Here is a 55883-nt window from a genome sequence, read left to right on the forward strand (position 1 = left end):
CGCGCCAGCGCCAGCAGCAGTTCCAATGTCGCGCGGCGCTGCCCGCTTTCCAGCCGCGACAGCGTGCTTTCGGAGACGCCGGTGCGGGCGGCGAGATCAGCCAGGGTGATGCCGCGGTGACGGCGCAGCGCGCGCAGGCGCGGTCCCACCGCCTCGAGGACATCGTCGATGTCACAGTCCACCCCCGCTATCTTGCCGGAACCGCAAGTTTTCGTGCCAGCCGTGGGTGGTCGTGGCGAGACTGAGCGGGTGCCGAGCGAAGGAGTTCCGATGAGCAGCACCGATGCGGTCGCATTCTGGGACGGCGTCCACAGCGCCCGCCCGCCGATCACCGATCCGCGACCCAATGACGTTCTCGCCGCGGTGGTTTCGCCGCTGCCGCCGGGCCGGGCCCTGGATCTGGGGTGTGGTGGCGGCGGTGACGCGGTGTGGTTGGCGCGGCGCGGATGGCAGGTCACCGCGATCGATATCTCCGCGGTGGCACTGACCCGGCTCACCGACCTGGCCCGCGCCCACGGCCTCGACGATGCCCTCACCACCGAGCGCCACGACCTGGCCGACTCCTTCCCCCGCGGCGAGTTCGATCTGATCTGCGCCCACTACCTGCACACTCCCGCCGACCTGGATCGCGCGGCGGTCCTGCGCCGCGCCGGGCACGCGCTGCGGGCGGGCGGGCGACTGCTGGTGGTCGATCACGGATCGACCGCGCCCTGGTCGTGGAATCAGGATCCCGATCCGCGCTACCCGAGCCCGGCCGAGACCGCCGCCCGCGTCGACCTGGATCCGGCGATCTGGTCACTCGAACGCGCCACCGCGCCCACGCGACTGGCCACCGGCCCGCACGGCAGCACCGCCGAGGTGACCGACCACGTGCTGCTGTGGCGTCGCAGCGCCTGAGCGGCGTCGGCGCGGTGGCCGCGCCGGCAGCGGCTGCGCACCGGCACCCACGATCGGCAACGGCGTTGCGACAGCGGCATTCCCGCGCGGCCCATTCCCGCTGCGCGGCACGGGCTTTCTCGATGGCGACGGTCACATCCGCGGCGGTCCCGACAGGCACCTCGCCCAGCGCCCCCCCCGCACCGAACTGCGCACCGCCTGACCGGCAGCAGCATCGGCGCGCACCCACATCGGCGCCTGCGGCGCGCACGAGCTCTCGGCAGCAGTATGTGCTCGCCACTCGCACCCGGAACACGCGGGACGAGAGGCGGTGCGACCGCACCGTTGGCTCGGGCGAAGCGACCAGGGCCCTGCTCGGCGGTATCAGCCTGATGCCGCGCCCGTCTCATCTGCCGTCCGCGGCGTCGCCGCATCCTGAAAGGAGACCCACTCGTGTCCACCTTCCCGCGACGCGGCCGTCGCCACGACAGTCCGCCGCCGCGCACCGCGAACACCGAAAGCGCTGTGCTGCGCGGATTTCTCGACTATCTGCGGGCCTCGGTCGCCGCGAAGCTCGACGGCGCGCCGGAACCCCAGGCGCGCACCGCGATGGTGGCGTCGGGGACGACTCTGCTCGGCTTGCTGGCTCATCTGACCTGCGTCGAGCGGTCGATGTTTCTGGGGGAGACCGTAGCCGACTGGCAGGCGAGTTTCGTGCCCGCACCGGATGACAGTGTCGCCGAGGTCCTCGCCCGCTACCGCGAGGCGGTCGCGCGCGCCAACGAGGTACTCGACGGGTGCACCGACCTGTCCGCGCCGATCCCGCGACCGGGCCGCGCCGCGCCGAGCGTGCGCTGGGCCTTGGCGCACATGATCGAGGAAACCGGCCGCCACGCCGGGCACGCCGACATCCTGCGCGAATTGATCGATGGCGCCACCGGACGCTGAACCGTACCCGGACCCACCACGCCGGTGAGGCCCCTGCGTGCCGCGGCACGGCTCGCTGACCGATGTCGCCGGGTCGCTCCCGTTGCTCGTTCTCCCCGAGTGAGCGCCGAGGCCACCGTTCGCGCGGGCGACAGCGCGAACCCGTGAAGTCCCCGTTTTCGCTCGCTCACCGCGCCACCCCGACGATCCCGTTCCCTTTTCCCAGACAGGTTGCACAGATGAGCATCACCTCCTCGCGGCCGCTGCGCGCGCTACTGACCATCGCGCTCACCGCGCTGGTGGCCATCGCCGCCACGGCGTGTTCGACTCCCGGTGACACCGCAGTTCCCGCCTACGCCGCGGTCACCCACGCCGACCCGCGATTCACCCAGACCTTCCGTCACGAGTTCGCCGACATCGACGGCGTGCGCATGCATTACGTGACCGGCGGTCACGGCACACCGGTCGTGTTGATCCACGGCTGGCCACAAACCTGGTACGGCTGGTGGCCGATCATGCCCGCTCTCGCCGAACACCACACCGTCTACGCGGTGGACCTGCCCGGCCTCGGCGACAGCGCGGGCACCCCGACCGGCTACGACAAAGCCACCCTGGCCCGCTACCTGCACACTCTGATCGCCGATCGACTCGGTCTGCGCGATGCCCGCGTGGTGGGCCACGACTTCGGCGCCGCGGTGGCATTCCAGTACGCCGACCAATTCCCCACCGACACCGCCGCCCTGGCCTACCTGGACCTGCCGCTGCCCGGCCCCGCCATCGACGCCGCCACCTACCGCCGCCTGAGCTGGCATATCGCCTTCCATTCCCAACCCCGCGTCCCCGAGGCCCTCGTCGGCGACCACGTCCGCGACTATCTGGCCCTGTTCTACCCCCAGGTCTCCTACGGGGGCACCGCCTTCGGCGGCAGCGGCGACCATTCCCCCTTCACCGACGCCGAAATCGACGAATACGCCCGCACCTACCGCCGCCCCTCGGCCCTCTCCGGCGGCTTCGAGCTCTACCGCGCCCTGGACACCGACGTCCGCGACATCCTCGCCGCTCCCGCGACCCCGGTCCCGGCGCTGCTGCTGACCGCCCAGGGACAACTGGACGCGATCCGCGCGACGGTGGCACCGCGAATGAGCAATATCGTTGCGGCGGCGGATGTCCCGCACGCGGGACATTGGCTCGTGGAGGAGAACCCCGACTTCGTGACCGCGCAGCTGCTGCGGTTTCTGTCGTGAGTGGCGCACGCCGCGGTGGTCCCCGGCGGCACAGGTCATCGCTCGCGCCCGCGGCGGCGGCCGCGCCTGATCCGCCAGCGCGAGGTCGGCATTCACCCGATGGATTCGATCCCGCGCGGCTCCCGGCGAGGTCGGCATTCCTCCGGGTGCGTGGTGATCCGAGATCAATCAGCCCAGGAGAAGGAGTCGACCCGCCACACCGAATCCTTCTTCACCACACCGACTATCACCGCACGGGCGGGCTGAGCGGGAGCCCCGGGAAACGTCGCGACTGCGCGCATCCGAGGGGCCCTGGCACCTCAGAGATCGAGGTCATATCGGAGTAGTCGATCACCGGCCGCGAGCCGTTGAGCCACAGCGACTTCCGAAGCGGGTCGAGTGCCTGTCGGACCGGCCGCTGGTCGAACTCGCCGCGCCGATCAGCCGACAAGCAGTGATGAACGAGGGCGGGAACCTCGTCGGCGATCGCACCCAGCGGTCCCTGGACCGTGAAGCCAACACCCGCGAGGTCGGCTCACCGGCATTCGCTGATGCCGGAGCTCGCTGCTGGCCCTGATCGTCGAGGGTGAGCGCGCCGGGCGTCGGCGGGCAGCAACTCAGTCGAAGGCTGTCCCGTGTCCGGTTCGTTGTCGTTGTCGTTGTCGTTGTCGTGGTTCGGTCGATCGGTGGGGGCGGTCCGGGCGCTCAGCCGGGATTGGTACTGACGTACCAGCGGGCACAGTTTTCGGCGAGGTTTCGTAATATTTCGTTTCGTTTGGCGCAACGTAACGAAACGTAATGGTTGGCGAGAGGAAACAGCAGATCCCGGAATGTTGACCGCCGATAAGGTTCACTTATCGGAGGTCAACGCCGCCGTGCGACTCCGGGTTTCGTTTCGTGTCGTTTCGTTGGAATTGACGAAACCAACGCTACGATTTCCCGGTGTCGACCCTCTGCAACTACCCCGACTGCACGCGGCCCATCACGCGCGGCGGTGGCCCCGGACGGCCCTCGGAATACTGCGATCATCCCGAGCACACGCGCTGGCGAGCGTGGCGGGAACGGCAGCGACGCCAGCAGGACGATGAGCAGACCCCGGCCGCTAACGTCACTGTGACGCAACAGGGTCCGGTGACCGCGGCGCGGCTGCGCGCCGATGAGCTGCTCACCCAGTTCACGACGTTGGCCGATCAGCTGGGCGACACCTTGACCGCGGCGGTCGCGCAGATGTCGACCCTGGCCGACCCGTCGGTGGCCGAGGCGCAGGTGCAGGCCACTCAGGCCGATGCGGCGCGGCGGATCGCCGAGGCGCAGATGGCCGCGGTCACCGCCGAACAGGCGCGCCGCGACGCCGAACAGGCGCGGGCGGGCGCGGAATCGGCGGCCGAGGATGCCGCGGCGGCCGCCGAACAGGCCGAGGGGCGCATCGCCGAGGCGGTGGCGGCGCGCGACGACGCGCTCGGCGAGGTCGAGCGGGTCACCAAGCGGGCCGCCGATGAGGTGTTCGAGGCCCGCTCCCAGGCCGAGGCCGAGATCCGCGCCATCCGCCGCGACACCGCCGACGCCATCGACCGGGCCCGCGAACAGGCCGGCGAGGAGATCGCGCTGGCGCGGCAGAAGGCCGGCGCCGAGGTCGAGCGGGTCAAACGCGAAGCCGCCCAGCAGATCACCGCCGCCGCGGCCGAACGCGATCTGGCCGTGCAGCGCGCCGCCGACGCCGAACGCGCCATCGAACGCGCCGAGGCCGCGGTCACCGAACGCGCCCAGGCCCTCACCGACACCCGCGCCGAGCTGGACCGGGTGCGCACCGAACTGGCCCGCACCCACACCGAACTCACCGATGCTCGCCGCACCGCGGCCGCCGAAATCACCGCGCTGCGCACCGAATTCGCCGCCACCCTGGCCAGCGCCCACCGCGACGCCGCCGACCGCCTGGCCGCCGTCGACGACGCCCGCGCCCAAACCCTGGTCCGGGCCGAACGCGCCGAACGGTTGCTCGATGAACTGCTGGCCGACTCCCGGCGGGGCGCGACGCCGGCGTGAGGTGCGTGGCGTGTGCATGAAGGGTTCGGCGCGCACAGGCGCGATGAGCCCGCGGAGCTTACGGTGGGTCGAGAATTACCTCCCTTGCGACAAACCGATCACCCCGGTGCCCTCACCGTCGGGTACATGGTCTCTGCGCTAGGTGTACTGACCACCGACGTTGGGGTCGGTCGATGACGGCGCACCGGGCCAGGCGTGGGGGGCGTCCGGATCGGCGCGTGTCGCGGCGGGCACCGGTCGGGGCGGCGGGTGGTGCGGTCGGGCAGCCGCACCGCAGCGCGGCCACGGTCGGCAGGGTCGCGGCGGCGGGCAGCAGACCAGCGGGACGTATGACTGTCACCGGAGAAATCCGGTGCGGCACAGCACCTCCGGCACATCCCCGCGCCGCTCCCGGAATCGGTCCCCGACCCGATCCCGGGGGCGGGTTCCGGACAAATTATGGGCAAATGACCAGCTATTGAGGTTGGGGTCATATCATTGTGCTATGCCCCTTCTGCGAGTCACCGGGCGCACCGACCTGTTCGCGGGTGATGCCTGGCAGGCGGCGTTCGCCGTCGGATGTGTCTCGGTGGGTCTGGGTGTGGCGATGCTGGTGTGGCCGGACAAGTCGGTGCGGGTGAGCGAACTGCTGTTCGGCCTGTGCCTGGTGTTGGTGGCGGCCTGGCAGTTCGTGGTCACCTTCCGGGCCCCCATCGGTCGCGGACTGCGGATTCTGCAGTTGATCACCGCGTTGTTGACGGTGTTGCTGGCGGTGTGGTGTGTGCAGAGCGGGGATTGGGTGTCGTTGTTGGCGTTGTGGGTGGGGATGGGGTGGGCGATCCACGGCATCGTGCAGGCGATCGTGGCGGTGTGGTCGCCACAGTTGCCCGATACCGGCCGCCAGGAGGCGGTGGGGTTGGGCACGCTGGTGGCGGGCCTGGCGGTGATCGTGTGGCCGATCGAGACGGTGGCGGCGCTGTCGGTGCTGGTGGGGTTTTTGTCGATGGTGTTGGGCGGGGTGCAGATTCGGACCGCGGCGCGGATCGGGCGCCCGCTGCCGGTGGGACAGACGGGGTTGGGTGGGTTGTTGCGGTCGCAGCAGCCGTATCGGGGGTGATCGTTCGCGGTGTCGGCGGGGAAAGACCGATGCCGCAGAGGCCCGCCCGCGCGGCGGCGGGTGACCGTGTCGGCGGCTGTGGCTGGCTTCCGCGCGCAAGGGGTGGGGGTGGCACCGACACTGGCTGACGTCCCCCGCGTCACGCGGGCGGGGAAACCTCGTACGGCGTGTGAGCGGTCGCCGTCGCGGGCGCGCGAGGGACGGTGCCCGCCGGGGATGCGGGCGGGTGCGGGGGCGGCGCGATGGTGTCGGTCTCGTGCGTCGAGTGCGGCTGCCCGCAGGGGTGTCGGGCGCGGGGGCGGGCGGCGCACGCTGACAGCGGTGAGCCGGTGGTGACGGGAGGGGCGATATGGCTACTCGGGCAACGGTTTCGGCGTGTGTGGTGGTCTGTGCGGTGGTGTGTGGGTGCGCGGCGGGTCGTGTTTGTTCGGTTTGCCGGTTGCTTGGGAGTCGCGGCAGGACGAGAACTCTGGTTACGCTTGCACCTGACGTGGTGTGAGGTCCTACGGTCGGATCTGTGACCAAGTCGAGTGAAGGTGACGCGCACGACGCGCCCGGTGTGGCTGTGAAGGTCGGTGAGTTGGCGGCCGCGACCGGACTGTCGGTGCGTAGCCTGCACTACTACGACGAGATCGGACTGTTGTCACCGTCGTGGCGGACAAGTGCCGGGCACCGGTTGTACTCCGCGCGGGACGTGGAACGTCTCTACCGTATCGGTCTGTTGCGACAGCTCGGGCTGCGGTTGGACGAGGTCGCCGCCGCCCTGACCGACCCCGACTGGGATCTGCTCACCGCCATCCACCAACACATCACCCGGCTCGACCAGAGCCTTGGGATGGAACATCGGCTACGCAACCGGTTGGCCGCGATGATCGACACCCTCGCTCGACATGGTGAACCCGACATCCACGAACTGCTCGACACCTTGGAGGACATGGCGATGCTCAACACCAACGTACGACGTCGTATCCCGACCCTGGTCTATCGCGATATCGCTGCGGCCCACGCGTTTCTCACCACCGTGTTCGGTTTCGAACCAGGCCGTATCGAACGGGCACCCGACGACACCGTCTACCACGCCGAGGTCACCGCAGGCGACGGAGTCATCTGGTTGCACCAGGTTTCCGAGCGGTTCGGCCTGCAGTCGCCCCAAACCTTGGGTGCCTGCACCGAGGGAATGTCGATCATCGTCGACGACGTCGACGCCCACTATCAGCACACCGAACAGCAGGGCGCGGATATCGTCTACCCGCCGACCGACCAACCCTACGGATACCGCGAGTACAGTGCCCGCGACCTGGAACAGCGACTCTGGTCGTTCATGTCGCCGCTAGCCTGACGCCCTGGGGGTAAGACAGTGTCGGGCGAGAACAGCTGCGACACAGCTGATCTGCACTGGCCACTCGCCCGATCAGCGGCTTGGTGCGGAGGTAGCCGGGGCCATCGACGCTCCCCAGCGATACCCGACATTCGGCATGTGCGTGCATTCTCGAACGCGCTCGACGGTATAGAGCGCTTGCGGCGACAGACGAAAACCGTTCGCCTGGAACAAACGCAGATGCATACGGTCGCCGGATGGGATCGGTCCGCATGAGGATGGGTGACTACACAGTGGAGCAGAGCCGGGCATGGCGATGTGAGGCGAGCGCGTGATCGAAGCACAGGTTTTGCTGCCCGACGACTGGCGGTTGTGGCGTCGGTTGCGCCAGGAAGCGCTCGGTGAGTCCGCGGCAGCGTTCGGCTCGACACTGGCGCATTGGACTGGGGCGGGCGACACGGAAGAACGTTGGCGCGCACGTCTTTCCGATGTTGCTCTGAATGTGGTTTTCCGTTTGCGCGGTGCACCCGCAGGCATGATTTCCGCTTATGTCCGTGATGATGCGGTTGAACTCATCTCGTTGTGGGTCGCCCCGTTCGCTCGTGGACGTGGTGTCGGCGACGCAGCCATACAATCCGTTGTGAGCTGGGCGAACCCGCTCGCGGTCGTGCTGTCGGTCAAGGCCGACAACAAGTCGGCCATACGGCTGTACCGACGCCACGGATTCGTCGACGCCGGCCGATCACCCGACGACCCCACCGAGCGACGGATGTACCTACACACCGACGCCGAACAGGCGCTTTGATTCGGCCTGGCCACACGGGATGTGGTCTCCGAAATCCGCACGTCGGCATTATGGTGCGTCCGCGAGATCGATCTGTGGGTCACTTTTGGGTCGGACCATAGGGGTCACGGATCGGGATCTGGCACAGATTGCGTGATTGTCCCAATCGGGATGTGGACGGGCGCTTGATGATTCATCGTTCCGCACCGGTAGGTGCGTGTGCTACTCGATGGGCAGGCTCGACCAGTGGCTTTCGATCGCCTCGTCACGTCGTTCGATCCACTGTGCCCACCATCGCCTGCGCCGCTCGGGGAATTGCTCGTGGTCGTAGTTCGGCTCCCGGATCGTGCCACCGGAGCGTTCCAACAGCATCCATGCGGTCAGGATGTATCCGGGCATGAGGTTGTGCCAGAACCAGCTTCCGGTCCTGTAGTCGCGATCGAGAATCGTGTTGACGAAGGTTTCGAATGCCGCGACGTCGATGTCGCACTCGTCGTTGATCATTCCGCTGAGTCCGCTGGGCACCCCCAGTTGATCGGCCAGGAGCTCTGCCATGGTGGCGAACAATGGCCCGTCGAGGACGCCGGGCGAGTTCCAGACCATCTTGTCGCCGGCATTGAAGTATTGGCTCATGCAGGGATTGTGAAGCGACTCGTCCCAGCCGGTCGAACCATCGTCCGTGACCTGCGTGATTCGGCCTTGTTGGGGTTGTTCAGTCGCTCAGCAGGATTCGTTTGCGGAGCAGGTCAGGTTTGGCGCGGCCGAACATTTGGCGTTTGATCATCTTGATCCGGTTGACGTGGCCTTCGACCGCACCGCTGTTCCAGGGCAGCGTGAGCCCGGCGGTGACGGCGTCGTGGTCGCGGCGCAGGCCGCGGACGAACGAGTGCAGGGCGGGCAGGTCGTCGGTTTCGACTGCGGTCATCCATTTCTCCATTTCACGGCCGCGGAGTTCGGTCATGATCGTGGCGAAGCCGCGGATGTGGCCGACCAGTGCGGTCAGTTCCGGACTCATGTCCAGGATGGCTTCTAGCCGCTGCCGGTGTTCCGGATCGAGTCGTGCGGGGTCGCTCATGATCCAGCCGGCGACACGGCGGACCGAGGGTGGCTTGCGCAGGTGTTGCAAGATCTTCGTGCGTCGGGCATGCCGCGCTGCGAGCTGCGGTATCTGCTCGGCGAAAGTCCCTCTGCCGCAGTCGGAGTTGTCGCAGAACAACCGGCGCACCCGCAACCGGATCAGCACCTCCCGGCCGGTGATCGCCGTGTCGGACAACCGCCGCTGGTAGCGGCTGTGGACTCGACGAGACGATAGCCCGCAGCCCGGGCAGACGGCCGGCTCGTCACGAGTGCTCACGTCCAGCCGCATCCGCAAACTTGCCGAATCCACCCCGTCGATCCGCAGCCCGTCCAGATGTGGGAACAGCACCGCCACCGGTCCAAGATCAGAACACCGGCAACATGATCGATCATCAAGCGCCCGTTCGCATTCCGAGCCGGGTCAATCACGCAATCTGTGCCAGATCCACGGATCGGTCGGACTTGACACGGGTGTCCGACCTACACGACCCCGCCGGATGACACCGAGGTGCACACGGTGCCGGTCGATATTGACACCTGTGCATTGCAGGTGCACCCGGTGAGCGCGGCGCTGCGCGGGCGGCCGGGGTGTGCACCGTGGCGTCGTTGTTCAAGCCGAAACCGGCCCCACCTCATCGACTACACCGCGATGCAGCGCATCTGGGTACAACACGGCGCGACACCGTAACCCACCGCGGTCGCCGTCACGAGCCGGAAGCGGGTGCGGCGGGCCGTTTTCGACCGACGCGTTCTCAGGCGCGCTCGAGCAGCGGCATACGCCCACTGGCGTCCTCCCGTGCCCGAGCCGGCCAGACCGCGTGTTCGCTGCGGTATGAGGGGCGGACCGGCCCCGAGGCGATGACGCAGACCGAGGTGTGCGGCCACAGCGACAGGCGACGTGGGCGACGATCCGGTCCGCACGCACCGACGGCGGTGGCGATTGGATCGCACACGCGCTGCGACCGCTGTGTCGCGCCGGTGGGGCGCTGGTGGCGGGCTAGGGTCGGGGCGTCAGCGCGGGCGCGGCGAAGGGACGTCGATGTCGTTGTCACGTCGGGAGTTGTTGGTCGGGGCGGCGATCGGGGCCGCGGCCACGCTCGGCGGTTCGGGGTCCGCGCGGGCGCAGGGGCGGGTGTTGACGATGGGTGATCCCGGCTACGCGGCGGCGACTTTGCGTGGCTACAACCGGCGCTTCCTCGCCCAACCTCAGCGGGTGGTGCTCGCGAGCACCGGTGAGCAGGTGTGTGAGGCGGTGGCCGCGGCGGTGCAGCAGCGGATGCGGCCCGCGGTGCGCGCGGGCGGGCATTGTTTCGACGATTTCGTCGACAATCCCGAGACGCAGGTGCTGGTGGATGTGGGGCAACTGGACGAGATCGGCTGGGATGAGCGGTATCGCGCGTTCTCGGTCGGGGCGGGGGCGCGGCTGGGGGCGGTGTATGCGGGGCTGGACCGGTGGGGGGTGACGATTCCGGCGGGCATCTGCCAAGGCGTCGGGGCGGGCGGGCATTTCAGCGGCGGCGGGTACGGGCCGTTGTCGCGACGGCACGGGCTGGTCGCCGATCATCTGTTCGGGGTGGAGGTGGTCACCGTGGACGAGCGCGGGCGCGCGCGGGCGGTGGTGGCCACGCGGGAGGGACCGCACCAGGATCTGTGGTGGGCCCACACCGGTGGCGGTGGCGGCAATTTCGGTGTGGTGACACGGTTTCTGTTGCGTTCACCCGGGGTCGACGGGGCCGATCCGCGGGCGGCGTTGCCGCGGTCGCCGGATTCGTTGTTCACCGCGCGGATGTTCGTGCCGATCGCCACCGAGGACATGTTCGTGCGGTTGCTGCGCAACTATCTGGATTTCTTCTACCGCTACCGGGATCCGGGCAATCCGTTCGCGGGACTGTATGCGCCGCTGAGTGTGCGGCCCACCGCGACCGGGTTCGCCGAGATGCTGATCCTGGCCGACGCCCAGGCCCCCGACGCGCGGGACCGGCTGGAGGCGTTCGTGGCCGCGGTGTGTGACGGGGTGAGCGCGCCGCTGCTGGAACCGGCCACCCGCGCCAGTTACGCCGAGACCGTGCAGCGGGTCTACTACACGCCCGCGCCGCAGCCGCCGCGGGTGAAGGTCAAGGCCGCCTATCTGCGCCGCCCCTACACCGACGAGCAGTTGCGAATCTGCTACCGGCGCATGGTCGATGCCTCGGTGATCGGGGAATCGGAGTTGGAATTTCTGCCCTTCGGCGCGGCGATCAACGCGGTGGCCCCGGGCGCCACGGCGATGCCCGCGCGGGATTCGTTTCTGACGATGCTCATTCACACCGCGTGGCGGCTGCCCGGTGATGACGAGCATTTCCTGGGGTGGGCGCGGGAGTTCTACGGTGCGCTCTACGCCGACAGCGGCGGTGTGCCCGTGCCCGATGCCCGCAATGGCGGCAGCTATATCAACTATCCGGATCCGGATCTGGCCGATGCGCGGTTCAATCGGTCCGGGCGGGCGTGGCACGAGCTGTATTACGGGGCGGGCTATGCGCGGTTGCAGCGGGTCAAGGCGCGCTGGGATCCCGGTGCGGTGTTCGCGCACCGGCTCGCGGTCCGGGCGCGGTGAGGGGTCAGGTCAGGGCCAGCACGCGGGCCGGGCCGCCGGTGCCGCCGGCGTGTTTGGGCGCCCCGATCACCACGGTGGCGCCGGTGGGCGGGACGGCGGCGAGGTTGGCCAGCATTTCCACCCCGTAGCGTCCGGCGCCGAGAATCGTTGTGTGGGCGCCGAATTCGCGGGAGGCGGCGGGGTCGAGGCTGAGGGTGTCGACGCCGACGCCGACGATGTCGCGGTGGGTGAGCAGGAACGCGGCGGCGGCGGGGTCGAAGCCGGGCGCGTGCGGGACGCCCGCGGGGTCGAGGTTGACGAATGCGCCCGGGGCCGACAGTCGCTGTTCCCATCCGCTGTGCAGGGCCACGAACGCCCGCGGCGGGATGCGGCCGTGGCGGGCTTCGAAGGCGTCGATGTCGGCGAGGGTGAGGGTGGTGTCGGGGTCGGTATGGGCGCGGGCGGCGATGTCGAGCACGATCAGCGGCGCGACCAGATCCGCGGCGGGGATGCGGTCCACGCTCGCGCCGGCGCGCACCCGATGCAGCGGCGCGTCGATGTGGGTGCCGCTGTGTTCCCACAGGGCCAGCGCGTAGTGGGCGAACCCGCCGGTGTCGTGGGAGCTCACCGGGATCGCGGCGAAGGAGGCAAAACCCGGCCACATCGGCAGCTGCGGGGTGAGGGTGTGGGTCAGATCCACCACCGCGCCGAAACTCGGCCGTGCGCTGGCCGGGGTCGCGGGGGCGGTCCCGGCCCATGCGGCCGCGGTGGCGGCGGTGGCCGCGCCGAGCAGGCCGCGCCGGGCGAGGGCGTGGTCGTGGGCGAGGCGGACGATGCGGGGGGCGCACATGATGGGCGCAGCTTAGCCAGTGGCGGCGCGGTGGGGTGGGCAGGCGCGCGGGGTGGGCGATCTCATGATCGGTGGGGGCGGTGACGGCTTTAGGCTGGGTGGGAAGGCTCGTCGCAGGGAGGAAACGCTGTCATGGCCACACTGTATGAGCGGCTCGAGGAGTCGCTGCAGCGGTTCATCACCGCGCAGCCGATGTTCTTCGTGGCCACCGCGCCCAGTGACGGCGGGCGGGTCAACCTGTCGCCCAAGGGGTATCGCGATACCTTCGCGATCCTCGACGAGCACACCGTGGCGTATCTGGATCTGTTCGGCAGCGGGGTGGAGACCATCGCGCATCTGCGCGACAACGGCCGCATCACGATCATGTTCTGCTCGTTCACCCGCCACTCCAAGATTCTGCGCCTGCAGGGCGTCGGGCGGGTGGTGCGTCCGGATGATCCCGAATTCGCTGCGCTGGCACCGCATTTCGGCGCGGGGCATCCCGGGGTGCGGGCAATGATCGTGGTGCGGTGCGAGCGGATCGCCGATTCGTGCGGATTCAGTGTGCCGTATATGGATCTGGTCGATGAGCGCGCGGTGCTCGACACCTATCACGGCCGCAAATCCGACGACGATTTCGCGCGCCGCATCGGCGGGGACAACGCGACCAGCATCGACGCGTTACCCGCGCTGCACGCCGATCATCCCCTGCCCTCGACGTTGCGCTGAGCGCGTGCGCGATGCGGTGGCGCCCGGCTGGTCCGGCGACCGGGTCCGGCCGCTGACATGTGGGTGAGTGAGGATCATCCGGGGTTCCGGTCGTAATCACCGAGCGGGTCGTCGTCCGCGGCGGCGCGTTCGGCTTCCGCGAGCGCGCGGTAGAGGGAGGCGACTCACCCCGCGCCTGCGGGCACTGCCCGTCGACCCACTGCGCCCTCACGTCTTCATGACGCTGCGACCCAGGCCGGACGCAGACATCGAAGACATCATCGACAACATCTTGCTCCCCCTGGTCCGACCCGCACCATAAGCCGCCGATGAGCGCGTCCACCGCGGCAGACCCCTACAGGTATGGATCGAGCATGACGGCTGGCGGGGAGCTGCCTGGCGCGAGATCTGCGTGTACACCGCAGCATCCACGATCGCGAGGCGTTCGGGCACGACCGCTCCGTACCAACGGCGGATCACACAGCCACCGCAGACCTTTTCCGAAATCCGGCAAACCCCGGCGCGCCCTGATCGACGGCGTTCCCGCAGCGACCGACACACCTGGTTGGCGGGTGCTTCGCGGCGACCAGGCGCGTGTCCCGCGCTGTCGGGGTGCGCGGTGGGGGTGAGTCGAGTGCCGTGATGGGTGCGCGCGCGTGGCTAGGCTGGGCGGGGTGTTGCAAGTGTGTGTGAACGGCGCGCGAACTCTCGCGCAGTGTCCCGGTTTGCCGGTGACCGCGTACCAGATCGCGGCCGCGGCGCGGGCGGCGGTGGCGGCAGGTGCGGAGGATATTCACCTGCACCCCAAGGATTCTCGGGGGCGTGACAGTATGGCCGCGCAGCATGTGGCGGCGGCGGTGGGCGCGGTGCGTGCGGTGGTGGGGCCGGTCGCGGTCGGGGTGACCACCGGCGCGTGGAGTGAGCCGGATCCGGATCGGCGAGTGGCGCGGGTGCGGTCGTGGACGGTACTGCCCGATCACGCGTCGGTGAACTGGCACGAGGACGGCGCGCAGGAGGTGGCGGCGGCGTTGATCGAACGGGGGATCGGGGTGGAGGCGGGGATTTATTCGGGAACCGATGCGGTGCGGCGGTTTCGGTGTTCGCCGCTGGCGGATCGGGTGGTGCGGGTGTTGGCGGAGGTGACCGATACCGACCCGGCCACGGCCCCCGACACCGCCGCCGCCCTGCTCGCCGCCCTGGGGCCCACGACAGCGCCGGTGTTGTTGCACGGTGAGGACGGTGGGGCGTGGCCGGTGTTGGCGGTGGCCGCCGAGCGCGGGCTGTCCACGCGGATCGGGCTCGAGGATGTGCTCACCGACCCCGCGGGTGTGCCGGTGGGGGACAATGCGGTGCTGGTGGCGGCGGCGCGGCGACTGCTGGGCGGGGCGACCGGTCGGTGAACAGGTCGATCAGTCGCGCCGCGAAGGCCGGGGCGTGGGCGCGGGGGCCGTTGTGTTTGCCGGGCAGTCGCCGCAGCGGCAGGCCCAGCCGCTCGGCGAGCGCGGCCGCGGGCCGGGCGGGCAGCAGTGAGCCGGTGCCGTGTCCGGCGGCGAGGATCAATCGGTCCGACACCGCGGCCAGGGCGGCCAGATCGGGCTGGTAGGAGGTGAATTCGCGCAGTTCGTAGCGCATCATGATCGGGCCGTTGGCCGCCAGCCGCGCCCAGGTCTCGGTGTCGCGGGCGGTGCGTTGTGCCGGTGCCGGGGAGGGGTCCATGGCCTCGCCGATCCCGGCGAGGAATTCCGCACCGGCCGCGGCGGGGCCCTGGTCCAGCAGCAGCTGATACACCCGCTCGATCCAGGCATGATGGGTCGGCGCATCGGGCAGGATCGCGAAACAGGGTGGTTCGTGGGCGAGCAGGGTGTGCACGAGGTGGGGCCGGCGGGCGAGCAGGTCCAGGCCGACGATGGCGCCGTTGCTGCCGCCGACGACGTAGGCGGGGGCGTGCGGGGACAGGTGGGTGATGAGCCGGGCGGCGTCCTCGGCCTGCACGGCGACGTGTTGGGGTTCGGGGCGCCCGCTGTGCAGGGTGCTGCGGGAGTAGCCGCGCACGTCGTAGGCGACGACGGTGAAATGGCTGGCCAGCGCGTCGGCCAGGGGGTCGGCGTGGCTGGCGTCGCCGCCACCGCCGGGGATCAACAGCAGCAGCGGGCCGTGGCCGCGGATTTCGTAGTAGAGGGTGGCGCCGTCGACGGCGAGGGTGGCAGAGCGCATCGGGGTTCGGTCGTCCTCAGGTGTATGTCGGCCAGTGCGACAGGGTGTGGTGCAGGGCGTCGAGAATGTGGCCCCAGCTGGCGTCGGTGGGGCGGGCGTGCGCGAAGCCGCCGGCGGCTTCGAGGGTGGCGAAGCCGTGGAAGGTGGCGCGCAGCAGTCGGGCGGCGTCGGTGCCTTCGGGTTCGTCCAGCCCGTAGGCGCGCAGGATCGCCGCGGTCAGTTCGATACTGCGGCGTAGCGCCGGTTCGGCGCCGACTTCGGCGGGGTCCATGCGGATCTGGGTGGCGGCGTAGCGGCCGGGGTGGCGCAGCGCGAAGGCGCGGTAGGCGTCGGCGAAGCCGATCAGCGCGTCTTTGCCGGCGCGCCCGGCGACCGCGGCGGCGATCTGGTCGTTCATCTCCTGCGCGGCCAGCAGCGCGACCCGCACTCGCAGGTCGTGCAGGTTGCGTACGTGGGCGTAGAGGCTGGGGTCCTTGACGCCGACCGCGCGCGCCACCGCCGACAGGGTCAGCCGGTCGAAGCCGATCTCGTCGGCCAGATCGGCGGCGGCGAGGGTGAGGCGCGGCGCGGTCAGACCTGCTCGGGGGGACATCACCCACCTCCTTTCCTAATTCATTTAGGTTAGAGGCTAATTGCATTAGGTGCAAGTGGGCGTGCGATGCCCCGGGCCCGTCCTCGGCGCATCCGCTGCGATCCACCGCGCGTGGTCCACCTGCCCGCACCGCACCCCTGTCGCGGTCAGCTCCGCCATGGTCGCGGCCAGATCCGCGCACATCGACTACAGCGCACACCGCCCGGTCTCGACCGGGTCAGCGGCGTGCACGGCCAGCTCGGCGGACGGACACCGGAAAATCAACCACCCGTCCCCAGCGTCGAGAGGCGCCCACCCGAGCACACCGCGGAACAACACGCGCGCGGCGTCGGGATCGGTGACGTAGCCGAGGGTGTGCGCACCGACGAGCATGCGCACACCCTCCCCACGCTCAGGATTTGCGGGCCAGCGCGCAGGAGATCAACTGCTCCCACACCGTCAACTCGCGGATATCGACCCCGATCTTGGTGACGTCCTCACCCGGGCCGGGCGCGGGCCGCCACAGCGTGCACAACTCCAATCCGGGCGCGAGCACCTCGAGATCACCGAACAGGGCGAGGATCTCGTCGTCGTTGCGCCAGCGGCCACGCCCGAAACTGCCCTGCAGTTTCTGCTCGGCCAGCCGCGTCTCCTCATTGTGACCGGACTGGAAATGCGAAATGTAGACCTCGCTGCCCGCGGGCACCCGATCCACCCACCAGCGCACCAGATCCGCGGGACGCTCGTCGTCGTTGAGGTGATGCAGAATCGCGCTGAACACCAAACCGACCGGCTGGTCGAAGTCGATGAGCCGACGCACTTCCGGATGCGCGAAGATCTCCTCGGGCTCACGCAGATCCGCGGTGATCACGGTGGTGTTGTCATCGGTGGCCAACAACGCCCGCCCGTGCGCGAGCACGATCGGATCATTGTCGACATACACCACCCGCGCGCCCGGGTCGCGGCGCTGCGCGACCTGATGCACATTGTCCGCGGTCGGCAAACCACTACCGAAGTCGATGAACTGACGAACGCCGTCGACGGCGATATGGCCGACAGCGCGAATCAGGGCCTGACGGTTGGCGAAAGCGATCGCGACGGAACCGGGTAGATCCTTGATGAAGAAGTCACCGATCTCGCGATCGACCGCATAGTTGTCCTTACCACCGAGCAGATAGTCGTAGACGCGCGCGATACTCGGCCTCGACTGATCCACCCGTGTGGTGGTGCTGTCGGTCATTGGAATCATCCCCTGTCGCTGGATGCGTTGACGATTCAATCCTAGAAGCCCAACCCTGCCGAAACAGGCGCTTCGGTTATACCAGCAACCCGACAGGCAGTGCAGCCGAAGATCGAAAACGGGATGCCTTCGAGCGCAACGGGTTTGCCCACGACCCCCGCTGACCCGCCCCCTCACGACCGCACCGCGGCCCGGCATCACCGCCCCAGCGCCGCCACCGCCACGCCTGCGCCGACAACCGCTGCGACAAATGGGCCACCACATCCCCGCCGGGCAGCTCACGCCGGATGAACCGAGGCCCCGGCCGGAAGCCCACGGACCCCACCGGTCCACCCGAAACGACCGCCCATCCGCGCGCTCGACATCCCCGCCGACCAGATACCGGTGCCCGCGGAAAACTCACCACCGCCACCGGCTCCACATCCCGAATCGACGCCCACCCACCATGATCGGAGTAAACGAAGCGCAACCGCTCCCGACGCGCCACCACCTCCGGATCCACCCTGCCATCCTTTCGAGACACGATTCGACCTAACCAGGCCCTCCCACCCACCCCCACCCGGAACGACCTCACGGCAGTCCGCATCGACACCACCCGCGCCACCCCGCGCCGACAACACCACCGGCCTCGCGGGGTTGCCGTCACCGCCCCGCTCGTGTGGGATCGGCAGGACGCGGTACGGAAGGACTCACGATGCGCCCGCTGGGACACGACGACCCGACCACCCTGGGCGACTACCGACTCCTGGGCATCCTCGGCGCCGGCGGCATGGGCCGGGTATACCTGGGCCGCACCCGCGGCGGACGCACCGTCGCCGTCAAAGTCGTACGCCCCGACCTGGCCGGCGACCCCGAATTCCGCATCCGATTCCGCCGCGAAGTCGACGCCGCCCGCCGCGTCGGCGGACCCCACACCGTCCCCGTCCTCGACGCCGACCCCGACGCCCCCACCCCCTGGCTGGCCACCGCGTTCATCGTCGGACCCGACCTCGGCCACGCCGTCACCACCCACGGCCCGCTACCCGAACCGGCCCTGCGCGCCCTGACCGTCGGCCTGACCCGCGCCCTGCTCGCCATCCACACCGCGGGCCTGGTCCACCGCGACCTCAAACCCTCCAACGTGCTACTGGCCGTGGACGGCCCCCGCGTCATCGACTTCGGCATCGCCCGCGCCGCCGACGACAGCCACCTCACCACCACCGGCAAAGTCATCGGCTCCCCGGGATACCTGTGCCCCGAACGCATCACCGGCACCGCACCGCTCGGCCCCGCCGGCGACGTCTTCGCCCTCGGCGCGGTCCTGACCTACGCCGCCACCGCCACCGGCCCCTTCGGCGACGGCGACCCCGTCGCCATGCTCTGGCGCGTCGTCGCCCAACCCCCACACCTGGACACCGCCCCCGCCGCCCTGCGCCCCCTGCTGCGCCACTGCCTCGCCAAGGATCCCGCCGACCGCCCCACCCCCGAGGAAATCCTCACCCACGCCCACACATTGGGGCCCATCCCCACCACCGGCTGGCTGCCCGCCGCCCTCACCGAAGACATCGGCCGCCGCGCGGTCGCGCTCCTCGATCTGGAAACAGCCACCGACCCCGCGACCCCACCCACCATCCCCGCCGGGCCTCACCACCGCGGCACCGAAACCCGAGACCGCTCAGGACCCCAGCCACAACCCGCTGCGCCCCAACACAATCCCGCAACCGGCCACACGAACTCCACCCCCGATCACCGCACCCCACGCGGACCGCAGTCCGGGCCGGACTCGGGATCCGCACCCCCACCACAGCAGACGGGCACGCAACCGCACACCTCGAGTCGCGCCGAGCCCACACCACCGCGACACGAACCGGACGGCGAATCATCATCCCCGCCCCCACACACCCCCGCCGCCGCGACCTACCGCCACGAACCCGGCCCGCACTCGACCACGACTCAGCACCACACGACAGACCCCAGCGACGCCCGACACGATGCGCAATGGTGGTCGACTCCACCCGCCGCCGCCCAACCCGGCCCGCCACACTGGGCTTCCGGATCGCACCTGTACACCGACCCCGCAGACGAGCCCCGATCAGCCCCACCCGCCTACGCCCGCAACCCCGCTGCGCCCGCCCCCGCGTGGGGGACAGGCACCCCGCCCTCCGGCATCAATCCCGCTGCGCCACACCAGAGCCCCTCCGGCCCACACACCCTCGTGCGCCGCTACCCGCCGACCGACACCGCATCGACCCGACCCCACGACACCACTCCCACACCACGCCGCACACCGGTACGGTGGGCCGCGGCCGCCGCCTTCGCGTTCGTGCTCGCCGCCACCACCGCGACCCTCGCCTACACCACCCACCGCGGCGCGCCCGCCACCGCACCCAGCGACAGCGGCGACACCACCGCGGCCACCACCCAGACACTGCCCGACGCGTTCGTGGGCACCTGGTCCGGGCAGGGCAGCGACAACGGCGTCGGCTTCGACATCACCGTCACCCTGCACGACGGCACCCTCGGCGACGAACTCGGCTCCTCCCGCAACGCCGGCGCCCACAGCGGAGCGGTCTGCGAACGCGCCGAAACACTGGCCTCGGTACACGATTCACAGATCACGCTGCACGCGCGGCTGCTCACCAACGGCGCACTGTGCAACGACGACGGCCAAACCTCCACACTGTCACTCAATTCCGACGGCAGCCTCGACTACAGCACCCCGGGCCTGCTCGGCGCCATCACCGGCACCCTGCACCGGCAGTGACACCGCGCACTGCCCTTTCACCGCCACACTCGATCCGCCTCTTCCCATTCCGGTCGCAAAGGGTCACATTGGACAGGGAGTGGCCGGGGGACGACCGCCCGCCGGTCCGCCCGCGATCGGAGACAGTCATGACCCGTCTGGAACGACAACTGCTCTCACTACTGGACGCGCTGCGCGAACACGCCACCGCCGGCAGCGTCGACCGAATCCGCCACACCGTGGTCGCCCTGGCCGACCACGCCCGCGAACTCGACCCCAGCGACCCGTATCACCAAGGCGTGCACCACCTCTACGACTACGTCGACGCCACCACCCGCGCCGCGGTCACCGACCCCACCGCCTGGATCACCGGCCCCCGCGCCGATATCGAAAACAGCCTGTCCGCGGTCCTGGCCGCCGCCCGCCGCGGCGGCGGCGTCTACACCGTGTCGTGTCTACGCGAAGACCTCACCCTGCTCACCCGACGCATCGACGCGCTACCGGCCGCCGACGCCGAACCACTACGCCACCTGCTCGCCTACGTCCAAATGAAAACCCACCAGGCGATGGAACTGGCCGTACACCGCGACTGGGGCATCGTCACCACCACCCGCCGACCCGACCGCACCCCGGTCACGGCCAGCGACCACCGCACCCACTGACCCATATCGGTTGGCGGGCAGCCTCATTCGCTGTCGGCCGCCGACGTCGGCTCACAGCGGCGCGCCAGATCCGCCACCTTCGCCCGATACTCGAGCGGAGTCAACCGTCCCGACATCCGCGCCGCCAGCAACGCGTTCTCCGCGTTCAACGCCGGCCACACCTGCGCGGGATCGGCCCACGCCAAGGTCATCTGCGTATCCAATACCGGCGGGGGACCGGGGGATTCACCCGCCGCCCGCACCGCCCGCCGCGCGCGCGACGCCGGTTCGTCCCGGTCCTTCCACCACGCCCGCGGGCGGATCCGCCGTTCGAGACATGCCACGACCGCCCACCACAGCGCGACCGTGACGCCCACACACACCAGCAGCAGCACGAGCTCCATGCTCATCAGCGGGTCTCCTCACGCTTGCTCGAGCCCACTTCTACTATTCCCCGTCCGAGCGGCCCGAATCAGTGCGGTGGGTCGATGACCGTGACGGCTTTCGGCGCGGGTATGCGAATCAGAGTACGTCCGTGACCGCCTGCCGGAGAACACAATTCGATCACCGATCACCGGCGGGCCGGGGCCCACACCAAACCCGTTCCGTCACAGTGACGTTAAATGGTGGGTGAGCGGGCGCGACAGGGGAGGGGCACCCCGATACACTCACCCGTCATGGGGGTACGCGCGGTCATCTTCGACATCGGCGGAGTTCTCGAGATCACCACGGAGATGACCTTCCTCGGCGAATGGATCCGCCGCCTCGGATTGTCCGCCCGCCACCTCGACACCGACCTCATCGACCTCTGGCCCGCGGGCGAACTGGGCACGGTCACCGAATCCGACGTCCACGACACCCTGTGCCGCACACTGGCAATCGACCAGCACACCGCCGACGCCCTCCTCGCCGATATGTGGACCCAATACCTCGGCACCGCCAACACCGCACTGATCGACTACCTACGCGCCCTGCGCCCGCGCTACCGCACCGGCCTGCTCAGCAACAGTTTCGTCGGCGCGCGCGAACGTGAACGCGCCGCCTACGGTTTCGAACACGACGTCGACGAGATCGTCTACTCCCACGAGGTCGGCCTCGCCAAACCCGACCCGGCCATCTACCGCCTGGCCTGCACCCGTCTGGGCGTGACCCCCGAGGAGACCGTATTCGTCGACGACTCGCCCAGTGCGGTCGCCGCCGCCCGCGCCCTCGGGATGACAGCGATTCACCACAGCGCCAATGAGGCCACCATCGCGGCAGTGAATTCCGTGCTGGCGCAGGAGCCGGACGAACGACCCATCTGCAATTCGTCACTGTGACGTATTGCGGGGGTCATCCTGAGTCGAGGGGAGAGCCCGAAAAAAGGGGGCAACATCTGAGCAATCCGCCGGAAATCCCGAGAAGTAAGCATGAGGAAATATTCCGGTGGATCGCCGAGGGGCCGTAAAACCTTCAGGGTGCGGCGGATTCGACTTCGCGGGCTCCCGGCGGTACATCCACGCAGCGATCCGACGAGGCCAGTCAAGGAAGCGCCGGGATCGCCGATGATCGCGAATTGCGGTGTGTCTCAGCGCATTCAAGATCACCCACCGGCCTTGTTGTTGCGCCGATAATCTACATTATGTCAAGTAAGCGAGCGGGGGCGGTCCCGTCGGCCGACGCGACCGCCCCCGGTACCGTCTCACCGTCATTCCCGCCGACCGGGCACCAGCGCCTCCCCACAAGCCTGGCCGGGTCAGGCTATCGACCCGGATGAGGGTTTGCCGCCTCCCTGGCGCCGCAGCGAACTCTCACTCGGCCTGTGCGCGAGGTCGATGCGGCGGTCAGGACTTGCGACATCTTGTCCGATCGACAGTTCTTGTACAGCCGAACCACCGCCTGGCTCAGACTCATACCGAGCTCGGCCGCGTGCGCGGCGGCCTGCTCGAACACCTTCGCGTCGGTCACCCGCTGCGGATCGCTGACGAAATCGTCGAGCACCATGCCGCTGTAGGCTTGTGCCCGGGTCAGCCGCACCCCGGGCAGCCAACTCAGCTCCACAGGTCACCGCCCTGGAGATCATCGAGCCGACAGGCGTATTCGGGGCTGAGACCGCTGATCATCATCCAGTCCGATACCTGGATCCCGGCTGCGCCACGCGGTACCGACAGCAGCAGAACCTGCCGCGCGCGAGCGCTCTGCTGCGGTGTCGTCGCCGAACTCGATGCCTTCTCCCCTGCCGGCCGGTCAGTATCGAATCCCTCACCGCGCTGACCAGCCGGTCGTGTACCGGCCACACGTCGACCACGGTCGTCGGGAACGCGCGCGCGAAGCTCGCCTGCCGCGGTTGCGCCCAGGGACGACTGGTCGATCAATGCGTGGAAATCAGGGCCCCGGATTGTCGTGTCGGTTTGTCATGGCTATCCCCTGCCGCCCAATCGACCCACCACTCACATGTTTCATCAGCCACGCCCAGCGCTGCTCGACCGCCCGCGGCGACGTTTCGCCGAATACCTCCGCTATCTGACGATTGGAATAACCGGATGCCTTGCCCCACACTATGTTTCGGTCCGCTCGGTCGGCAGCGCGTGCAGATGTTCGCGCAGGATCGCCTGCTGGCAGGGATCGCCGACATCGGTTCGGTCGGCCGGTGGACGGAGGGCTTGGGTGCGGGCTGCGTCGAAGGCTTTGCGGTCCCGCTCACGTGCGCGGTGGCGACGCCCCAGTTCGTTGCCCAGCGCATATAGGCACGTTTTCAGGAAATTCGTTGTCAGGCTCGCTCCCCCGCCGGGTTTCCATCCGGTTCCTTGCAGGCAGTGGGTCCGAAATTTGTCGAACGCCTCCACCACCGCCATGTCGACGATCTCGTCGCAGCAGTCGGGATCGCTGCTCGGTCCCGGCAGATCGTCGGTGCGGCAGTGCACTCGATTGCGCGCGTCGAAGTAGATCGCCACCGCCGAAACGCCGTGCCTGCGAGCATGTCTCAAATCCGCCAGCCTCGTGCGGGCGGTGTTGAGGACCGGCTCGCCGCCGCATACAACGTCCGCATGATCGACTCGCTCCCCCGCAGCCGTGCGCAGGCCGAGCCTGGGCACCGCGCCGCGGCCTGGGGCCATCCAGGGGAATTTGTCGTGTCGCGGCAGACGATACCTCGCGGTGGCTGTCCGGGCATGCGCCGGTCCGACGAAGGGTCGACGTCGCGGTCTCGGGGTCGAGCACTGTTGCGGTCGGATCGGTCCGACGTTTCTGGTGACCAGAGGGTGGCTGACCATGCTCGAGGTGTTCACCGGTGTCGCCGCGTCGCTCGCTGGGGTGGGCGGGTTCGCCTGGTGGCTACGCCATGACGGTCCGATACGCCTGATCGCCGGATGCGTCGCGGTCCTGCACCCCGACCCGACCCGTCGTAACGACGCGGTCGAAGTGTTGCGCTGCACCGGAACTCACCGTTCGACGCGACGGCGGCGCAAACCGACCAGGTCCTTGTAGGTCCCTGTTGTGCGAGGTCCGGGCGGCAGCGGGTTGATGAGAACACGATCTCTGCCGGTGCTGTCAGGATCCTCGTCCGATCGGAAATTCGATTGTCGTGTCCGGCACGCCAGCCGTCGGCCGATTCACGCTGGGCGGCCACAGTCATTCGCGTTCGGTTCGATTCCGTGCCCGCCGTCACCGAGGCAGCCCCCGGACACGGCCCCGGTCGGCCCGATCACCGGGCGACCTCTTCTAAAGAAATCTTTCTAAAGCTATCTTTATATGATGGCCGACCCCACCGCCACCCACCTCGGCGACCCCCGCGCCCTGCGCGCCTACGCCCACCCCACCCGCCTGGCGCTGGTCGCCGCGCTGCGCCGCGACGGCCCGATGACCGCGACCCGCGCCGCGACCCTCGTCGGGGAAAGCGTCGCCAGCTGCTCGTTTCATCTACGCCAATTGGCCAAATACGGACTGGTCGAAGAGGCCGGGGGCGGCCGCGGCCGCGAAAAACCCTGGCGCGCCACCGCACTGGTCACCCACTGGGACGGCGACCACGACGACCCGACCACCCGGGCCGCCGCGACAGCGCTGAACATCGCTGTCGCCGAACGCTATGCGGCGCTGATGGCGGCCTGGCTGCGGACCCGCCCCCAGGAGGACCCCGCCTGGCGTGCCGCCGCGCAATTCGGCGACACCGTCGTGCCACTGACCGCGGCGGAACTGGCCCACCTCGGGGCGCGGATCGAGGAATTGATCCACCCGTATCTGCGACGACTCACCGATCCGAGCACCCGCCCCGCCGACGCGCGCCCGGTGGCGCTGCTGCACGTGGCCTTTCCCAGCGACCGGCTCGACCACCCGCCGACGCCATGAGATCAGGGTTGTTTCTACTGCGCGAGAACACCTTTCGCCGGTACTGGCTGGGCCAGACCATCTCCGGATTCGGCGATCAGATCTCCGGGTTCGCGCTGCCGGTGCTCGCGGTACTGATGCTCGATGCCCGAGCGTGGCAGATGGGGTTGCTCACCGCGCTCGTATGGATCCCGCACCTGCTGTTCGGAATCCACGCCGGGATGTGGGCGGATCGGCGGCGACGACGTCGGCGGGTCATGATCGCCGCGGATCTGGCGCGGATGGTCGTGGTCGGCAGCGTCCCGCTCGCCTTCGCGTGCGGGATGCTCACGCTGATACAGCTGTTGGTGGTGGCCTTCGCGACCGGCTGCGCGGCGGTGGTTTTCGAGGTATGCAACGCGCGACTGTTCACCGCGGTCGTGACCCCCGAGCGATACCTCGACGCTCACGCGCTGATCCACGGCAGCCGGGCAGTGGCGCTGGTCAGCGGCCCGAGTGTGGGTGGGGCGCTGGTGCAACTGCTGTCGGCTCCGGTGGCGTTGGTGGCCGACGCGATATCGTTCGCGGCCTCGGCGGGGGCGCTGGCGCGGATGCGCGTCGCGGACCAGCCCGCCGACACTCCCGCGCGCGGCGGGCTCGGCGAGGGACTGCGGTTCATCGCCGCCGCGCCGGTGATGCGGGCCGCGCTCGCGGCGACCGCCACGGTCAATCTGTGCACGTTCATGCTGGCCCCGCTCGTACCGCTGTATGTGCTGAGCGTGCTGGGTGTGGCCGCGGGACTACTCGGGCTGATCCAGGGCCTCGGCGCGATCGGGGCGCTGCTCGGCGCGCTGTGCGCGGGCACGATCGCGCGACGACTCGGCGTCGGGGCGACCTTCGCGACCGGATGCGTGCTGTTCACCGCACCCCTGGCATTGATTCCGCTCGCACACGGCCGCGGGCCGATCGTGGTGGCGCTGCTGGCGACCGCGGAGTTCGGGTCGGGCCTGGGGGTGATGTGGCTGGATGTGACCGTGTCCTCGATCAGCACCGCCTTCACCCCCGAGCGATTACGTTCGCGCGTCGTCGGCGCCTATCAGGCGGTGAACTTCGGTGTGCGCCCGCTGGGTTCGCTGGCCGGCGGCGTCCTCGGCAGCGTTCTGGGCCTGCGGGCGACACTGTGGCTGGCTGTGCTCGGCGCGAGCGCCGCGGTGCTGTGGCTGGCGCCCTCCCCGCTACCTCGGCTGCGCACCCTGCCGACACCCCACGAAACGCCCGGCGAATCGGCCCCGATCGACGATGCTGTTCGGTGACGGCGGTGAACCACACGCACGGGGTATGTCGTGTGTGCAGCCACCGGCACATCGAACCCGACGAGAGGGCGTCATGACCAGCAGAACAGCGGCCACACTCCTGGCCGCGACCCTGGCGACCGGGCTCAGCGCCCTCGGCGCGCCCCCCGCGGCCGCCGCACCGATCTGCCCCGGCGCGGGCCAACCCACCACCGTGGTGGCCGACGTCGCGGGCGCGGCGTTCGAGGGCCTGACCGTGGACGCCCACGGCCGCGCCTACACCACCGACCTGACCACCGGGCGGGTCTACCGATTCGACACCCCCGGCGCGGCGCCCACGGTGGTGACGACCGTGCCCTCGGGCGGCGCGGGCGCACTGGCGTGGACACCCGATGGGGCGCTGCTCGTCGGCTACGGCGCCGACGCGCGCGTCCTGGCCGGTGACACGATGCGCCACGCGGGCGTCATCCGCGTCGATCCCGACACCGGCGCGACGACACCGTACGCGGCCGGGCTCAGCGCCGCCAACGGGCTCGCGGTCACCGCCGACGCAACCACCTACGCCACCAACGATTTCGGCAGCCTCATCGGCCGCATCGCCCCGAACGGAGCCGTGCAGGCGGACTGGGCGCGATTCCCCAGCGCCAACGGCGCGGTCCTCGACCGCGACGACACCTACCTCTACGTCTCACGCACCTTCGCCAACCCCGGCGTGAGCCGCATCCCGCTGGCCGACCCCGCCGCCGCGCAATCGCTGCTGGACCTGTCCGGTCCCGACGCCCTGGCCGCACCCGACGGGCTCACCCTCGATTCGCGGGCCCGCCCGGTGGTCCCGCTGAACCCCTCGGGCACGGTCGTGCGCATCGACGCCCCCGGACGCACCTGCGTCCTGGGCACCGGCGCACCACTGACCAGCGTGGTCAGCTACGGCCGTGGCGACGCGGGCTTTTCGGCCGGACGGCTGTTCGCGGCCACCTTCACCGGGCTGGTCTACGAGGTACCCGGCGGCTACGACCCGACCGCGCGCACCGCGACCCCCGAACGGTAAGGCGAAAACACCGCGGGTGACCGACCATATCGCCGAGTTCCAGCACCCCCCAGCCCACTGAGGACCGTCCGACAGCGCCCACGCCACACGGTCATGGCCGGCGCTGTCGACACCGGCTGTCGCCCACCGCGTTCAGCGCGACCCGAGCACACACGCCTGAGCGGCGTCGACCAGATCGACCAACTCCTTGCCCTCGGCCTCGTCGAGCACCGCGAACGCGGGCTCGATGAGCGTGTCGGTGAGCGCTTCGGCCGATTCCCAGCGCCGCCGCTGCTCCTCGCTGATCGCCTCGAACGGCTCACTCCACCCGAACAGACGCGCCTGGGCCGGGCCGTCGTTGACCGCCGAACCCGCGATCAGCACCGCCTGCAACGGACTCAGACCACTCGCGCGCACCGCCAACAGATGCAACCCGCCACGCAGCTCACGCGCCACATGCAGCAGCTGCATCGCCCGCGCCGCACCATCATCGGCCAACGGCAACCCACGCCACCCCGCGAACAACGGCACCCCGGCCACCTCCGCCGCCCCCACGACGCGTTCCAGCAACTCCGCCAGCCGATCCGCCCGCTCGAAGGCGGCGAGTTTGCGGCGACCGAAATCCTGCACCACCCGCAAATACGCGGTCGCCGCCTCGGCCGCCGAACCCGGCACCGACTCCCACGCCGCCCGCACGGTCGCGGGGCGGAAGAAACCGAATGCCGCGACGATCACCTCGGCGTCGACATCACCCAGCACACCACCGCGACCACGGGTGTAGGGCGCGAGGAAATCGTCCACCCCGGTGCTGCGGGCATAGGCCTTGGCCTCGCGCGAGAACATGAACGCCCCACCGGTGAGCTGGATCTGCTGTTTGACCGCGGCAGGCACCGACACGGCCAACCCCTCTCTCTCGGAACCGTATTCGCGCCGAGCATATCTCGCTATCCTCGGCTAAGGCCAGACCCGCGATTACTGCCACCCGGTTGCAAAATCCTTGTCACCCCCGCTCCCGACGATGACATAAGCTCAGGGCCGGGCCCGGGACACCACAGCTTCGAAGCGAGCGACGATGGATTATGACCTCGGCGCGACCGCACCCGACCCCGGTGCCGACCGCGCTACGGCGACGCGAACCGCGTTGACATCTCTGGTTACCCAATTCGCCGAACACTGGCAAAATCTCGGCGAACCACCCGACCTGTCCGCGCACCTGCCCACCGAACCCGCCCTGCGCCGCACCGCCCTCATCGAACTGATCAAAGTCGACCTGCACGAACGCTGGCAACGCGACAGCGACGCCCCGCGCCTGGCCGACTACCGCCACCGCTACCCCGAACTCGACACCGACCCCCTGCCCCCGGACCTCATCTTCGAAGAGATCACCGCCCGCAGCCGCCGCCACGGTATCGACCTCACCGAATACGAACACGACTACCCCACCCAAATGGCGCGCATCACCGAACAATTCGACGACACCGGCGAACTCACCCGCGGCATGCGCTCCACCCTGCTGGCCGACCCCACCGCCCTCGACGCCCTCGACACCATCAACCCCGGCGCCACCGTCGACGACTTCGACCTACTACTGCCCCTCGGCCAAGGCAGCTTCGCCCGCGTCTTCCTCGCCCGCCAACGCTCCCTCAGCCGCCTGGTCGCGGTCAAGATCTCCCACGACCGCGGCACCGAACCACAAACCCTCGCCCAACTCGACCACGACCACATCGTGCGCGTATTCGACCAACGCCAGATCACCGAACAACGCCTGAAACTGATGTACATGCAATACATCCCGGGCGGCACCCTGCTCGGAGTCCTGCGCCTGCTCCGCCGCACCCCACTCGACCAACGCGACGGCGCACTCCTGCTCAAAGCCACCGACGCCGCCGCCTCCACCGGCGGAGTCTTCGAACCCCAACCCTCCACCACCCGCGGCCGCCTCGAACAACTCACCTGGCCCGAAACCGTCGCCTGGCTCGGCGCCCGCCTGGCCACCGCCCTGCACTACGCCAACGGCCGCGGAGTGCTGCACCGCGACATCAAACCCGCCAACGTGCTGCTCACCGCCGACGGCCAACCCAAACTCGCCGACTTCAACATCAGCTTCAGCCGACACCTGCCCGGCGCCAACCCCGTCGCCTACTTCGGCGGCTCCCTGCCCTACATGTCCCCCGAACAACTCGAGGCCTGCCACCCCACCCTCGACGCCAGCGCCGCCGACCTCGACACCCGCAGCGACCTCTACGCCCTCGCCGTCGTGCTCTGGGAACTGCTCACCGGCCGCGTGCCCTTCGACGACGAACACGGCGCCGGCGAATCGGAAAAATCGTTACAGGGCATGATCGACCGCCGCCGCGCCGGCATCGACCCCCGCTTCGAAGCCGACCTACCCCCCGACACCCCCGCCGCCCTCCGCCACGCCCTGCTCACCTGCCTGTCACCCGACCCCGCCGACCGCTACCCCACCGGCACCGCCCTGGCCCACCAACTCGAACTCAGCCAAGACCGCACCGCCCGCGACCTCGTCGACCCACCCGCCCACACCCTGCGCGCCCGACTACGCAACCGCCCCGTCCCCGTGGTCATCCCCTCGACCCTGTTCGGCCAACTCCTCGCCGCGCTGTATCTGGTCGGCCACGACATCAAACTCATCCGCAACGCCCTCGGCCCCGAAGCCACCGTCCACCTCGAACGCCTCGGCCTGCTGATCATCATCCTCGGCTACCCCATCGCCATCACCGTCCTGCTCTACTGGTGCCGCGCGATGTTCCTGGTACCCAACGGATTACGCCGCGGCCGACAATTCGACCCCGCCACCCTGCAACGCGCCCGCGCCGACACCCTCGCCTGCGGCGACCGCATCGCCGCGGCCACCTTCACCGGCTGGCTCGCCGCCATGGCCCTCTTCCTCATCCGCCTGCAATCACTCGGCTCCCTACCGCTCGGCCTGACCATCGACCTCATCGGCTCCTACCTCATCGCCGCCGCCGTCGCCGTCGTCTACACCTACTTCCCCGTCACCTTCTTCGGAATGCGCTGGTACTACCCAGGATTGGTAGCCGCCGGACACACCGTGCCCGCCGACGCCGCCGGCCTACGCCGCCTCGTGCGACGCACCCGCATATACCTCGGCGTGTCCGCCTCGGTCCCGCTCATCGGCGTCCCCACCGGACTGATCTTCCTGCAACCCGGCCAACAACAGATGGTCATCGGCTCCATCGTCGCCCTGTGCGTCGGCGGACTCATCGGATTCGTGGTGGCACTGCGCACCTTCTACGCCCTCGAAGCCGATCTCGCCGCGCTGGAACGCGTCGTCACCGCCGGCTGAGATACCGAAACGGTCATACGATCAAGATCGTCTACTCTCGAGCTGGTGCTAGGACATTCACATGCGACCAGTGGGGCGCTGGCATGGGCGGGAGCCGCTGCCGCACTACCACTTTCGGTGCTCACCTTCCCCGCCCTGCAAGTCGGGCAGCTGGGCACGGTAGACCTGCTGATGGGAACCTTCCTCACCGCCGGCGCCGCACTACTGCCCGACGCCGACCACCCCAACGGCACCATTTCGCATGTGCTGGGCCCGATTTCACACGTAGCCTGCAAACTCATCGCCGCCGTCACCGGCGGCCACCGCCACGCCACCCACTCCCTGGCCTTCGTCGCCGCCGTCTCCTACGGCACCTGGGCCGGCGAACACTGGATCGGCCGCTGGTTCACCCTCGGCCTCGTCTTCTTCCTACTCGCCCTGGCCATTCGAGCCCTCAACCTCTGCCCACCCGGCACCGGCCCCCGCTCCTACTTCTCCGTCACCGTGCTCGCCGTCGCCGGAACCTTCGCCATGGACCAATGGATCTCCGACAAACCCTCCTGGCTGCCGTTCTCCGTCGGCCTCGGCGCCCTGGCCCACCTCATCGGCGACTGCCTCACCGACCGCGGCTGCCGACTGTTCTGGCCCCTGAAAATCCGCACCCGCGCCCCACTCATCGACCGCACCGGCAACAAACTCGAAGTCTGGGTGCTCTCACCACTTTTCGTCCTCGCCACCCTCGCCGTGCTCTGGTACATCATCACCCACCAACCCTGACCACCCAGCGCTTCGGCTACTCTTCCTCGAGCACGAGCGACGGAGGACCGATGTCGGAACGCGAAGAACTCACCTGGGACCTGTTCGGCGCCGCCAGCCGCGAACTCGCCGAACAGGTCGCCGCCGACGACTTCGAACCCGACCTCATCCTGTCCATCGCCCGCGGCGGCCTGTTCGTCGCCGGAGCGCTGGGCTACGCCCTGGACGTGAAGAACCTGCACGTCATGAACGTCGAGTTCTACACCGGCATCGACCAGCGCCTCGACATGCCCGTCATGCTGCCGCCCGTCCCCTCCGCCGTCGACCTCGCCGGCGCACGGGTACTGGTCGCCGACGACGTCGCCGACACCGGCGCCACCCTCAAACTCGTGCGCGACTTCTGCGCCGACAAGGTCGCCGAGGTCCGCTGCGCGGTCGTCTACCAGAAACCGCGCTCGGAAGTCGACTGCGAATACGTCTGGAAGCGCACCGACCGCTGGATCAACTTCCCCTGGTCGGTGCTGCCGCCGGTCGTACGCCGCGAACCCCGCGTCCTGGAAGCCTGACAACGCCGAAGGCCCCGGACAATTCGCCGGGGCCTTCACACGTTCACCGCGGGCCGGGCCCGCACCTGCCTCAGACCAACTGAGCCGACACGATCGTGATCGGCTCCGCCGGCACATCCTGATGACCGCCACGCGAGGTCGTCCGCACACCGTCCAGCGAATCCACGACCTCGGTGCCCTCGACCACCTTGCCGAACACCGCGTAACCGAAACCGTCCTGACCCGGGTAGTTCAGGAAATCGTTGTTGCTGGTGTTGATGAAGAACTGCGCACTGGCCGAATGCGGATCCGACGTACGCGCCATCGCCACGGTGTACTTGTCGTTACGCAGACCGTTGTTCGCCTCGTTCTCCACCCGCTGCGGCGCCGGCTTCTGCTGCATCTCCGGAGTGAACCCGCCACCCTGCGCCATGAAACCCGAAATGATCCGATGGAAGATCGTGCCGTCGTAATGGCCCGACTTCACGTAATCGACGAAGTTGGCCACCGTCTTCGGCGCCTTCGCCTCATCCAACTCGAGGGTGATATCCCCCGCTGACGTTTGCAACAGCACTTTGGTCATTCGGCAATCGTAGGGTGCGCGACCACCCGCCACCGCAGGCCCCTCGCCAGTCATCCCCGCCCGCTCTCAGCGAGGAAGTGATCGGTGTGGACGTGAGACACATACCGAGGTGATGCGGTATGGGTTGAGGGTAATAAGACATGCATTGATACGCACATGTCCATTTCCTGCTGATTCGGCTGTCGAACTCACTGTTCGTACAGCTCGAGCGGCAAATCATCCGGATCGAAGAAGAAACCGAACCGCTTCCCTGTGAACTCGTCCACCCGAACCTCCTCGGTCCGCACCCCCCTCCCCCGCAACTCCTTCAACGCCTCCCCCACATCCGCCACCACGAACGCCAGATGCCGCAACCCACACGCCTCCGGCCGCGAGGCCCGCGCGGGCGGATCGGGAAATGAGAACAACTCCACCTGCGCCCCGTCCGGCAACGCCAGATCCAACTTGTACGAATCCCGCTCCGCCCGATAGTTTTCCGCCACCACCTCCAACCCCAACACCTCGGTATAGAACGCTCGCGACACCGCGTAATCCGACGCGATGATCGCCGCATGATGAATCCGCTGCAACCGCATCGCCCGAGGCTAACCGACCGGCTCGGCGTCGAAACCGAAGCACCACCTCGACAGCCGCACCGGAACGCCTCGGAGCTCCCCTCTTCCTCCGAAGCTGTTTTCGAACGTCCGCGGGCTGGAACGTGCGGGTTCAACATACAGTGATCACATAGTTAGATGCGCATATCTATATCACGGTATTTTTATTGCGTTGATGGGCTCCCGCCTGCGGATGGCCTATCGGTGACTATCCGGCCAGCACTGCCCGGGCGGCGTCGACGGCCATCCCTCGATACGCTCCCCCGAACAGCACCACATGCACCAGCAGCGGATACAGCTGATGCAGTGGAATGCGTTGGCGCCAGCCCGCTTCCAGGGGTGCGCACTCCTGGTAGGCGGCCAGGATCCGGTCCAAGTGGGGAGCGCCGAACAGGGACAGCATGGCCAGGTCGGTTTCGCGGTGACCGCCGTGGGCGGCGGGGTCGATGAGGCGGGCCCCGGCGGTCGTCCAGAGAATATTGCCTGCCCAGAGGTCGCCATGGATGCGGGCGGGCGCTTCGGCGGGGCCGCAGAACTCGCCGATTTCGGACATGATGCGTTCGATCAACCCGACGCCGTCCCGACCCAGCGCCGAGGCGGCCGCGCGCAGAAGTGGGAGCAGGCGATGTTCGGCGTACCAGCTGCCCCACTCCCCCGCGCTGGGGGAATTGTCCTGCGGGAGTGAGGCGATGAAGCCGGGCCAGGGCGCGCCGAAGGATTCGGGAGTGCGGGCGTGCAGTGCGGCCAGATCGCGGCCGAGCTGTTCGGCCGAGGTCGAACTGGGCGTGGATTCGGGAAGCCATGGCAGGACGAGCATGTTCGCATCGGCTGCCAGCACTTCGGGGATCAGGCCGTGCTCACCCTCCCCCAGCCAGCGCAGACCGGCCGCCTCCGCCGCCAATGCCTGTCCCGCGTCGGATCGCCGGTGCGAGTCCAGGGCTTTGGCGAAAACCTCGCGGCCGTCGGCGAGCTGTGCGCGATGCAGCGTCCAGGCGTGGCGATGGCCGAGGTCGGTGACGACGCGCACGGGTGTGTCGAGCAGGGCGGCCAGCCTCGACGCGAGATCGCTCATCGCTTCGATTGTGCTCGATCGCGGAGGAATTCGGCGGTGGCGGGGTCGGCGGGGAAGAACGATTCGATGGCCAGTTCGGCGACGGTGACGTTCATGGGCGTGCCGAAGACGGTCATGGCGCTGATGAAGGCGAGTTCGGCGCCGTTGTGGCGCAGGCGCAGCGGCACGACGGCCTGTTCGGGTTCGGGCAGGCCGGGTGGTTGTTCGCCGCCGGGGTAGTCGAGTAGTTCGCGGTGCAGGGCGGCCAGTTCGGTGGAGCCGGAGATCTCGATCTGGCGTTGCAGGCGTTCGAAGAGGTGGCCGCGCCATTCGGCGAGGTTGACGATGCGGTCGGCCATGCCCTTGGGGTGCAGGCTCAGGCGCAGGGCGTTGACCGGTGGGGCGAGTAGTTCGGCGGGGATGCCGTCGAGGAACAGGTCGATGCTGCCGTTGGCGTCGACCATATTCCAGTTCATGTCGACGGCCAGGGCCGGATTGGGTTCGTGGCCGATGAGGATCTGTCTGAGGGCGGTGCGCACGGGGGCCATCTGCGGGGTGTCGAGGGCGGGTTCGGCGTAGACGGGTGCGTAGCCCGCGGCCAGCAGGACCCGGTTGCGTTCGCGCAGCGGTACTTCCAGGTGTTCGGCCAGGTGCAGGATCATCTGGCGACTGGGGGTGGCGCGCCCGGTTTCGATGAAGCTGAGGTGGCGGGCGGAGGTTTCGGCGCGGCCGGCCAGTTCGAGCTGGCTGAGGCGGCGGTTGACCCGCCAGTGGCGGATGAGGTCGCCGGCGTTCTGGGTTGGCACGTGGTCGATCGTACGGAGCGGGGTGTGCGGCGACGATTACGTGCGAGGTAATGGTTGGCGTCGCGGCGGTGCGCAGGTGTGGTGTTGTGACGCCGTGGCTTCGGGCCGATGGCGGCGGGTGGAAAACGGTGTGCCCGCTCTGGATTCAGCGGGCGGGGATGGGTAGGGGTGGTGCGGGTATCCGGGTTGGTGACAGGACAGCGGCGAAGGGATCTGGCAGGGTGACCGATATGAAGACGATCCTGATCACGGGGGCGACATCAGGCATCGGGCTGGCGGCGGCGCGGCAGATCGCGGCCGGGGGCGGGCGGCTGGTTCTGGTGGGACGTAATCCGGAGAAATTGGCGGCGGCGGCGCGGCAGGTGGGTGCGGCCGGGGCGGAGGCGGTGGACACGCTGGAATGTGATGTGTCGTCGCGGGATTCGGTGCGGGGGTTGGCCGAGCGGGTGCTGGATCGGTATGAGCGTATCGACGTGTTGGCGAATAACGCGGGCGGTTTCTTCCTGACTCGGTCGGAGTCGGTGGACGGGGTGGAGTCGACGTTCGCGACGAATCATTTGGGTGGGTTTCTGCTGACGGAGTTGTTGGTGGATCGGTTGGTGGCGTCGAGTCCGGCGCGGATCGTGTTCACCGCGTCGGTGATGCATTACGGGGCGGTGTTGGATTTCGATGATCTGGGCCTGCGGCGGGGGTATTCGGGTCAGAAGGCCTACAGCCGGTCGAAGCTGGCGAATGTGCTGTATGCGCGGGCGTTGTCGCGGCGGTTGGCGGGGACGGGGGTGACGGCGAACGCGTTTCATCCGGGGGCGGTGGCGACGGGGATCTGGAATGCCGCGCCGTGGTTCGCGCGCCCGGCGATGGAGGTGGTGAAGCGGATCTTCATGGTCTCCGCGGAGGAGGGTGGGCAGCGGTTGACCTATGTGGCGACCGATCCGGATCTGGCCGCGGTGACGGGATGTTATTTCCAGAACGATCGGGTGAAGGCGCCGTCGCGGGTCGCCCAGGACGATGCCGTGGGTGAGCGGTTGGTCGCGGAGAGTGCGCGGATGGTGGGGTTGGCGGCGGCGTCGCGGTAGGTTTTGCGGCAGACTCGGCGGAATGACTGTTCTTCGCCGCGAACCGTTTCCGCCTATCGAACCGTATGACCGTGGGTTGCTCGACGTGGGCGACGGGCAGCGGATCTATTGGGAGGTTGCGGGCAATCCGGCGGGTAAGCCGGCGGTGGTGGTGCACGGCGGGCCGGGCGGTGGGGGTAAGCGCGGGATGCGCCGGAATTTCGACCCGGCGGTGTATCGGGTAGTGATGTTCGATCAGCGCGGGTGTGGGCAGAGCCTGCCGCATGCCGGTGATGCGTCGGTGTCGTTGGCGGCCAATACGACCGAGCATTTGATCGCGGATATGGAGCGGTTGCGCGAGCATTTGGGGATCGAGCGGTGGTTGTTGATGGGCGGGTCGTGGGGGTCGACGTTGAGTTTGGCGTATGCGCAGCGGTTTCCGGAGCGGGTCAGTGAGATCGTGTTGATCGGGGTGACCACGACGACGGCGGCGGAGATCGATTGGTTGTATCGCGGGGTGGGGTTGTTGGTGCCCGATGCGTGGGAGGAGTTTCGGGCGGGGGTGCCCGAGGCGCAGCGGGACGGGGATTTGGTGGCGGCGTACGCGCGGTTGGTCAATGACGCGGATCCGGTGGTGCGGGAGGCGGCCGCGCGGGGGTGGTGTCGGTGGGAGGATGCGGTGATCGCGCACGAATCGTCGGGTACGCCCGGGCAATACAGTGCGAAGCCGGATGCGGACATGATGGCGTTCGTGCGGATTTGCACGCATTATTTCGCGCATCGAGGCTGGTTGTGGGAGGGGCAGTTGCTGGCGGGGGCGTCGGTGTTGGCGGATATTCCGGGGACGTTGATTCACGGTCGGTTGGATTTGTCGGGGCCGCTGCGCACGGCGTGGGATTTGGCGAAGGCGTGGCCGGCGGCGCGGTTGCGCATCATCGAGGATTCGGGGCATACGGGTAGTCCGGCGATGTTGGAGGCGATCTTGGGGGCGGTGGAGTCCTACGGTCGTCGTCTCTGAGGGTGATCCGCTTTGTCCGCCTTCGATTTCGGGGTCGGGCTCGGCGTTTTGGCTGGGCGTGCCGGGGGCGGCGGGCGGGGTTATGGTGGCGTACGTGTCGTTGGTGCAGTGGGGCCTTGATCGGCTGCCGGAGAATTATCGTGAGCTGTTGCTCCGGCATGGGGAGTTGCTGAAGTTCGCCGTGGTGGGGGCGATGACGTGGTTCGTGGATACCGGGATCGTGTACGCGTTGAAGTTGACGGTGTTGCAGGACAAGCCGTTGACGGCGCGGGCGTTCGGTGTGCTGATCGCGACGATCGTGTCCTACATTCTGAATCGGGAGTGGTCGTTCAGTGCGCGGGGTGGACGACAGCGGGCGCATGAGGCGGCGTTGTTCTTCGCGGTGAGCGGGTTGGCGATCGTGGTGACATTGATTCCGCAGGCAGTGTCGCTGTATGTGTTCGATATCCGGGTGCCGCATGTGAGTGCGCCCGCGCAGGCGGTGGCCAATTTCGTGACGGGTCAGATTCTGGGGGTGTTGCTGGCGATGGCGTTCCGGTTCTGGGCGCTGCGGCGGTATGTGTTCCCCGAGGATTTGCGGGAGGCGGAGTTGGAGATTCTCTGAGTCGCTGCCGATCTGGTAGGACGAGAGGGTGAAAATCGGATTTTCGCTGCCGCAGTTCGGTGCGCAGGCGCGGGCGGGGGCTCAGGTGGCGCGGTTCGCGCGCGAGGTCGAGTTCGCCGGGGCGGACAGTCTGTGGGTGGGTGATCGGTGGATCGCGGCGACGCGTCCGACCGTCGGTTATGCGGGGTTGTCGACGATGCCCGAGGAGTTCGGGTCGGTGCTGGATCCGTTCGTGGTGTTGACCGCGGCGGCGGTGGCGACCGAGCGGGTGCGGGTGGGGACCAATGTGCTGGTGGCGCCGCTGTATTCGGCGGTGGGGCTGGCGCGGTCGTTGACGTCGATCGATGTGGTCAGCGGCGGGCGGTTGACGGTGGGATTGGGGATCGGGTGGTCGCCGGATGAGTACGCGGCGGCCGGGGTGCCGTTCGCGCGGCGTGGGGCGCGGTTGGATGAGACGCTCGACGCGTTGACCGCGGTGTGGACGACCGATCCGGTGTCGTTCGGGTCGGTGCCGGAGTTTCGCAGTGTGTTGAAGCCGGTGCAGCGGCCGCATCCGCCGATTCATCTGGCGGGCTTCGCGCCGGAAGCGATTCGGCGGGTGGGACGTCGCGCGGATGGGTGGTTGCCGGTGGTGCGGGTGCCGGGTGTGGACGGGCAGGGCGCGCGGTTGCGGCAGGCGCGGGCGGAGGTCGATCGGGCGGCGCGGGAGGCGGGGCGCGATCCTGGGGCGATCGAGACGGTGGTGCGGGTGAACGTGGCGCGCGGGGTGGGGGCGGGTGAGGTCTCGGCGGCGATCGAGCAGATCGCCGCCGAGACCGGGTTCGAGCATTACTTCGTGGATCTGTTGTATGTGGTGGATTCGGTGGATGCCGCGGTGGAGACGGCGGTGCATGTGCTGGATCGGTTGCGCTGAGCGGTTATTGCAGGCGGGCGCGGGACAGGGTCCAGCTCTGCCAGCGGTGGTCGGTGGTGCGGGCGCGGACGGGATCGAGTAGCTGCGAGCGCAGCGGTTCGGGCAGGCGGTCGGCGGCGGGGGCGATATCGGCCGACAGTTGGGACAGGTAGCCGGTGTCGAGGGATTTACCGGCTTGCCAGCGGTCGATATTGCGGTCGGCGACCAGGCGTTCGGGGTCGGTTGCGGCGAGGAGCAGCAGGGTCAGGGCGGCCGCGCCGACGGCGGCGCGGGGCAGCCAGGCGCGGCGCAGGCGGATCAGGGCGGCCAGGATCATCAGATACAGCAGGGCGATCCAGATCTCGCAGGTCGAGACGAGCAGGCGCAGGACGGTGAATCCGTAGGCCTGCTGGTAGGTCCACATGCGCGAGAGGGCGGAGGCGACGATGACCAGCGTCAGCGCGCCGAGCACGGCCGGTAGTGTTCGCAGCCACAGGGTTTGGGCGGGGGTGTCGGTGGCGGCCCAGCGCAGGACCGCGGCGATGACGGCGAGGGTGAGAATGCTGACGACCGACAGTTGCCAGAAGCCGCTGCGCGCGTATTCGGCGTAGGTGAGTCCGGCGGTGCGTTGGACGTAGTCGTCGCCGCCGAACAGGGCGGTGAGTTGGACGGTGACGAAGATCGCGAACAGGATGGTCAGCGCGCCGACGGGCAGCGCCCATTCCATGGTGCGCCAATGCATTCCGCCGGTGGCGCGGCGCGCGTCGGCGGGCATGGGCGGCCCGGCGAGCAGGTAGAGCGAGCCGCCGGTGAGGGCGGCGGTGATCGCGCCGACGATGATCCACCGCACGGCCGTCACGCCGTCGATTTGCGGGATGACCGAACGCAGAATGCCCGCGAACATCGCGTCCGCCCCGGCCAGCAGCGGAACGAAGATCAGCAGCAGTACGGCGGTCACGATGAGCGAGATCGCGATTCGGGTCTGTGCGGCGGTGGCGCCGGTGGTGCGTCGCCGCACTCCGCGGGTCAGCCACGGCGGCATGGCCAGGGTCGACAGCGGGACGGCGAAGATGTCGAACCAGATGCCCGAGACCGATCGCCTGCCCACCAGGGTCAGGGAGAAGGTGGCGGCCGCGGCGAACAGACAGCAGGTGAACAGCCACCCCGAGGCCCGAATCACGCCGACCGACAGCAGGGCCAGGGTCAGCGCGGCCCACCACCAGCGCGCGCGATACGGGTGGCGCGGGGCGGAATCGGCGGAGACGTCCGCGAGCGCGGCGATATCGCCCGGCGCGGGGTGGCGGGCCGGGGCGCTCGCGGCCGAAGAAACATCGAGCGCGGCAGCGGTGCTCGGCGCACGACTGTCGGCCGCGCCCGCCTCAGGCAAGGCAGCGGTATCGGATGCGGGATTGCCGATCGATGCGGCGTCGTGCCTGGCGGCAGAGTCGGATTCAGGCTTATCGGCCGACATGGAGTCGCCCGCCGACGCGGCCTCGGGTGCCGCGACGACGTGGCTCCGCAGGGAATTGTCGGCCGACGAGACCGGGGCTGCGGCAGCGGTTTCCGCCGCGGAATCGGCCGAGGCGGCCTTGGGCGCGGTGTCTGTGGTGGCGGGCGTGGGATCGGTGGCGCGGTCGCGGCGGGCTGTGCGGTCTACCGCGATCAGGGTGGTGGTCGCGGTGGCGGCGGCGAGGAACCAGCCGATGCCGGGGCTGTCGAGGGGGATGAATGCGGCTCCCGCGACGGCGCTGATCGTCATGGCCGACAGCACGCCGCGGGGGAAGCTGACTCGGGTCCAGCGGGGTGGGATCCTCGGCCGGATCGGTGGATTCGGCATCACGGGCGCTCGAGGCGCGAGGTCGGTGGGGGCGGCGGCGACCGTGTCGGGTGACCGCCAGGCGGAGCCGTTGCCCGGTGCGGGCGCGGATTCTGTGGGTGCGTTGGCCGGTTGCGGTGCGGTGGGGTCGGACGAGGGCGGGTTCGTCACGGGTGCGGGCGTGGATGATTCGATGTCGCCTTGCTGGGCGGGTTCGGCCGTTTGCTCGGCGTCCGAGGTCGGGTCGGGTTCGGTGGGCATCGGTGTGGACTCCTGAGGATGTGCGGATTCGACCCGGGACCGACAGTAGCGGTCCCCGGTTGCGGGAGAATGGGATTCAGTCGGGCAGGGTGACGCGGATTCGGGAGCCGGGGGTGGTGACGGCGATGACGCCGCCGTGCAGGTCGACGATCCAGCGGGCGATGGCCAGGCCCAGGCCGGTGCCGCCGCCGTCGGCGCGGCCGCCGCGGGTGAAGCGTTCGAAGACGCGGTCGCGTTCGTCGGGCGGGATGCCGGGGCCTTGGTCGTGGACCTCGAGGATGGTGCGGCCGGGTGCGCGTTCGGCGCTGAGGGTGACCGTGCCGCCGGTGGGTCCGTGGCGGGCGGCGTTGTCGAGCAGGTTCAGCAGCACCTGATGCAGTCGCGCGCGGTCGCCGTGCACAATCAGCCCGGGGCGCAGATCGGTGGCGAAGGCGATGCCGCGGCCCAGGGCGGCGGTGGTGACCTCGGCCTCGGCGACGACATCGGCGACCAGGTCGGCGACCGGGATCGGTTCGCGGTCCAGTACGACCGCTCCCGCCTGGATGCTGGACAACTCCAGCAGTTCCGACACCAGCAGACCCAGCCGTTCGGTCTGAGCGAGTGCGGTGCGCAGGGTCGCCGGATCCGGCCGTGACACCCCGTCGACGAGATTTTCCAACAGCCCGGTCAGCGCGGTGATGGGCGTGCGCAGCTCATGGGAGACATTGGCGATGAAATCGCGGCGCTGCTGTTCGGCGGCGGCCAGATCCGCGGCCATCCGGTTGAACGCCTGCGCGAGCCGTCCCACCTCGTCGCGGGAACTCGCGCGCACCCGCAGCGAATAGTCGCCGTGGGCCATGCGCTGGGCCGCGGCGGTCATCTCCCGCAGCGGACTGGTGATGCCGTGGGCGAGGAACTGCGAGGTGATCAACGCGATCAGCAGCGCGGCGATCGTGGTGCGCGGCGGCAGCCAACCGATTTGCAGCCGGAAGAAACCGAACGCCAGCCCGCCCGAACACACCATCAGGATGGCCAGTTTCAATTTGATCGAGCGCACCGGATCCAGCGGCCGCGGCAGGCGCAGGGACATGGCGGGATTCATCGCACCTCCAACGCGTAGCCGACACCGTGCACGGTGCGGATCAGGTCCGCGCCGAGTTTGCGGCGCAGCGCCTTGATATGACTGTCGACCGCGCGCGTGCCCGAGGCATCCGACCACCCCCACACCTGCTCGAGCAGTCGTTCACGCGGATGTACCGCACGCGGGCGCCGCGCCAGGTATACCAGCAGATCGAATTCCAATGGCGTGAGCTGGGTTTCGGTATCGGCCCGCCACACCCGGCGCTGCTCGACATCGATGCGCAACTCCCCCGCCACCACGGTGGCGGCCGGTTCACTGCTGCGCTCGACGCGGCGCAGCAGCGCGTGCACGCGGGCGGTGAGCACCCGCATCGAGAACGGTTTGGTCAGATAGTCGTCCGCGCCCACCCCGAGACCGATGAGCATATCGGTCTCATCGGCGCGGGCGGTGAGCATCAGCACCGGCACCGGACGCTGGGCCTGCACCCGCCGGCACACCTCGAGGCCGTCGAAGCCCGGCAGCATCACATCGAGCACGATCAGATCGGGCTGCTCGGTCTCCGCGGCGGCGACCGCGGCCGGGCCGTCGCAGGCGACGGTGACGGCGAAGCCCTCCGCGCGCAGCCGCGCGGCCACCGATTCGGCGATCGTGGGTTCGTCCTCGACGACCAGGATGCGCCGCGCCCGCGTCGGCTGCTGCATCGGTTCCATGCCCACTGACCTTAGGCAACAGCGGTGGAGATGGTTCGCGACAGTTGTGGAGATCCTGTGTGGTCGCTCGGGATGCGAAGTGTGACCGGGCGTGAATACGATTATCCGGCCGGAGCAGAACCCGAGGAGGCGCAGTGCTGCGGGATGAGCATGGATCCCTGTCGTTCACCCGTTTCGTGGCGCTGGGCGACAGCCAGACCGAGGGCATCGGCGATCCCGACGGTATCGGCGGATATCTGGGCTGGGCCGATCGGTTCGCCACGCTGCTGGCCGCGGTCGATCCGCGCCTGGGCTACGCCAATCTCGCGATCCGGGGCCGGTTGGCCGGGCAGATCCGCGACGAGCAATTGGCGCCCGCGCTCGCGCTGGCCCCGGATCTGGCGGCCGTGGTGGCGGGTATGAACGATCTGATCCGTCCGCGCTTCGATCCGGAGGCCGTACTGTCCGAGATCGACACCATGATCGCCGCGCTGACCGCGGCCGGGGCGCGGGTCATCACCTTCACCTTCCCCGATATCGGCGGTATCGCGCCGTTTCTGCGGCCGATCGCCGCGCGGGTGCGGGTGATGAACGACCGGATCCGGGAGCTGGCGCAGCGGCCCGGTGTGGTGCTGGTGGATTTCGAACCGGTGCGCGCGGCCGTGGATCGGCGGGTGTGGGCCGAGGATCGGCTGCATCTCAATCCGCTCGGCCACGATCTGGTGGCCCGCGCGGTCGCCGAGGCGCTGGGGCTGCCCGGCGCCGACGGCGCCTGGCGCGCACCGATGCCGCCGGATCCGCGCGGTTTCGGTGAGGCGTTCGTCGGCGAGTTGCGCTGGGCCGGACTGCATATGGCGCCGTGGGTGGCGCGGCGGCTGCGCGGCATCTCGCGCGGGGACGGGGTCACCGCGAAGCGGCCGCAGCTGATTCCGGTGCTGTCGGTGGCGGACTGATCCGAGACCGCGCAAACCTGGTCATTTGCCCGAATTATGCGGTCAGTACGATGGGCCGGTGCGATCAACGGCGGATTCCGCGGCGCGGCTGCGCGGGGCATCCGTCGGGGCTGCGTCGGGGGCGGTGGCGGTGGCCGCGCACGGCCTCGGCGGCGGATCGATCGCGATCGGTTCCACCGCGCTGACGCTGCTGCTGTTCGCGTGCACGCTGACCGGGGTGGTGGTCGCGGCCGTACCGGGCGGGGTGGCGCGGCTGCTGGCGTCGCTGGCGGCGGGGCAGGTGATCGCGCATGCGGCGCTGTCCGCGCCGGGGGCCCATCATCATCCGGCGGTGACGAATTCGGCCATGCTGGCCGCGCATGTGGTCGCGATCGCGGCGGGGGCGTTGCTGATCCGCGGGGCCGAGCTCGCGCTCGGGCGGGTGCTCGCGCGGGTGCGGTGGGTCGTGGTCGCGCTGGCGGGATGGTTCGAGACCGGCCCGCGCGTCGGCATGAGCTGCGTGGTCGCAGTGAGTGCTATCGCGCATCGGATGCATCGGTCGGATGCGCGGCGACGTGGGCCGCCGGGAGCGGTGGTGCGTCCTCGGGTGAATTCGGTTCCGGCGTAGAAGCATCCATGTAGGCCAGGCCAGCGGCATACCGTGCCCTGCCAGTCGATGCTCGGCGTGTATTCGGTCGCGCCCTCGTGCACGGCTGACGATGAGCAGCTCGATCGCTCGCGGCATGAGCGAGTGGTCCGATCCGGCGAACGTGTCCCAGCGCACTCGACACCGCTGCCGATCCGGTTCGACGCGCGGCCGCACGCTCTCGCCACGAGCGCCCGCGGTACAGCGTCGCCGCCGTCCCTGGTGAGCGGCCTCGTCCAGCGGCGGCACCAACCCGCCTGTCCCCCACTTCCATTCGACAAGGAGCTCCTCATGCCCTCCCCGACCACCCGCGCGGCCGCCCTGCTCGCCGCCGCGATCGTGCCCCTGCTCGTCGCCGGATGCTCCTCCGGTTCAGGCACCGACAACCGCGCGCAGGCCGACGCGGTCACCGTCACCGACCAGTGGGTCAAGGCCGCCGATACCGGCATGTCCGCCGCCTTCGCCCGCTTCACCAACGACAGTGACCGCGAGGTCCGGCTCGTCGACGCCACCGGTCCCGCCGCAGCGCGCATGGAGATCCACGAAACCGTCGACGCCAACGGCTCGAAAACCATGCGGCCCAAGGCCGGTGGGCTGGCGATTCCCGCCCATGGCAGCGTCACTCTGAGCCCCGGCGGCGACCATCTGATGTTCCTGGATCTGAAAGCGCCCCTGCGCACCGGATCTCAGACCCCGATCACGGTGAAATACGCCGACGGCTCGGCCGCCACCTTCACCGCCCAGGTGCGTGACTTCGCCGGGAACAAGGAGAGCTACACCCCCGCCGACTCCTCCGCCCACGGTGGCTGAGCGCGGACTGTCGCGGCGGCGGCTGCTCGGCGGCGGCGCGGTCGCCGCCGGAGCCGCCGGGGCGGCCGCAATCGCCTGGGGCGCGGACCGACTCACCACCGACGCCCCGCGACCCCGGACCGAACCGTTCCACGGCCCACATCAGGCCGGTATCGCCACCCCGGCCCAGCAGCACGCCGCCTTCGTCGCGTTCGACCTCGAACCTGGCGTCGAACGCGCCGACATCATCGGCGTGCTGAAGATCTGGACCGGCGACGCCGCGCGCCTGACCCAGGGTCACCCCGCCCTCGCCGACACCGAACCCGAACTCGCCACCCAACCCGCCCGACTCACCGTGACCGTCGGATTCGGGCCGCGCCTGTTCACCGTCGCGGGCCTGGAATCCGCGCGCCCGCCATGGCTTTCCCCGCTGCCCGCGTTCACCATCGACCGACTCGATCCGGCCTACTGCGACGGGGATCTGCTGCTGCAGGTGTGCGCGGACGAGGCGACCACCGTCGCCCACGCGGTGCGCGCGCTGTGCCGCAGTGTCGCCTCGCTGGTGTCGGTGCGGTGGGTGCAGCGCGGATTCCGCAACGCACCCGATGGGCAGACCATGCGCAATCTCATGGGCCAGGTCGACGGCACGGTCAACCTCACCCCCGGCACCGCCGCCTTCGACCGCCTCGTCTGGGACGACGGCCGCACCCACCCGTGGCTGGCGGGCGGCACCGCCCTGGTGTTGCGGCGCATAGCGATGCACCTGGACACCTGGGACGAACTCGACCCCGACGGCCGTGAACTCACCGTCGGCCGCCGCATCACCACCGGCGCACCGCTGTCGGGTATCCACGAGTTCGACGAACCCGATTTCACCGCCACCGACGCCCACGGCATCCCCCTCATCCCCCCGTCCTCCCACATCGCCCGCGCCCACCACACCAGCGACACCGACCGCTTTTTGCGCCGCGGCTACAACTACGACGACGCCCCCGCCCCGGGCGCCACCTCCAACTCGGGCCTGCTGTTCACCGCCTACCAACGCGATATCGAGACCCAATACCTGCCCGTCCAACGTCGCCTCGCCGAATTCGACGCGCTCAACACCTGGACCACCCCCATCGGCTCGGCGGTCTTCGCCCTGCCGCCCGGCGTCCCCGATACCGACGGCTATCTGGGTCAGACCCTGTTCGAAAGCTGAACCGCGCACGGCATATCCGGCAAATACGCATCAACCGCATGTTCGCCGCATATGCCGCGCCTTCGACACGGTCGAGGTCTCGGCGGATCACCTTGTCCCGTCGAATCCCATTCACCGCGAAGCGGTTCGGAATCGCGAACGATACGCCGACGGCGTCACACCGAGATGCCGAAGAAACACCCGTCGCAGCGATTCGTCGCTGCCCAGACCCGAGCGCGACGCCGCGGCGGTGACGCTGTCACCGGATTCGAGCATGGCCTGGGCGGCCTCGAGGCGGGCGGACTCCACGAAAAGCGCCGGGGTGGTGCCCAATTCGTCACGGAACAGCCGCGTCAGATGACGGCCGCTCAGATGCGCGCGCGCGGCCAGGGCGGTCAGGCTGTGATCGGCGGCCGGATCGGCCAGCACCGCGTCGGTCACCGCGCGCAACACCGCACGACGCGGGCGCAGCGTGCGCGAGGCCACCGAGAACTGGGATTGCCCGCCCGGCCGCTGCAGGAACACCACCAGATCGCGCGCCACCTCGCGCGCCAGCTCGGCCCCGCAATCCTCCTCCACCAGAGCCAACGCCAGATCCAGACCCGCGCTCACCCCCGCCGAGGTCGTCACCGCGCCGTCGCGGACATAGATCGCGTCCGGTTCGACCGTCACCTTCGGATGCGCCCGCGCCAACCGCCCGGTGTGCCGCCAATGCGTGGTCGCGCGCCGCCCGTCCAGCATGCCCGCACGCGCCAGCACGAACGCCCCCGTGCACACCGACGCCACCCGCCGCGCGCCGCGCGAGAGCTCCGGCAGCGTCTCGAGCAACACCGACGGCGGTGGGGCATACGGCAATTCCGGAGCCCCGGGCACGATCACGGTGTGCGGGCGGTCGAGCTCGCCGTAGGAGCACCCCACCGTCAAACCGGTCGCCGAGGCCGTGGTCACCGGCGCGCCGTCGGGTGAGCACAGTGTCACCGTGTAGCGCGCGCCGAGCGTGACCGCCGTGGTGAACACCTCGAGCACCGCGGTGGTATCCAGCAACCGCACCCCGTCGAAGGCCAGGACGGCCACATCTCTGCTCGCCATACCCGCAACGCTAACAACCCGTATGTCGCGATGTGTGGGATATATGGCCGAAACGACATGGGCGGCGTAGCGGTGCGCGCGGGCATGCTCGACGACATGCACGACACCGACTCTCCCCGCCCGCCCCTGCCACCGTTCACCGACGAAGCCGACGCCCGCCGCAAGGTGCAGCAGGCCGAGGACGCCTGGAACACCCGCGACCCGCAGCGGGTCGCGCTGGCCTACACCCCGGATTCGGTGTGGCGCAACCGCGGCGAATTCGTCACCGGCCGCGCCGAGATCGTCGAATTCCTCACCCGCAAATGGGAGCGCGAACTGGACTACGCGCTCCGCAAGGAACTGTGGGGCTTCCGCGGCAACCGCATGGCCGTGCGCTTCCAATACGAATGGCGCGACCACGAAGGCTCGTGGTGGCGCAGCTACGGCAACGAACTGTGGGAATTCGACGACGCGGGCCTGATGCGTCGCCGCGAGGCCAGCATCAACGACCGTCCCATCACCGCCGCCGAGCGTCGCATCCACGGCGCCCGCCCGCCCCACGAGTCCGACCGACCGCTACCGATCGACTGACCGACTCACTTCCACAGCACCGCGACGAACACATTGGCGACGGCCAGGATCCCCGCGGCATGGGTCATCCACGCCAGCTGGCGACCCCGCTTGGCATCGGCGCGCCCCACCTCGGCGAACCCCGCCACCGCGACCGCGATCACCAGCTTCACCACGATCTTGGCCATCACCAGATGTTTGTCCAGCGACCCGATCGACTCCGCCATCCCCACCAACACCAGCCCGGTGACGATCTGCGCCCGCGCACCCCACACCATCACCTCGTTGACCACCGGCTGCCCCACGGCGTACCCGCCGATCACCGCGGCCAGCCCGAGCAGATGAGCCACGACCACCAGGTTGTAGACGACTGTCATGGCACAGAGCCTAATTGATCAACGACGGAATGTAGTAGAAACACGCGAACCTCACCGCCACCCGGCAGCTGCCACGAATGCTCCGCCGGTATCGGTGCGGCCTGCGATAATCGTTGCGGGGGAAGGGATCCGATCAACGAAAGCAGTTCCGATGGCCAACGATCCAGCCGCCGACGAGAACGACCAGGTCACCGAGGTCGAACCTGAACCAGACGCTCAGCAACCCCAGCAGCGCGTTGCACCCCCGCGCGTAGGCGCGGTTCCTGACTCCGTGGTGTTCATACAGCCGCCTCCTGTCACCTAGGGCGCGTGCCCCGAATGCCATCCGCTTTCGTGAACAGTTCGTCCGGCCGGCGATTTCGGCGCAGCGATCATCGGCGGTAAGCCCACCCTGTGCGCATGCGGCGCCGTCACCCGCTGACGAGACGTTCGACGAAATCGAGCGGCCCTACGCCGCGAGGACTACCCGAGGGGTCGAAAATCGGCCCGTCGGTACCTCCTGAGCGCGATGTCGGCGACGGCAGGGCCGGGCGAGGATGGCCGCGTCGGATACCGAGACGGCGTGAAGGAGCGGTTGTGACGCAAGCGAAATCGGGGGTCTACATCGGGGCCACGGCCACGGAGCTGCGCGACAAGGGCGGGGCGGACAAGGCCGCGGGGGTGGTCAGTCAGAAAGCGCTGTTTCATCGTCGCGGGGATATCGCGTTCGACGGCGACGCCCTGCGGCTGTCGGGATGGAACGACACGGGCGGTCTGGTGTTGCGGCGCGACGAGATCTCCTCGGTGGAGCGGAAATATAGCGCGCTGTACGGGCGATTCATCGGCGGCCTGCTCGATTCGGGCAAGCCGCTGATCCTCGGCACCCCGATCGGTGAGATCTACCTGCTCATCGATCGCAAGGAGTTCATGGAGACCACACGCAACAAGGAGTGGGCCGCGGTCCTCGCCGACTGGTTGGGCTGATCCGGTCACGCACCGGGGCGAAACCCTCGTGCCGCCGGGTCGTGGGGGCCCGGCGGATCGAAATGCGTGGGCGCGGGCGGTGATCCGGTGACGGCGCGGATCACCTCGACCGCGATGTCGACGAGTTTGACATTGCGGTGTTGCGAAATTGTGCTCAGCACGGAGAAGGCGTGGTCTCGGCCGCATCGCCGCTGTGCCATGACCATTCCCAGCGCCTGATCGATCACCGACCGCGACGCCAGCGCCGACTGGAGTTGCACGGTCAGTTCGGTCTGATGCGCGGTATGGAGGGCCGCCGACAACAGCATTCCCGTATGTAGCCCGGCGAGCGCGATCGTCTCCCGCGCGTGCGTGTCGAACCCGTCGGCGCTTTCCGAGTACAAGCTCAGCGCACCGATCGGGTCGTCGCCGGTGAGCAGCGGCTCGAAATGAATCGACCGTACGCCGTGGGCGAGCATCCGCGCCGGATACTCACCCCATCGCCGTTCGGTGCGAACATCGCGAACCGTCACCGACCGGGCCGTCAGAAGTGTTTCCCCGCCGGGGCCCAGCCTCGCCGTGCGCTCGATCTCACCGCTCAGCATGGTGTGCGCATCGGCCGAGGTGACAGTCACCGTCGCCGCGCCCCGATCGAGTGTCACCCCGACCGTCGGTCGCCCCGTCAGCATCCGCGAGGTGATGACGGCGATATCCCGCAGGGAGTTCTCGACATCACAGGTCGGCAGCACCACCGCCGTCAACTGGGCAAACCCGACCGCCAACTCGTCCGGCCGGGAACCGTCCTTCGACATCAGCAACCGCCCCTTGCTGAAATTTCCTCCCGCGCACCGGGTAACAGCCTCGTCCTTCGCGAAGGAGGGCTACAGGCCTTTGTAGCATTCGCGACCCGCGCGCGTCACGATTCGGCGGAAACAACCGTTTACAGCCGAAAGCGCCGAAACCCCGGCGGCACTGTTGTTTTCGTCGACAGCGCGGGTCTCGCCGCAGCCGAAATCGAACAAATGTGACACAATCGGGAGGGAAGCCGGTGTCAGTCCCGAAGTGCGGCTCCCGGACAGTGCCCGCGGTCGACGCGCCTGCCAGGAGAGCTCGGGAATCGCCATGCGTAAGAAAGATCTTGCCGGAACCCCCGCCCGTAAAGCGACCGCCAGCGGTCCCGACGGTCACTGCGTGGCCGTCGCCGTCCTCGACGACGGAACGATCGCGGTGCTCGATACCGACGACGACAACGGTCCGGTCCTACAATTCGCCGGGGGTGAGTGGGACAGCTTCCTCGACAGCGTCCGTCGCGACCGGCTCCACGCGCCCGGCACGACTGATCTGTTCGACGAAATCTCCTCCCGCCTCGGACGCATCGCGCGCGATCTGCGCGACGCCGAAGCGGTCGAGCGGATCGCGCGACTCGACCACGAGCGCCGGACCCCGCCCCACACACCCGGCGATCTCGCCGCGCGCATCGACGCGGGCCTGACCGCGATCGAACATGTGCTCACCCGACTCGAAGACCGGATCTCTCGAGGAGACGGCCGTTGCAACGGCGCGGCCGCACCCTGATATCGAGTAATTGCCCCAAATTAACCAACGGTCACCGATTCACGCGCCGACTCACCGGAAGTTTCGGCGGGGCGGCGCGCATCTCCGGTCGCGGCGAATTCCGTGACGCGGTAACGGTATTCACTTGTTCGATATGCGATAAGATGAGTGCAGCGCAATCTCCATCGCCTGTGAACGCGTAGATCCGTTCAGCCTGGGCCGGGCCCGCGACAGTCCGGCCCAGACATTCGGCATCACCTCCGTGACTCGTCAGCGATGTCGCTCGAGCCGCCCGATGGCCACAAGCGACATCAATACCTCGCACCCGGCTGAGCGCCGATGGTCGTCGTTGTGAAGGTCGGGGCCGGTTTGGGATAACAGGACACCGGAACATCCAATGGGCCGAACGGTCCTTGCACATTGCTGGTGAGCGTCAAACCCGGACTGCTGTAGCTCGTTCCGGACAGCGTGGTGGTGATCGAGCCCGACGCTCCGGCCGTCACATTGATCGTCTCCGCAGGTAGCGTGAAGTTCGAGCCACCGGCGATCGGGCCGGGGACGTTCAATGCGATCGTGCCGCCGGAGGCGGTCACGGTCCCGGCGACCGTACCGCCCGACAGCGTGACGGAGGTGACGGAGGAATTCGTCGGATCCGGCATCACCAGCTTCAGATTGCGAATGTTGTTGACGGTGAAGCCATTCGAACTGGCCGGTACCGTCTGCTGAGTCGAGGCCAATGTGATCGTCACCGCGGAACCCGGCGCGGCCGAACCGGGTGCGTCACCCACCACCTGCATGGTCATGGTCGTCTTCTGCGATATACCGAAAACGGTGCCCTGACAGAGAAAGTTGACGGTGGTCGTGCCCTGCGGAACAGCACCGGCCGGCGCCGCCGGACACCAAGTCGCCGCCAATGCGATCGGAGCGGCGGCAGCGAGCCAAGCAAACAGGGAAATGGTCGGCTTCATAGGAATCTCCAAAGATATCGACGAAAAGTGGCGGCGCAGTTGCTGACCCAGCATCGCCGTCACCGAAACCGGACCTAAAATGTAACCTGTTCCTGTTGGTCGGGTGCCCAATTTTGCTACCCCCTATTTGGCGCACCCGCGCCAATCCGCTCAGCGGTCCACATAGCCGGGCGGAAGATCATCGCGCGCACCGGGCGCACCGTCGGCGGCACCCGCCGATGCGCCCGGCTCCCGCGTGGCCTCGAGCCCCTCGGCCACACGCACCCCGGTCCCGGGCCGCTCGGCCAGTTCATTCAGCACCCCCACCGTAGCGCCGCTCCACGCCGCGATCCGCTCGCGCGGCTCCTGCACCCCGGGCCCTCGACCCCAAATCGCCCCCGCCACCGCCGAAGTGGTGTCCTCGGGCCGCTCCCTGGTCCAGATACGCACGCCCACACCGGCTTCGGCCAGAGACACCGCCGTGGTCAGCCCGATCACACCGGCCCCGACAATCAGTACATCGTCGATGGTGCTCACCTCACTTGTCGTCGAGATTACCCACCCCGACAACACAGTTCGGCGTTACCCCTGCACCAGCAGATCCAGCGTCCGCTGCAATCGCGCGCGCTGTGCCGCCGTCGCGCCCGTTCGGCCGAACGCGTACATGAACGCCCAATGACAGTTGCTCCCATACTCCGTGGGGTGCAGGCCGAGACGTCCGGCCAGGCTCTGGCCGAGACGCATTGCCGCGGGGGCTATTCCGACCGCGCCGAGCACCGCGCCGGTCACACCGCCGCCGAACGCGGAGCCGGTCGCGAATCCGACCGCGGTCGAACCTCCCTCCACGATTGCCGCCCCGACCTTGTTCGGATCGATGGACAGCAGAGCTCGTCGACGTCGAACGTACTGCTCGCGGCTCTGGCGTTCGGCGTCGAACTCCTCGTGCATGCGCAGAATCAGCTCGCCGGTGAGTGATGCCGCGGTTTCCGAAGGGTCGGATGGGCCGAAGCGCCGACGGTCGCGCTCGAGCTGCCCGCAGATCTGCGCCATCCACGTCGCCAGGGTGGCCTGTTCCCTACTGAACATGAACTTCGTCAAACCGCGTCGCCAACGGCCGAATTCGAGGAACTGCAGGATTCGCAGCACCTCCGAGGTGAGCTCGGCGAGCTGGAACTGGGTCAGCAGCGGTGTCTGCGGGAAGTCGGGGAACCGGACCGGCGAATCGCGTCGGACGTCCTCGAGCAGTTGGCTGAATCCGCTCTCGCGAGGCGTGAGCAGAAACGGGGTCCGCGTCCTGGAGTCCGCCAGCGCCGCGTCGTGGTTGTAGCTGTCGCGGATGACCTTCAGAACGAAGGCCCGAGGGTTCTCGGCCGCCTTGGCCTTTTCGACCACACCGGCCGGAAAGTGCGATATCGCATCCTCGCTGGTGAGCGGACGGTAGATCCGCTCGAACAGTTCGGGCCGACGCTCGAGATACTCCGGGGCCCAGCGATCGCCCCCTTCGTCATCGGCATAGCTCACCCGGCGCCGATCGTCATCCTCCGATTCGTCCTCGCGCGCGAAACCCGCGATGACATCGTCGATCCCCGGCGTCCAGCCCGCATATTCCCACCCCGACCCGAGACGACCCGCCGGACCCTCCAACCACTTTCGCCGCCCGAGTATCCGAACGGTTCCGCGCTCGACCAGCTCCAGGAACTCGTTGCGTGTCAGACGGCAATGCGGCGAGTCGATCAGCATGCTCGACGGCCCCCACAGCACCAGCGGCGCGCTCGTCGCCACCATCTGATGCAACTTCTCGAAACCCTCGAGCCCGTATTCGTTGATATGACAGAAGGTCCGAAAAGGCCCGCCCCCGTCGGTCACGGCCCGACCACCACCCGCGGAATCGCGTCGCGCGCAACCGGGTCCGTCTCGTGCCGATCGTAGGGCGCGTCGCTCGCCGCGAAGATCCACAGCGCCGCCGCGCCGTCGTTGCGCACCGCGTGCGACCATCCCCGCGGCGGCGCCACCGCGACCGCGCCCGCCTCGAAACACCTCGTGCGCACCGGCGTACCCGCACCGGTGTCCCAGTGCAGCGACCAACGGTCGGTCGCGACGACCGCGATGATCTCCCGCCGCCTGCCGTGCCAGTGATTGCCGCGGATCTTACCGGGTCTGATCTCACCGATGTGTACATCGCGGATCGCACCGATCCGCGAGAGCTGTTCATCGAGAATCGAATAGCTCCAACCGCGGTCATCGGTGGACACATCCAGCGCCACCACATACATTTCGGGCTCGCTCACCGGTCCGCACCGGCCCTCGCGGGCGCGGGCACATCATTGCTGCGGTACAGCTCGCCGAGTTCTCTCACAATGACCGAGACCTCCTTGGCGGCCTCGGCCTCCTCGAGCAGCACCACATGATCCAGGCGCACCCGCAACGCCTCGGCCGCGCCGGACATGCGCAGATGGAATCGCCACCGCTCACCGAAGTTCAACGTGCGCTCGGCCCCGATGACGAAGGCCGTGATGCCCGCGAGAACCCTTGGCGCCCAAGATATATCGCCCGGCCATGGCGCGGCCGCGGCTATGCTGGCGGCGAGGGCGATCAGCGTGCCGCCATTGAACAGAAACGAGTCGAGTTTGGCGTTGTGCGCGCCCTTGAATTCCTGGATCGCTGCTTTGATCGCGTCGATATCGCCTGCCACGGCGGATTCCCATCAGTCTCTGGTGCGTTGTCGGATATGTCGTTGTGGCGGTGGCGGCGCTTCGCGCGGTGACCGCGTCGCCAGATCCCCGAGAATGGCCGCGGTGAAGCGGCCGACCGCGGCCTCTCGCCAGTGGTCATGGTGGTCGATCTCGAAATCCTGCCGATGGGTCCACGGCCGATCGTGCGGTGCGCCGTGCAGACCCACCGCCTCGCCATGCGAGATGAACGGTGTGGTCAGCCGGGAACCGATGCCGAAAACCCGCTGCAGCACCGGGTCTCGCGGGCTATAGCCGACCCCCTCGCGCTCGGCCAGCGGGATGTCGAAGGGACCGGAATCAGCCAGATCGGCGACTCCGACCGCCGCGCCCGCCAGGCCCAAGCCGTCCAGAATCGTCGCCGACCGAAACCGATACGCCGCCTCGAGCACCACCAGCGCACCCAGCGAATGCCCGATCAGCACACAGCGCTGATTCGGCCGCCGCCGCAGATAGTCGCCGAGTTTTCGCCCGCACTGCCGGGCGAGCGGCACGATCATCGGATAGGTGACCCGCGACAGCGACCGGCTCCGATACAGATCGCTGGGCCACAGAAACGGTCCGCGCTGAACCTGCGATTTCGCGCCGAGATATCCGGCCAGTGCGGCCCACTGCGCCAGCGCGCGACGCCGATTCACATTGAACCCGTGCACGAACAGAAATATCGGCCGACCGCAATCGGGTCGCAGTTCCTCCAGAATCGCCTCGCGCCGTCCACCGCCGCGATCGGCGGCCCGCAGGCTCAGCAGCACGTCGTAGCTCATCTCAATACGCGGCCCCGCGCCGCACGATGCGCACCAGATCGCTGCACAACCACGCGATCGGCCCGCCGATGACCAGTCCACTGATCGTGCCCACCGCGCTGGCGACCGCGGAATCGGTTCCCAGCGAGGTTCCCGCCGCCGCGAGCAGACCCGCCAGGGTGGCCGCCAACGCCTGAATCAACAGCTGCCAACGGTTTTCGAGCAGTATTTGAAACGCGTCGATCCGACGTTCGATATGTTCGGTCAATCCCGCGGCGAGCTCATCCGAGGACGCGAGTTCGGCGCGCTCGACCAGTTCGCCTTTCACGTAATCAGCCGGGTACAGCGCGGGCACCAGTCGCGGATCGCCGATCACCGCGAAAGTCAGCGCATGCCGCAGTTTGTCGGGCACCCGCGGATCCGGTACGAACACCGCGAGATAACGCAGCGAATCGGCGAGTTGGCCGGCGAGCTGTCGAGAAGTAGCCGCATAACTGATATCCGACGGTCCACCGCCGGGCCTGTCCCGCAGCGTGGTTCCCTTACCGCGCTCCATCAGATGCCGGGTCACCGCCTCGTTGAGCGCGTTGATATCGACGCCGAAGAATCCGTCGACGAGCAGCCGCTGAAATATTTCGCGCAGCGGGGTCTGCCGTTTCACGAACTCCACGGCCAGAAACGCGACGATCCCGGCCGCCCCGGTCAGCAGCAACAACTGCCCCAGAGCGGCCGAAATGCTTGCGCCCCCGGCCCTTCCGACCGATTTTCCGAGCCATACCCGCAACGCCCACACACCGAAACCGATGACGGTCGCCGTCGACAGCGCGAGGACCGCCGGGGGCGCCAGCAGCGGAATCAATCGAGGCGGGTGCGGCACTGGGGAAATCGCCGCGATCCGCTCACCGGCGCGCGCGAGATTACGGCCGAGG

Annotated in this window: 60 protein-coding genes and 1 pseudogene (2 of these 61 cut by a window edge); 31 read left to right on the forward strand and 30 right to left on the reverse strand. The window is 68.7% G+C overall.

The window, feature by feature from the left end; all coding sequences use genetic code 11:
* Positions 1-182: the start of a helix-turn-helix domain-containing protein gene (locus NP4_RS28940; RefSeq protein WP_068004670.1), read on the reverse strand. 400 nt of this gene lie to the left of the window's left edge; 182 of the gene's 582 nt are visible here — the first part of the coding sequence; the start codon lies at positions 180-182; its stop codon lies off the left edge, out of view.
* 88 nt (positions 183-270) lie between these two features.
* Here NP4_RS28940 and NP4_RS28945 point away from each other — a divergent pair, with 88 nt between their 5' ends.
* The 7 genes from NP4_RS28945 (at position 271) to NP4_RS40270 (ending at position 8288) form a co-directional block, all read left to right on the forward strand.
* Positions 271-897, forward strand: coding sequence for a class I SAM-dependent methyltransferase (locus tag NP4_RS28945; protein WP_068004672.1), 627 nt, complete (start codon positions 271-273; stop codon positions 895-897).
* A 432-nt stretch (positions 898-1329) separates the two neighbouring features.
* Positions 1330-1824, forward strand: coding sequence for a DinB family protein (locus tag NP4_RS28950; RefSeq protein WP_068004673.1), 495 nt, complete (start codon positions 1330-1332; stop codon positions 1822-1824).
* 218 nt (positions 1825-2042) lie between these two features.
* Positions 2043-3047 (forward strand): alpha/beta fold hydrolase, encoded by a 1005-nt coding sequence (locus NP4_RS28955; RefSeq protein ID WP_068004675.1) that lies wholly within the window; start codon positions 2043-2045, stop codon positions 3045-3047.
* A gap of 921 nt (positions 3048-3968) precedes the next feature.
* The gene (locus NP4_RS28965) at positions 3969-5069 is read left to right on the forward strand and encodes a coiled-coil domain-containing protein (protein ID WP_169813819.1); all 1101 of its coding nucleotides are present in this window, start codon (positions 3969-3971) and stop codon (positions 5067-5069) included.
* A gap of 484 nt (positions 5070-5553) precedes the next feature.
* Positions 5554-6165 (forward strand): HdeD family acid-resistance protein, encoded by a 612-nt coding sequence (locus NP4_RS28970; RefSeq protein WP_068004679.1) that lies wholly within the window; start codon positions 5554-5556, stop codon positions 6163-6165.
* 517 nt (positions 6166-6682) lie between these two features.
* The gene (locus tag NP4_RS28975) at positions 6683-7504 is read left to right on the forward strand and encodes a VOC family protein (RefSeq protein ID WP_068004681.1); all 822 of its coding nucleotides are present in this window, start codon (positions 6683-6685) and stop codon (positions 7502-7504) included.
* Positions 7505-7814: 310 nt separating this feature from the next.
* On the forward strand, positions 7815-8288 hold the full coding sequence (locus NP4_RS40270) for a GNAT family N-acetyltransferase (protein ID WP_082876312.1): 474 nt from the start codon (positions 7815-7817) through the stop codon (positions 8286-8288).
* A gap of 201 nt (positions 8289-8489) precedes the next feature.
* On the opposite strand, the gene NP4_RS28980 is transcribed toward NP4_RS40270, so the two are convergent.
* From NP4_RS28980 to NP4_RS43560, 3 genes and pseudogenes are all read right to left on the reverse strand, one after another.
* The gene (locus tag NP4_RS28980) at positions 8490-8900 is read right to left on the reverse strand and encodes a DUF6086 family protein (RefSeq protein WP_068004683.1); all 411 of its coding nucleotides are present in this window, start codon (positions 8898-8900) and stop codon (positions 8490-8492) included.
* A gap of 79 nt (positions 8901-8979) precedes the next feature.
* Positions 8980-9492 carry a transposase gene (locus NP4_RS28985; protein WP_444980127.1) on the reverse strand — a complete coding sequence of 171 codons (513 nt, stop codon included), beginning with the start codon at positions 9490-9492 and terminating at the stop codon, positions 8980-8982.
* Positions 9481-9633 (reverse strand): annotated as a pseudogene (locus NP4_RS43560) (transposase family protein); the annotation flags it as partial. The pseudogene NP4_RS43560 and the gene NP4_RS28985, both read right to left, overlap by 12 nt.
* Before the next feature lie 750 nt (positions 9634-10383).
* Between NP4_RS43560 and NP4_RS28990 the strand changes: the two are divergent.
* Positions 10384-11937, forward strand: coding sequence for an FAD-binding oxidoreductase (locus tag NP4_RS28990; RefSeq protein ID WP_068004689.1), 1554 nt, complete (start codon positions 10384-10386; stop codon positions 11935-11937).
* 4 nt (positions 11938-11941) lie between these two features.
* Here the strand turns inward: NP4_RS28990 and NP4_RS28995 are convergent, their stop codons facing one another.
* On the reverse strand, positions 11942-12766 hold the full coding sequence (locus NP4_RS28995; RefSeq protein ID WP_068004692.1) for a cyclase family protein: 825 nt from the start codon (positions 12764-12766) through the stop codon (positions 11942-11944).
* Positions 12767-12898: 132 nt separating this feature from the next.
* On the opposite strand from NP4_RS28995, the gene NP4_RS29000 reads away from it, so the two are divergent.
* Both NP4_RS29000 and NP4_RS29005 read left to right on the forward strand, forming a co-directional pair.
* Positions 12899-13474, forward strand: a complete 576-nt coding sequence (locus tag NP4_RS29000; protein WP_068004694.1) for a pyridoxamine 5'-phosphate oxidase family protein — start codon at positions 12899-12901, stop codon at positions 13472-13474.
* Positions 13475-14184: 710 nt separating this feature from the next.
* Positions 14185-14853 carry a 3-keto-5-aminohexanoate cleavage protein gene (locus NP4_RS29005; protein WP_245998382.1) on the forward strand — a complete coding sequence of 223 codons (669 nt, stop codon included), beginning with the start codon at positions 14185-14187 and terminating at the stop codon, positions 14851-14853.
* On the opposite strand, the gene NP4_RS29010 is transcribed toward NP4_RS29005, so the two are convergent.
* The 4 genes from NP4_RS29010 to NP4_RS29025 form a co-directional block, all read right to left on the reverse strand.
* Entirely contained in the window at positions 14765-15667 is a 903-nt protein-coding gene (locus NP4_RS29010) for an alpha/beta fold hydrolase (RefSeq protein ID WP_068004699.1), read from the reverse strand. The genes NP4_RS29005 and NP4_RS29010 overlap by 89 nt on opposite strands.
* Positions 15668-15683: 16 nt before the next feature.
* Positions 15684-16259 (reverse strand): TetR/AcrR family transcriptional regulator, encoded by a 576-nt coding sequence (locus tag NP4_RS29015; protein ID WP_068004701.1) that lies wholly within the window; start codon positions 16257-16259, stop codon positions 15684-15686.
* Between the two features lie 186 nt (positions 16260-16445).
* Entirely contained in the window at positions 16446-16631 is a 186-nt protein-coding gene (locus tag NP4_RS29020; RefSeq protein WP_068004703.1) for a hypothetical protein, read from the reverse strand.
* Positions 16632-16650: 19 nt separating this feature from the next.
* Positions 16651-17478 carry an SAM-dependent methyltransferase gene (locus NP4_RS29025; protein ID WP_068004705.1) on the reverse strand — a complete coding sequence of 276 codons (828 nt, stop codon included), beginning with the start codon at positions 17476-17478 and terminating at the stop codon, positions 16651-16653.
* A 694-nt stretch (positions 17479-18172) separates the two neighbouring features.
* On the opposite strand from NP4_RS29025, the gene NP4_RS42180 reads away from it, so the two are divergent.
* Together NP4_RS42180 and NP4_RS29035 are read left to right on the forward strand one after the other, a co-directional pair.
* Complete coding sequence (locus tag NP4_RS42180) at positions 18173-20221, forward strand: serine/threonine-protein kinase (protein WP_068004708.1); 2049 nt, start codon at positions 18173-18175, stop codon at positions 20219-20221.
* A gap of 128 nt (positions 20222-20349) precedes the next feature.
* Complete coding sequence (locus tag NP4_RS29035) at positions 20350-20862, forward strand: hypothetical protein (protein ID WP_068004710.1); 513 nt, start codon at positions 20350-20352, stop codon at positions 20860-20862.
* 23 nt (positions 20863-20885) lie between these two features.
* Here the strand turns inward: NP4_RS29035 and NP4_RS29040 are convergent, their stop codons facing one another.
* Positions 20886-21251 carry a hypothetical protein gene (locus NP4_RS29040; protein ID WP_114755831.1) on the reverse strand — a complete coding sequence of 122 codons (366 nt, stop codon included), beginning with the start codon at positions 21249-21251 and terminating at the stop codon, positions 20886-20888.
* 267 nt (positions 21252-21518) lie between these two features.
* Here NP4_RS29040 and NP4_RS29045 point away from each other — a divergent pair, with 267 nt between their 5' ends.
* Positions 21519-22160: an HAD family hydrolase gene (locus tag NP4_RS29045; protein ID WP_068004746.1), complete on the forward strand. Its 642-nt coding sequence runs from the start codon at positions 21519-21521 to the stop codon at positions 22158-22160.
* A 421-nt stretch (positions 22161-22581) separates the two neighbouring features.
* On the opposite strand, the gene NP4_RS29050 is transcribed toward NP4_RS29045, so the two are convergent.
* Together NP4_RS29050 and NP4_RS29060 are read right to left on the reverse strand one after the other, a co-directional pair.
* The gene (locus tag NP4_RS29050) at positions 22582-22881 is read right to left on the reverse strand and encodes a hypothetical protein (protein WP_068004748.1); all 300 of its coding nucleotides are present in this window, start codon (positions 22879-22881) and stop codon (positions 22582-22584) included.
* Positions 22882-23378: 497 nt separating this feature from the next.
* Positions 23379-23936, reverse strand: a complete 558-nt coding sequence (locus NP4_RS29060; protein ID WP_147288056.1) for a hypothetical protein — start codon at positions 23934-23936, stop codon at positions 23379-23381.
* Between the two features lie 133 nt (positions 23937-24069).
* Here NP4_RS29060 and NP4_RS29065 point away from each other — a divergent pair, with 133 nt between their 5' ends.
* From NP4_RS29065 to NP4_RS29080, 4 genes are all read left to right on the forward strand, one after another.
* Positions 24070-24306 carry a hypothetical protein gene (locus NP4_RS29065; RefSeq protein WP_147288055.1) on the forward strand — a complete coding sequence of 79 codons (237 nt, stop codon included), beginning with the start codon at positions 24070-24072 and terminating at the stop codon, positions 24304-24306.
* 267 nt (positions 24307-24573) lie between these two features.
* Positions 24574-25164: a winged helix-turn-helix domain-containing protein gene (locus NP4_RS29070; RefSeq protein WP_068004862.1), complete on the forward strand. Its 591-nt coding sequence runs from the start codon at positions 24574-24576 to the stop codon at positions 25162-25164.
* Positions 25161-26435, forward strand: coding sequence for an MFS transporter (locus tag NP4_RS29075; protein WP_068004758.1), 1275 nt, complete (start codon positions 25161-25163; stop codon positions 26433-26435). The genes NP4_RS29070 and NP4_RS29075 overlap by 4 nt, the downstream gene beginning before the upstream one ends.
* 73 nt (positions 26436-26508) lie before the next feature.
* A complete protein-coding gene (locus tag NP4_RS29080; protein WP_114755829.1) occupies positions 26509-27462 on the forward strand; it encodes an SMP-30/gluconolactonase/LRE family protein in 954 nt (317 codons plus the stop codon).
* A 132-nt stretch (positions 27463-27594) separates the two neighbouring features.
* Here the strand turns inward: NP4_RS29080 and NP4_RS29085 are convergent, their stop codons facing one another.
* Entirely contained in the window at positions 27595-28338 is a 744-nt protein-coding gene (locus NP4_RS29085) for an SCO6745 family protein (RefSeq protein ID WP_068004760.1), read from the reverse strand.
* 244 nt (positions 28339-28582) lie between these two features.
* Here NP4_RS29085 and NP4_RS29090 point away from each other — a divergent pair, with 244 nt between their 5' ends.
* From NP4_RS29090 to NP4_RS29100, 3 genes are read left to right on the forward strand one after another with little or no spacing between them, the layout of a single operon-like run.
* Positions 28583-30769, forward strand: a complete 2187-nt coding sequence (locus tag NP4_RS29090; RefSeq protein WP_245998372.1) for a serine/threonine-protein kinase — start codon at positions 28583-28585, stop codon at positions 30767-30769.
* 45 nt (positions 30770-30814) lie between these two features.
* Entirely contained in the window at positions 30815-31525 is a 711-nt protein-coding gene (locus NP4_RS29095; protein WP_068004764.1) for a metal-dependent hydrolase, read from the forward strand.
* 50 nt (positions 31526-31575) lie between these two features.
* Positions 31576-32070, forward strand: a complete 495-nt coding sequence (locus NP4_RS29100; protein WP_068004766.1) for a phosphoribosyltransferase — start codon at positions 31576-31578, stop codon at positions 32068-32070.
* 70 nt (positions 32071-32140) lie between these two features.
* Here the strand turns inward: NP4_RS29100 and NP4_RS29105 are convergent, their stop codons facing one another.
* From NP4_RS29105 to NP4_RS29120, 4 genes are all read right to left on the reverse strand, one after another.
* Positions 32141-32632 carry a peptidylprolyl isomerase gene (locus tag NP4_RS29105; protein WP_062514706.1) on the reverse strand — a complete coding sequence of 164 codons (492 nt, stop codon included), beginning with the start codon at positions 32630-32632 and terminating at the stop codon, positions 32141-32143.
* Between the two features lie 188 nt (positions 32633-32820).
* Positions 32821-33207, reverse strand: coding sequence for an SMU1112c/YaeR family gloxylase I-like metalloprotein (gene gloA2, locus NP4_RS29110; protein ID WP_068004769.1), 387 nt, complete (start codon positions 33205-33207; stop codon positions 32821-32823).
* 226 nt (positions 33208-33433) lie between these two features.
* Positions 33434-34297 carry a fructosamine kinase family protein gene (locus NP4_RS29115; protein WP_068004772.1) on the reverse strand — a complete coding sequence of 288 codons (864 nt, stop codon included), beginning with the start codon at positions 34295-34297 and terminating at the stop codon, positions 33434-33436.
* Positions 34294-35082 (reverse strand): helix-turn-helix domain-containing protein, encoded by a 789-nt coding sequence (locus NP4_RS29120; protein ID WP_068004774.1) that lies wholly within the window; start codon positions 35080-35082, stop codon positions 34294-34296. Before NP4_RS29120 ends, NP4_RS29115 begins: the two co-directional genes overlap by 4 nt.
* Positions 35083-35312: 230 nt before the next feature.
* Here NP4_RS29120 and NP4_RS29125 point away from each other — a divergent pair, with 230 nt between their 5' ends.
* From NP4_RS29125 to NP4_RS29140, 4 genes are all read left to right on the forward strand, one after another.
* Entirely contained in the window at positions 35313-36158 is an 846-nt protein-coding gene (locus NP4_RS29125) for an SDR family oxidoreductase (protein ID WP_068004777.1), read from the forward strand.
* Positions 36159-36180: 22 nt separating this feature from the next.
* Positions 36181-37155, forward strand: coding sequence for a prolyl aminopeptidase (gene pip / locus NP4_RS29130; RefSeq protein WP_068004779.1), 975 nt, complete (start codon positions 36181-36183; stop codon positions 37153-37155).
* A 94-nt stretch (positions 37156-37249) separates the two neighbouring features.
* Positions 37250-37759, forward strand: coding sequence for a GtrA family protein (locus NP4_RS29135; RefSeq protein WP_245998370.1), 510 nt, complete (start codon positions 37250-37252; stop codon positions 37757-37759).
* 28 nt (positions 37760-37787) lie between these two features.
* On the forward strand, positions 37788-38672 hold the full coding sequence (locus tag NP4_RS29140; RefSeq protein WP_068004783.1) for a TIGR03619 family F420-dependent LLM class oxidoreductase: 885 nt from the start codon (positions 37788-37790) through the stop codon (positions 38670-38672).
* A 4-nt stretch (positions 38673-38676) separates the two neighbouring features.
* On the opposite strand, the gene NP4_RS29145 is transcribed toward NP4_RS29140, so the two are convergent.
* The 3 genes from NP4_RS29145 to NP4_RS29160 form a co-directional block, all read right to left on the reverse strand.
* Positions 38677-40728, reverse strand: coding sequence for a DUF4153 domain-containing protein (locus tag NP4_RS29145; RefSeq protein WP_245998369.1), 2052 nt, complete (start codon positions 40726-40728; stop codon positions 38677-38679).
* Positions 40729-40804: 76 nt separating this feature from the next.
* Positions 40805-41809 carry a HAMP domain-containing sensor histidine kinase gene (locus NP4_RS29155; protein ID WP_068004788.1) on the reverse strand — a complete coding sequence of 335 codons (1005 nt, stop codon included), beginning with the start codon at positions 41807-41809 and terminating at the stop codon, positions 40805-40807.
* On the reverse strand, positions 41806-42498 hold the full coding sequence (locus tag NP4_RS29160) for a response regulator (protein WP_281277683.1): 693 nt from the start codon (positions 42496-42498) through the stop codon (positions 41806-41808). The genes NP4_RS29155 and NP4_RS29160 overlap by 4 nt, the downstream gene beginning before the upstream one ends.
* Before the next feature lie 134 nt (positions 42499-42632).
* On the opposite strand from NP4_RS29160, the gene NP4_RS29165 reads away from it, so the two are divergent.
* The 4 genes from NP4_RS29165 (at position 42633) to NP4_RS29180 (ending at position 46045) form a co-directional block, all read left to right on the forward strand.
* The gene (locus NP4_RS29165; RefSeq protein WP_245998367.1) at positions 42633-43430 is read left to right on the forward strand and encodes an SGNH/GDSL hydrolase family protein; all 798 of its coding nucleotides are present in this window, start codon (positions 42633-42635) and stop codon (positions 43428-43430) included.
* Between the two features lie 58 nt (positions 43431-43488).
* On the forward strand, positions 43489-44037 hold the full coding sequence (locus NP4_RS29170) for a hypothetical protein (protein WP_147288054.1): 549 nt from the start codon (positions 43489-43491) through the stop codon (positions 44035-44037).
* A 309-nt stretch (positions 44038-44346) separates the two neighbouring features.
* Positions 44347-44865: a copper chaperone PCu(A)C gene (locus tag NP4_RS29175; RefSeq protein ID WP_068004794.1), complete on the forward strand. Its 519-nt coding sequence runs from the start codon at positions 44347-44349 to the stop codon at positions 44863-44865.
* Positions 44858-46045, forward strand: coding sequence for a Dyp-type peroxidase (locus tag NP4_RS29180; protein WP_068004797.1), 1188 nt, complete (start codon positions 44858-44860; stop codon positions 46043-46045). Before NP4_RS29175 ends, NP4_RS29180 begins: the two co-directional genes overlap by 8 nt.
* Before the next feature lie 111 nt (positions 46046-46156).
* Here the strand turns inward: NP4_RS29180 and NP4_RS29185 are convergent, their stop codons facing one another.
* Complete coding sequence (locus tag NP4_RS29185; protein ID WP_068004800.1) at positions 46157-47113, reverse strand: GlxA family transcriptional regulator; 957 nt, start codon at positions 47111-47113, stop codon at positions 46157-46159.
* 96 nt (positions 47114-47209) lie between these two features.
* Here NP4_RS29185 and NP4_RS29190 point away from each other — a divergent pair, with 96 nt between their 5' ends.
* Positions 47210-47683, forward strand: coding sequence for a nuclear transport factor 2 family protein (locus tag NP4_RS29190; protein WP_068004871.1), 474 nt, complete (start codon positions 47210-47212; stop codon positions 47681-47683).
* Between the two features lie 5 nt (positions 47684-47688).
* Here NP4_RS29190 and NP4_RS29195 read toward each other — a convergent pair whose 3' ends face one another.
* Entirely contained in the window at positions 47689-48039 is a 351-nt protein-coding gene (locus tag NP4_RS29195; protein WP_068004803.1) for a hypothetical protein, read from the reverse strand.
* A gap of 576 nt (positions 48040-48615) precedes the next feature.
* Between NP4_RS29195 and NP4_RS29205 the strand changes: the two genes are divergently transcribed.
* Entirely contained in the window at positions 48616-49002 is a 387-nt protein-coding gene (locus tag NP4_RS29205; protein WP_068004808.1) for a hypothetical protein, read from the forward strand.
* 5 nt (positions 49003-49007) lie between these two features.
* Here the strand turns inward: NP4_RS29205 and NP4_RS29210 are convergent, their stop codons facing one another.
* Entirely contained in the window at positions 49008-49793 is a 786-nt protein-coding gene (locus NP4_RS29210) for a GAF and ANTAR domain-containing protein (RefSeq protein ID WP_068004811.1), read from the reverse strand.
* Between the two features lie 310 nt (positions 49794-50103).
* Here NP4_RS29210 and NP4_RS29215 point away from each other — a divergent pair, with 310 nt between their 5' ends.
* Positions 50104-50556: a DUF397 domain-containing protein gene (locus NP4_RS29215; protein ID WP_082876314.1), complete on the forward strand. Its 453-nt coding sequence runs from the start codon at positions 50104-50106 to the stop codon at positions 50554-50556.
* 290 nt (positions 50557-50846) lie between these two features.
* Here NP4_RS29215 and NP4_RS42835 read toward each other — a convergent pair whose 3' ends face one another.
* From NP4_RS42835 to NP4_RS29250, 7 genes are all read right to left on the reverse strand, one after another.
* On the reverse strand, positions 50847-51566 hold the full coding sequence (locus NP4_RS42835) for a hypothetical protein (protein ID WP_147288053.1): 720 nt from the start codon (positions 51564-51566) through the stop codon (positions 50847-50849).
* 87 nt (positions 51567-51653) lie between these two features.
* Positions 51654-52019, reverse strand: a complete 366-nt coding sequence (locus NP4_RS29225; RefSeq protein ID WP_068004821.1) for an FAD-dependent oxidoreductase — start codon at positions 52017-52019, stop codon at positions 51654-51656.
* Between the two features lie 45 nt (positions 52020-52064).
* On the reverse strand, positions 52065-53348 hold the full coding sequence (locus tag NP4_RS29230) for a hypothetical protein (protein WP_068004825.1): 1284 nt from the start codon (positions 53346-53348) through the stop codon (positions 52065-52067).
* A complete protein-coding gene (locus NP4_RS29235) occupies positions 53345-53770 on the reverse strand; it encodes a polysaccharide biosynthesis C-terminal domain-containing protein (protein ID WP_147288052.1) in 426 nt (141 codons plus the stop codon). The genes NP4_RS29230 and NP4_RS29235 overlap by 4 nt, the downstream gene beginning before the upstream one ends.
* A complete protein-coding gene (locus NP4_RS29240; protein WP_068004830.1) occupies positions 53767-54174 on the reverse strand; it encodes a hypothetical protein in 408 nt (135 codons plus the stop codon). The genes NP4_RS29235 and NP4_RS29240 overlap by 4 nt, the downstream gene beginning before the upstream one ends.
* Positions 54175-54186: 12 nt before the next feature.
* The gene (locus tag NP4_RS29245) at positions 54187-54975 is read right to left on the reverse strand and encodes an alpha/beta hydrolase (protein ID WP_068004832.1); all 789 of its coding nucleotides are present in this window, start codon (positions 54973-54975) and stop codon (positions 54187-54189) included.
* A gap of 1 nt (position 54976) precedes the next feature.
* Positions 54977-55883: the 3' portion of a hypothetical protein gene (locus tag NP4_RS29250; protein WP_068004836.1), read on the reverse strand. The gene runs 65 nt beyond the window's last position; only the last 907 of its 972 coding nucleotides appear in the window; the start codon falls outside the window, past its right edge; its stop codon occupies positions 54977-54979.

Source organism: Nocardia pseudobrasiliensis NBRC 108224, from assembly GCF_001613105.1.
In the GTDB taxonomy this organism is placed as follows: Bacteria; Actinomycetota; Actinomycetes; order Mycobacteriales; family Mycobacteriaceae; genus Nocardia; species Nocardia pseudobrasiliensis.

What these genes read in the sequence shown, in the direction of transcription:
- NP4_RS28945 (WP_068004672.1), top strand. Translation starts at nt 271, where the DNA reads ATGAGCAGCACCGATGCGGTCGCATTCTGGGACGGCGTCCACAGCGCC.
- NP4_RS28955 (WP_068004675.1), top strand. Translation starts at nt 2,043, where the DNA reads ATGAGCATCACCTCCTCGCGGCCGCTGCGCGCGCTACTGACCATCGCG.
- NP4_RS28970 (WP_068004679.1), top strand. Translation starts at nt 5,554, where the DNA reads ATGCCCCTTCTGCGAGTCACCGGGCGCACCGACCTGTTCGCGGGTGAT.
- NP4_RS28980 (WP_068004683.1), bottom strand. Translation starts at nt 8,900, where the DNA reads ATGAGCCAATACTTCAATGCCGGCGACAAGATGGTCTGGAACTCGCCC.
- NP4_RS28990 (WP_068004689.1), top strand. Translation starts at nt 10,384, where the DNA reads ATGTCGTTGTCACGTCGGGAGTTGTTGGTCGGGGCGGCGATCGGGGCC.
- NP4_RS28995 (WP_068004692.1), bottom strand. Translation starts at nt 12,766, where the DNA reads ATGTGCGCCCCCCGCATCGTCCGCCTCGCCCACGACCACGCCCTCGCC.
- NP4_RS29000 (WP_068004694.1), top strand. Translation starts at nt 12,899, where the DNA reads ATGGCCACACTGTATGAGCGGCTCGAGGAGTCGCTGCAGCGGTTCATC.
- NP4_RS29010 (WP_068004699.1), bottom strand. Translation starts at nt 15,667, where the DNA reads ATGCGCTCTGCCACCCTCGCCGTCGACGGCGCCACCCTCTACTACGAA.
- NP4_RS29015 (WP_068004701.1), bottom strand. Translation starts at nt 16,259, where the DNA reads ATGTCCCCCCGAGCAGGTCTGACCGCGCCGCGCCTCACCCTCGCCGCC.
- NP4_RS29020 (WP_068004703.1), bottom strand. Translation starts at nt 16,631, where the DNA reads ATGCTCGTCGGTGCGCACACCCTCGGCTACGTCACCGATCCCGACGCC.
- NP4_RS29025 (WP_068004705.1), bottom strand. Translation starts at nt 17,478, where the DNA reads ATGACCGACAGCACCACCACACGGGTGGATCAGTCGAGGCCGAGTATC.
- NP4_RS42180 (WP_068004708.1), top strand. Translation starts at nt 18,173, where the DNA reads ATGCGCCCGCTGGGACACGACGACCCGACCACCCTGGGCGACTACCGA.
- NP4_RS29035 (WP_068004710.1), top strand. Translation starts at nt 20,350, where the DNA reads ATGACCCGTCTGGAACGACAACTGCTCTCACTACTGGACGCGCTGCGC.
- NP4_RS29040 (WP_114755831.1), bottom strand. Translation starts at nt 21,251, where the DNA reads ATGAGCATGGAGCTCGTGCTGCTGCTGGTGTGTGTGGGCGTCACGGTC.
- NP4_RS29045 (WP_068004746.1), top strand. Translation starts at nt 21,519, where the DNA reads ATGGGGGTACGCGCGGTCATCTTCGACATCGGCGGAGTTCTCGAGATC.
- NP4_RS29060 (WP_147288056.1), bottom strand. Translation starts at nt 23,936, where the DNA reads ATGGCCCCAGGCCGCGGCGCGGTGCCCAGGCTCGGCCTGCGCACGGCT.
- NP4_RS29070 (WP_068004862.1), top strand. Translation starts at nt 24,574, where the DNA reads ATGGCCGACCCCACCGCCACCCACCTCGGCGACCCCCGCGCCCTGCGC.
- NP4_RS29075 (WP_068004758.1), top strand. Translation starts at nt 25,161, where the DNA reads ATGAGATCAGGGTTGTTTCTACTGCGCGAGAACACCTTTCGCCGGTAC.
- NP4_RS29080 (WP_114755829.1), top strand. Translation starts at nt 26,509, where the DNA reads ATGACCAGCAGAACAGCGGCCACACTCCTGGCCGCGACCCTGGCGACC.
- NP4_RS29100 (WP_068004766.1), top strand. Translation starts at nt 31,576, where the DNA reads ATGTCGGAACGCGAAGAACTCACCTGGGACCTGTTCGGCGCCGCCAGC.
- NP4_RS29105 (WP_062514706.1), bottom strand. Translation starts at nt 32,632, where the DNA reads ATGACCAAAGTGCTGTTGCAAACGTCAGCGGGGGATATCACCCTCGAG.
- gloA2 (WP_068004769.1), bottom strand. Translation starts at nt 33,207, where the DNA reads ATGCGGTTGCAGCGGATTCATCATGCGGCGATCATCGCGTCGGATTAC.
- NP4_RS29115 (WP_068004772.1), bottom strand. Translation starts at nt 34,297, where the DNA reads ATGAGCGATCTCGCGTCGAGGCTGGCCGCCCTGCTCGACACACCCGTG.
- NP4_RS29125 (WP_068004777.1), top strand. Translation starts at nt 35,313, where the DNA reads ATGAAGACGATCCTGATCACGGGGGCGACATCAGGCATCGGGCTGGCG.
- pip (WP_068004779.1), top strand. Translation starts at nt 36,181, where the DNA reads ATGACTGTTCTTCGCCGCGAACCGTTTCCGCCTATCGAACCGTATGAC.
- NP4_RS29145 (WP_245998369.1), bottom strand. Translation starts at nt 40,728, where the DNA reads ATGCCCACCGAACCCGACCCGACCTCGGACGCCGAGCAAACGGCCGAA.
- NP4_RS29155 (WP_068004788.1), bottom strand. Translation starts at nt 41,809, where the DNA reads ATGAATCCCGCCATGTCCCTGCGCCTGCCGCGGCCGCTGGATCCGGTG.
- NP4_RS29160 (WP_281277683.1), bottom strand. Translation starts at nt 42,498, where the DNA reads ATGGAACCGATGCAGCAGCCGACGCGGGCGCGGCGCATCCTGGTCGTC.
- NP4_RS29175 (WP_068004794.1), top strand. Translation starts at nt 44,347, where the DNA reads ATGCCCTCCCCGACCACCCGCGCGGCCGCCCTGCTCGCCGCCGCGATC.
- NP4_RS29185 (WP_068004800.1), bottom strand. Translation starts at nt 47,113, where the DNA reads ATGGCGAGCAGAGATGTGGCCGTCCTGGCCTTCGACGGGGTGCGGTTG.
- NP4_RS29190 (WP_068004871.1), top strand. Translation starts at nt 47,210, where the DNA reads ATGCACGACACCGACTCTCCCCGCCCGCCCCTGCCACCGTTCACCGAC.
- NP4_RS29195 (WP_068004803.1), bottom strand. Translation starts at nt 48,039, where the DNA reads ATGACAGTCGTCTACAACCTGGTGGTCGTGGCTCATCTGCTCGGGCTG.
- NP4_RS29210 (WP_068004811.1), bottom strand. Translation starts at nt 49,793, where the DNA reads ATGTCGAAGGACGGTTCCCGGCCGGACGAGTTGGCGGTCGGGTTTGCC.
- NP4_RS29215 (WP_082876314.1), top strand. Translation starts at nt 50,104, where the DNA reads ATGCGTAAGAAAGATCTTGCCGGAACCCCCGCCCGTAAAGCGACCGCC.
- NP4_RS29245 (WP_068004832.1), bottom strand. Translation starts at nt 54,975, where the DNA reads ATGAGCTACGACGTGCTGCTGAGCCTGCGGGCCGCCGATCGCGGCGGT.